Here is a 57,671-nt window from a genome sequence, read left to right as displayed (position 1 = left end):
TCCAGAAGGGAGATATCGGTGTTCTCATAGTCGGAAGAAATTAAAGTGGCGGCGTCTAAAATGGCGCGGGTGTTCAGCATGTCCGTGCCGAAGAGAAACAGGGAAACCGCATTGTAGATAACGGAGACGAGCAGGGCAAGGACAATCAGGAACGACGCATATTTTCGGATAATGTACTGGCTTAATGTTTTCTTTTTCATGAGATCATTTTGTATCCGAGACCGCGGATGGTACGGATGTAGGAACCTCCTTCATATTCTCCGGTTTTGTCCCGGATTTTGCTGATATAGACCATGATGTTGTTGTCATCCGCATAATAATCTTCGCCCCAGACAGCCTCATAGATCTGCTTTTTCGTAAACACCCTGCCCGGAGATTCCATGAAGAGCCGCAGCATCTTATACTCGATGGATGTAAGTTCAATGGCCGTTCCGTTTTTTATGAGAATACATTTCTCGGTATCCAGAGTCAGGTCGTGAACCCGGATAAGCGGGCTGCCCGACTCATTTTCCGGCTCATTCTGTCCGGCATGTCCTGTCCGTCCTGTTACGGGGGAACCGAGCTGGTAAAAGCGCCTTAAGTTAGCCTCCACACGGGCCACAACTTCCAGGGCGTCAAAGGGTTTGGCAATATAATCGTCCGCGCCCATGCCAAGCCCCAGGACTTTGTCGGAAGTCTCCCCTTTGGCGGACAGAATGATGACGGGAAGGTTCATGGCGCTGCGGATCCGGCGGATCAGGGTATAGCCGTCCATCTTCGGCATCATGATGTCCAGGATGGCAAGATCCGGTTTCTCTGAGCGGATCAGGGCGAGAGCCTGTTCGCCGTCTGTGGCTTCCAGGACGGAAAAGCCTGCGTTTTCAAGGTAAAGGCGCAGAAGGCTTAAGATTTCCTTTTCGTCGTCTGCGATTAATATGCGGTGATTCATGAAGGTTTCCTCCTAAATATATCAGTGCAGGGTTTTCGATAAAGTGTTCCGGCAGGTGTTCCGGTGCATCGGAGAATGTGCTATAATAACTGTGTTTTGCAGATCTGTTCTGCACAGAGAAAAGTATAACATTTTTTGCTGGAAGGAGTATATCAAAATGGAAAGAAGAATAGACGGACACACAAAATTATATGCACTGATCGGTTCCCCGGTGGGACATTCCGGTTCCCCTGCCATGTATAACTACAGTTTTGAAAAACTGGGGATCAACAGCGCCTACCTCGCTTTCGACGTACCGCTGGAGAAGACGAAAGAGGCCGTGGACGCCCTGCGCACGCTCCATGCAGGCGGATTCAATGTGACAATGCCCTGCAAGACAGCGGTGGCGCAGCTTGTGGACCGCCTTTCCCCGGCAGCAGAGCTTGTGGGAGCCTGCAATACCGTGGTTGTGGAAGAGGACGGCACTCTGACGGGACACATCACTGACGGAATCGGATTCGTCCGCAACCTGAAGGAGCACGGCGTGGAGATCAAAGGGAAGAAAATCGTCCTTCTCGGCACAGGCGGCGCGGCTACGGCAATCGCGGTTCAGGCAGCTCTGGACGGCGCCTCCGGGATCTCCATCTTCAACCGGAAAGATGAGTTCTTCGCAAACGGGGAGAAGACGGTGGAGAAGATCAGAAACGCAGTTCCGACAATCGAAGAGGTGTGCATCAACGATCTGGATGATACAGAACTTCTCGCGAAAGTGATCGGGGAGAGCGATATTCTGATCAATGCCACACGTGCCGGAATGAGCCCTCTGGAAAATGTAATGCCCGTGCCGGAGAGCTGCCTGCGCCCGGAACTTGCCGTGGCGGATGTGGTATACAACCCGCGGGAGACACTGCTGATCCGGAAGGCGAAGGAAGCAGGGTGCCGCGCCGCGGTGGGAGGTATCGGCATGCTGCTCTGGCAGGGAGCAGCGGCGTTCGAGCTCTACACCGGACAGGAAATGCCGGCGCAGGAGGTTCTGGAGAAATTCTTTTCCTAGGAATGGGTTCAGCGCATGTCCATCCGGCTGAATCGCCATATGGCTGCGCCAAGGATCAGGCAGACCAGGAGAAGCAGGAAAACGGTGGCGGCTGCGGCGGGAAGCCACGAGTCCCATTCACCGGTCAGAAGCTGATTTCCCCAGTAGGCGGGGAGCAGTTTTGAAAATGCGGTTTCCCGGGCGGCAAGATAATTTCCTCCGTAGAGGAACACGGCGGACAGGATGAAAGTGACAAAGGGACCGCAGAACAGACCGATCAGGAAGGTGACGGAGATCCACAGCAGATACATCACAAGACCGAGCCCGATATAAGCGAGAATCTCTCCCGTGCCCAGCCCGCCGACAGCGGAGCCATGAAATCCGCCGTTTCCCAGGGAAGAACCTGCGATCAGCCAGTAGTAGGAGATGACCGTGCAGGCAAGGGCAGCCAGTACAGAGCAAAGGGAGGAGATCACCGACGCCAGATATTTGCCAAGAAGGACGCCGGAGCGCTTCCCTGTCCGCAGGAGATAAAGGCGGATCTGCCCGCGCTCGATCTCTCCGGAGAATGCGAAGGAAGAGAAAAGGAGAAGGATGATCCCCGTGATTCCGAGGGAAGAGAGGACGGTCCAGCTGAGAAACAGGTAATCCATACAGGAGAGTGCGCCTGTCTCTCCCGTGGTCAGTGTGAGCTCCAGGGCGCCGCTGCGGACGCCGATGGCAATTAACAGAGAAAGTGCAGCCGGGATAAGCAGGATGAGTGTGCTTTTCCGGCTGATATTTTTATAGAGTTCCGATTTCAGTACTTTCCATGAGAACATAGTCTTGATATCCTTTCTTACAGTGAATATTTACCGGAGCAGGTCGATGAAGGAAACTCCGGAATTTTTGATATTGGCATAGGTGTCTGCGAGCCGGATCTTACCGTCTGCGAGCACGACGATGTCATCTGCCAGGCTGCATACCTCTGTGAGCTGATGGCTTGAGAAGATGATGGAAACGCCCTGTTCCCGGCTGAGCGAGAGAAGCAGCGACTTTGTATCCTCGATCCCCACAGGATCAAGCCCGACAAAGGGTTCGTCCAGGATCAGCAGATCCGGGCTTGTGAGAAGCGCCTGCGCCAGTGCGAGCCGCTGCTTCATGCCGAAGGAAAAGGTGCGCACACTTTTTCCCGCCGATCCGGAGAGTCCGACGAACTCCAGAAGTTCATCAATTTTCTGATTCGCCTCTTTCGGGGAGAGGACGCCGTCCAGCATGGCGAGAAGCTTTAAGTTCCGCCGCGCGCTCATGTCCTCGTAGAAGATCACATCCACAAGGGAGCCGATCCGCTTCCTGGTATCCGGATCATCTGTTTTCAGAGGGGCACCGTCAAATTCGATCTGTCCCTGATATCCCCGGTTCAGCCCGAGGATGGTTTTCATCATGGTGGTCTTTCCGGCGCCGTTTTTCCCGATCAGCCCGAGAATATGGCCTCTGCTCAATTGAAAAGAAACGTCTTTGAGCACCGGAAAGTTCCTGTATCCTTTCTGAAGGTGGGAGAGTTTTAATATTGTTTCAGACATGATAAATTCCTCCTGGTGATAATCAATGAAAGATAATCCGCAGCGCGCCGGATGTATGGCGGATAAGCAATACTGCGGTTATCTGACAGAGATTATGATACAGGAGGAACCTTTCGGGGAGATGGGAATAACCTTAAATGAACCTTAAAATGCAAACCAGTCGTCAAAGTTTAATTCACCGGAAGGATTTTTAACAGTTGCATTGTTCCGATAAACGTTAAATATTATTCCGATGGCGTTGCTATTATTCCGATAATGGGGTATATTATTGGCTAAGCGAGGTGAAATACTTATGTATATTTCAGTAAAACAAGCAGCAGAGAAGTGGGGAATTTCAGACAGAAGAGTACGAATCTTATGCTCAGAAGGAAAAATTCCGGGAGTTATCCGTGTGGGACGTAGTTGGAAGATTCCGGAAGAGGCAAAAAAACCGGAGGATGGCCGATATAGATCTGCAGAAAGTCTGTTAGAGATGATTGACCGAAAGAAAGCAGAATTGGACACCAGGCGCCCATTGACAGAAGGAGAGACAGAGCGGCTTACAGAAGAATTTGTGGTGGAGTATACTTATAATTCCAATGCGATTGAAGGTAATACGCTGACCTTGCGGGAAACAGATATGGTGCTGCGCGGCCTCACGATTGATCAAAAACCTCTCAAAGACCATATGGAGGCGGTCGGACATAAAGAAGCTTTTTATTTTGTACGGGATCTGGTAAAGGAGCAGGTGCCATTATCAGAGAGTGTGATAAAGCAGATTCATTATCTGGTACTGGCGGATAAAAAAGATGACCGTGGGGTTTACAGAAGAGTTCCGGTAAGAATTATGGGGGCAAAACATGAACCGGTACAGCCTTATCTTATTCAACCTGAGATGGAGCAGTTGCTGGAAGCTTATAGAAACAGCACCGAGCATATCATTCCCAGGCTCGCACGGTTCCATATTGAATTTGAAGGCATTCATCCGTTTATAGACGGTAACGGCCGTACTGGGCGGTTGCTTGTAAATCTGGAACTGATGAAAGCGGGATATCCGCCAATTGATATTAAATTTACAGATCGGGTTGCTTATTACAATGCTTTTGATGAATATTATGTAAAACATAATCTGAATGCGATGGAAAAGTTGTTTGCCGGGTATGTGAATACAAAGTTAGACAGCTATCTGGCAATGTTGGAAGCCTAATATCTAAAAGAATAAGGTCCGAGAAGCGGGGCGGCTTTGAGGATGATTTTGCTAAAATATTTCTCATACTTAAAAGGAAAGAGGAAATACGATGAGATACAGAACCTTAAACAATCTTCTGCTTGTCCTGACTGCGTTTATCTGGGGGTGTGCATTTGTAGCCCAGAGCGTGGGGATGGACTATGTGGGACCGTTTACATTCAACGCGGCAAGAAGTATTTTAGGGGGAATTGCCCTGCTCCCGGTTATATATGTGATGAACCGGGGAAAGAAAAAGAGGGATGTTCTGCCGGATGAGAATAAGGTGAAACATGCGGCGGAGAAAAAGCAGGAGCGGAAAACACTGCTCCTCGGCGGTATATGCTGCGGTGCGGCGCTTGCTGTTGCCAGTTCCCTTCAGCAGATCGGGATTATGTATACGAGTGCGGGAAAAGCGGGATTTATCACAGCACTGTATATACTGATCGTGCCCATTATCGGAATCTTTCTGGGGAAGAGAGCGGGAAAAAAGGTGTGGATCGGTGTTGCCCTGGCGGTTGTGGGGATGTATTTTCTCTGTATCAACGGAGGTTTTTCCATTGCAAGGGGAGACTTTTACGTGATCCTCTGTGCAGTGGGATTTTCGGTACATATTCTTGTGATCGACCATTTCTCTCCAAAGGTTGACGGCGTGTCCATGTCCTGCATCCAGTTCTTTGTAAGCGGGATTCTGTGCGGGATTCCGGCGCTGATCTTTGAGCAGCCGCAGATCGGCGGGATGCTGTCTGCATGGATGCCGATCCTGTATGCGGGCGTGCTCTCAAGCGGAGTGGGTTATACCCTGCAGATTGTCGCCCAGAAAAAAACAGACCCCACGGTGGCATCGCTTCTGATGAGTCTGGAGTCTGTCTTTTCTGTACTTGCCGGATGGGTGATCCTCGGCGAGCGGCTTTCCGGCAGGGAGATGTTCGGATGTGTGCTTGTGTTCGCTGCGGTGATCCTGGCGCAGCTGCCGGAGAAGAAAAAAGTGTAACAGAAAACTGCGACAGAAACTTGCAACAGGTTGCAAAAATCTTCCCTAAAACTGTCTGTGCGGATTGAATTGCAAGACCTGAAATGGTATAAAATAAAGCTTAAGACTGTTGAGCGCAAAAGCCCTTCGACAGTCCTAAGCTTTTATTTTGCGACAATGGGATAAGAAATATTGATCTGACCCTGCAGTATCTCCACTTACCTCTGCAGTCGCTCCACAATCTCCGCAAACCCCATCCCATGGGATGCCTTGACGAGAATGGTGTCATGTTCTTTCAGCACATTTCCCATATCGCTGAAAAATGCCTCTTTTGTATCATAGTGATGAACTTCCGTTCCTTCCTGTGCGCCTCTTGCAGTCTCTTTCGACAGCTCCCCGATGCAGATCACCACATCGATGCCGGCTTCGGCGGCGTACTGTCCGACCTCATAGTGCATTTCTTTTTCCTTTGCCCCGAGTTCAAACATATCGCCTAGGATGGCAACTTTCCTTGTGTCCGCACAGGCGAGTACGGAGAGGGAGGATTTCATGGAAGCCGGATTGGCGTTATAGCAGTCATCGATGAGCGTGAAGCGGTCCGTTTCAATCAGGTGATTGCGACCGGCAATGGGGACGAGAGCGCCGATTCCGCGGGCGATCTCCTCATCGGTCATTCCCAGTGCATATCCTACGGCAGTTCCGGCGAGGGCATTGTATACCATATGGTCCCCCGGAACAGGGATATGTGCGTGGAAAGTGGATTTCGGCGTCACAAACCGGGCATCGGTTCCTTTCAGTCCTCTGTTTTCTACATCGCATGCGTGGAAATCACAGCTTTCATCCAGACCGAAGTATACGGGGGTGATCCCGTTTTCAGGCTTGAAGCCGCGGAGTTTGTCGTCGTCGCCGTTGAAGATGACGGTTCCTTCCGGATTCATAAATGTGAGCATCTCGGTTTTTGCTTTGAGGATGCCGTCCCGGGAACCCAGATTCTCCAGGTGGGCGAAGCCGATGTTTGTGAACACGCAGATATCCGGACGGGCAACCTTGGCGAGACGGGTCATCTCCCCGAATTCACTGATTCCCATCTCAAGCACCGCGATCTGGTGTTCCTCGCGGATGTTGAATACAGTCAGGGGAAGTCCGATTTCATTGTTGAAATTTCCCTCGGTTTTCAGCACTCTGTATTTCTGTGAGAGAACGGAGGCGATCATTTCCTTTGTGCTCGTCTTGCCTACGCTTCCGGTGATCCCCACAACTTTGATGTCAAGGGAACAGCGGTAGTGTTCTGCCAGATCTTTGAGCGCCTGTTCGCAGGATGCCACACGGATATAGGTATACGGAACTTCTCCGAGGTCTTCCTCCGACAGGGCGCAGAGCGCACCTTTTTCCATGACCTGGGGGATAAATGTATGACCGTCCACGCGCGCACCTCTGATGGGGACAAAGAGGCTGTCCTTCTGCACTTTTCTGCTGTCGATGACAACACTGCTGACTTCGCGGTCCAGGAATGTTTCCGGGAGCGCTTCCGCGGACGGATTGCCGCAGAGTGTTCCGCCGCAGGCAGCAGCGATTTCCTTTAAAGACATATGTTTCATAAATAACTCCATTCCGGGGCAGATGTCATTCAGCCATCAGCCCGCCACATTTTTATAATTCCCGGGGCTTTACCGGGAATACCGGGCCTCAAGGGACTTCCGGATAATCAGCTCGCACAGGTCGCCGTATTCGATTCCCATGACCTTTGCCTCTTTGGGCAGCAGACTTGCCGCTGTCATGCCGGGCAGCGTATTCATCTCCAGACAGTACAGATTGCCCTCTGCATCCAGAAGGAAGTCGGCGCGGCTGTACACATTCAGCTTCAGCGCGTGATAAGCTCTGACAGTCAGTTCTTTCATCCGCTCGGAGATCTCTTCGGAGATGTCCGCAGGGCACACCTCGTCGGTAGCTCCGTCCTGATATTTGTTGGCATAGTCGAAGAATCCGGTTTTCGGAATGATCTCGATCGGAGGCAGGGCCTCGCCGTCAATGATGCCGCAGGCAAATTCCCGGCCTTTGATGAATGTCTCGATGACGACTTCATCCTCGTAGCGGAACGAATTTTCCAGTGCCTTTTCGTATTCTTCCTCTGTATTTACGATATATACGCCGATACTGGAGCCGCCGGAGCACGGCTTGATCACGACGGGCAGTGTAAGTCCTGTAGATGCCAAAGCGTGGTCGCTGTCATTTTTATACATGCAGACGCCTTCCGGGGTGGAGACTCCGGACTGCTGGAAGATCTGCTTGGTCAGCCCTTTGTCCATTGCCACGGCGCAGCCCAGGGAGTTCGGACCTGTGTAGCGGATTCCGAGCAGGTCGAATGTGGCCTGGAGTTTCCCGTTCTCGCCCTCACCGCCGTGGAGGCCGATAAATGTGATGTCCGCAAGGCGGCACAGTTCGATAACATTTGGCCCGAGGAAACAGTCGGACTGATCCGGACGGGAAGCTTTTACTGCCGCAAGGTCCGGCTCCGTGGTGCTGATGCCGCTGGCGATCTCCAGTCCGTGTCCCGGAAGAGTGAACACATCCTCCAGATTTTCCGGGGGATTCTCAAGACCAAGGAACACATCCAGAAGATATGCGTCATGTCCTTTCTCCAGTAATGTTTTACAGATTCCGGCAGCGGAGGAGAGCGAAACGTCGCGCTCTGTGCTTAATCCGCCTGCCAATACGATGATCTTCATGATATCAGATACTCCTTATCTTCTTATTTATACATTAACGCTGTTGAGCAGTTCTGTCTTTGTATCATACAGTTTCTGCGACAGGTCTACATATACTTTATGAGGGTTGAAGAGACGTTTGGTCTCATCCCACAGCGTCTCTTTTTCCTGGCGGCAGAAATCTGCGATCTCCTTTACGGAAGGAGAATCATATTTGCACTCGCCGTTGATGAAAATGGGCTTCAGGATCTCTTTCATGGTATAGGTTCCGCCGGCAAGCCGGGTCTTTTTCCAGGTGGCGTTGGGATCGAAGAGCAGCAGGTCTTTGTCGGTGTCGTACTCCTCGTCTACGAAGCAGATCAGGTCCGCGCGGATCTTGCCGGTCTCTTTGTCATAGATCCGGTAGATCGTCTTGTTGCCCGGGTTGGTGATCTTCTCCGTGTTCTCCGAGATCTTGATTTTGGGAATAAACTCGCCTTCCTCATTCTGGATGGCTGCCAGTTTGTACACACCGCCGAAGGACGGGCAGTCCTTTGACGTGATCAGGTTGGTTCCTACGCCCCAGGAAGTGATGGCCGCGCCCTGGATCTTCAGGTCGTTAATCAGGAACTCATCCAGATCGTTGGAAGCGGCGATGACAGCGTCGGTGAATCCGGCTGCGTCCAGCATCTTTCTCGCTTTTTTGGAGAGGTAGGCAAGGTCTCCGGAATCGAGGCGGATACCGTAGCTCTTCGGTCTGATCCCTGCGTCCCGCATCTCCTGGAATACCCGGATGGCGTTGGGAACGCCGGATTTCAGAGTGTCGTAGGTGTCCACGAGAAGGGTGCAGGAGTCCGGATAGAGTCTCGCGTATTCCTTGAACGCGGTATATTCGTCTTTAAAACTCATGATCCAGCTGTGGGCGTGGGTTCCGAGAACCGGTACGTCGAACATTTTCCCTGCCAGTACGTTGGAGGTGCCCACACATCCGCCGATCATGGCGGCACGCGCCCCGTAAAGACCCGCATCGGGACCCTGCGCACGGCGCAGACCAAACTCCATGACGCCGTTTCCCTGTGCCGCATAGACAACGCGGGAAGCCTTCGTGGCGATCAGGCACTGGTGGTTGATAATATTTAAGATCGCTGTCTCTACAAGCTGAGCCTCCATGATCGGGGCGATGACCTTGACAAGCGGCTCTTTGGGGAAGATTACGCTGCCTTCCGGAATGGCGTAAATATTTCCGCTGAAATGAAATCCGCTCAAGTAGTGAAGAAAATCATCGCTGAAGATCCCCAGCCCCCTCAGGTAATCCACATCTTCATAGGAAAAATTGAGATTCTTGATATATTCTATGACCTGTTCCAGTCCCGCCATGACAGAATAGCCGCCCTGGTTCGGATTGTCCCGGAAGAATACGTCGAAGATGACAGTCTCGTTTTCCTGTGTCTCAAAATAGCCCTGCATCATGGTAAGTTCATATAAGTCGGTCAGCAAAGTAAGATTCTGTGCGCTCATAACATTTCCCTCTTTTGCTTTACAATAATTTCTTTTCGATTATAGCACACGAGCAGGGAGGGGACAACGGTTAATTCGACGGTTTCTGCACCCGGAACTTGCTTTTGCCTGCGAAATAAAATATACTATATTCTGTCATATCCGCGGCTGACGGCGATAACAGAGGAAAAAGGGATCTGCAGGGGGAATTGTGATGCTGAATATACTGATCTGCGAGGATGAAAAGAAGTTCCTGGAGGAACTGACCGGGCTGGTCGGGGAGAGCCTGGGAGGACAGGTGCGGACTGTTGCCTGCAACAGTATGGCCGAGTTTAAAAAAGCGACGGAAAAGAATGTGCGGGATTTCGACATGGCGCTCATGGATATCTGTCTTGGAGAGAGCGACGGCATTGAACTGGCAGCGCAGCTCAAAGAGAAAAATCCACAGCTTAAGATTATATTCATAAGCGGACATGTAGATAACTATCTGGAAGGCCTGTTTCTCAAGGTAAAACCATATGGCGTGCTGAGAAAACCGCTGAACAGGGAGATCTGTATGCAGATGCTGGAGAAGGCGGCGGAAGAGAAAGAAGCGGAGGCAGATTTGTGTCCGGAGAAAACGCTTGCCCTGCGCGTGATAGGAGGAGAGATCCGCAAGATACCGCTGGACCAGGTGGAGCTGTTTGAGAGTTCGCGGAGAATTGTAACTGTGTATTTTGCCGGAAAGGAAGAACGCTGCTATGAAAAACTGGATCATCTGGAAAGACAGCTCCCGGATCAGTTTCTCCGGTGCCATAAAAGTTTCCTTGTAAACATGGACCGGATCCGTAATTTCGAGAAACATCAGATTGAACTGGAGAGCGGGCGGATGGTGGATGTAAGCCGGAGCCGTCTGAAAGAAGCAAGAGAAAAGTATTTTCAGTATGTGGGGGCAAAGCTGTAAAAGATGAGACGACAGAAAATTTTGTTTCTCCTGACATCGGTTGGACAGACGATTCTGCTGGCACTCCTGCTGTGGGACAGCATACAGAAGGGAGTGCCTGTTTCGGTTGCTGCCGCTGCGGCGGCGCTTCTGACCGGGTGCGGGGGAAATTTCTTTTTATTCCGGGTTATACTCCTGGATGTGGATGGCGTTTATATGGAGAATGCTCTCGCCCTGGCAGATTATCACAGGGAAAACGACAGGATCAGGAAAGAACATCTTCAGAGGGAAGAGCAGCAGGATGAGATGCTGCGCGGGAATCTGCTGCGCCAGATCGGAGAGATGGAAACATATGTACAGCACAGGAAGGATCGGACTGGCACCGGGGCGGAAGAGTTCGGGAAAACGGTCGGTGAAAACGAGGAATTTCGGAAAATAACCGGTGAGATGGAGAAAACGCTTCAGCGGACACGTCGTCCCATATGGTGCGGGAATACACTGCTGAACGTTCTCATTTACGACAAAATGGAAATGGCAGAAAAGTATGGAATCCGCCTGGACGCCAGCCTGAAGATTCCGGACGGGCTTTCCGTTCATCCATTGGAACTGTGCAGTGTTTTTTCCAATCTTCTGGACAATGCCATCGAGGCAGTTTCCGGAGTGGAAGAAGGAAAAAGGAAGATTGTACTGCGGGCGGCGATGTTCTCCGGAAACATGGTGATTAAAGTGAAAAACCCATATGTCCGGAAAGCGGTCAACGATCCTGTACGACATAAAAAGGACGGCGGCGTGCACGGAATCGGGCTGAAGATTGTAAAGAGGATTACGGAAGAGTATCACGGAGGTATGAGTGTGAAGCGGCAGGACGGAGTATTTCAGATTATTGTGTATCTGGACTGCAGGAAAGAAAGGAAGGATGCGGAATGAGGATACTTCTTTTATCAGTCCTCTATGCTTTTATGCAGGCTTTTGCCGCGGCAGGGGGAATATCCATGGTTCTGACTCCGGGAAAGACAGGGAAGAAAAGAACATTTCTTCTTGTGCTTCTGGGAATTGGCATCTGCAATACGGTATCGGTTCTGATCCCTTATTTCTGGTGGAAGCCTTTTGCCGGATATGCCCTGATATTTCTGTGGATCTGTTACTGGTACGACAACGGGTGGAGAGAGACCCTTCTTTATTTTACACTGCTGTATGGAATCACGATCCCGGTGGAAGGCATCTCGATTGTGGTACTTGGAAAGGACGCGATATCGGCAGAGCCGCTTGATGAACAGATGCTGATTCCCAGAGTTGTGGTCAGTGTCCTGCTGATATTTGTCCAGACCGGGTGGATGTACCTGATCAGGCATCTGCGGGAAAGCTGGAGTGAAAGTATACTGAATAAATTTTACGCCTTTCTTCTGTCTCAGTTTGTATTGGACCTTCTGGCGCTGCAGGCGGTCGGCATGAACTATATGCAGAAGGCGGCGGACGGAAGAAAGATTATATTTGACGGAAATACGTTTTTCGTTTACCGGATGGGAATGGTGATATTTATTGTCATCACGATACTGGTCTACTATCTGATTTTCCATTATATGAAAAAAGAATATCTGAAGGAACAGATACAGAAACGGGAAAATGAGATGACGGAGGATATGAAGTATTACCGGAGCGTGGAAGAAAAGAGCATGCATATGAGAAAGGTCAGACATGACATCGGCAATCACCTTCAGATGGTAGAAAGCCTGATGGAGGAAGATCCGGAGAAGGCGCAGGAGTATCTGGCGGAGCTGAAGCGGATTGTGGAGAGGATGTAGAAATGTAGAAATTTCCTGAAATTGGGAAAAACGGTTGACCGGAATTTCACAAAAGGATTATAATATAACAGGCTTTAGACATTTGCTGAAAGAAACGAAACAAAGGAGGACAAAATCGTGAAGAGGAAATGCAAAGCAATCATTTCTCTTGTCCTCTGTGCAGTGATGTTTTTCGGATTGGGGGGGGGTACGCCGCTGAATGTTGAAGCGGCGGAGTCATCCTCTACAGTCTGGGTTTATACCTACGGGACATCCAACGAAGCGCAGACAAGAGAAGTACTGGAACTTGTAAATCAGGAAAGAGCAGCAGCTGGTGTGGATCCGCTTGTGATGACGGACCTGCAGGAGGAAATGGCAATCCAGAGAGCGTTCGAGCTGACAGTTCTGTTTTCTCATACCAGACCGGATGGCAGAGACTGTTTTTCCCTGTCGGATGACGTGGGGCTGACAAGTACGGCATTAGGCGAGAATATCGCCGCAGGACAGCCGAATGCGCAGCTGGTCATGTACAGTTGGATGAATTCCGAGGGACACAGAGAGAATATTCTGAACCCGAATTATACCCATATCGGAATCGGCTGTGTACAGATGGGCGGAATCAATTACTGGGTTCAGTATTTTACGGGAAATCCCTCTGATACAACTCCGGCAGCGGCAACCGGGCAGGACGGTGTTGAGAGAGATGTGATCTATCCGATGGATCCTGATTTTATTGAGGCGCAGGTACAGGGGGAGTTTGAGATCCAGTTCCTGGAGCCTGAGGTAGATGTGGAATTAGGCAGTTCCACAGTGCTGGACCCGGTGCTTCTTCTGGAAAGCGACGGGCAGCTTTACTATTACGGAGTAATAGCGAATGCCCTGGTGGAGCCGGGGAACGGTGTGACAATCTCCGATGATGCACCGCTTACGGTAGACAAAGACGGTATGATTGTTGCGTCTGAGCAGGGAAAAACGGGAACATATACGCTTACCGTAAATTATGGCGGAATGACTGCGACAAAAACAGTCCGTGTTACATGCAGCCATCCGGCAGAGGGACAGATCACGACCCGCGTGGAACCGGAGTGCGGGGAAGACGGATATGTGAAAGTAGAGTGCGGCCACTGTGGAGCAGTACTTTCCGAAGAAGTGCTTCCGGCAACCGGTGAGCATGACATGAGCGCATGGACCACGGTAAAAGAGGCAGACTGTACACATGACGGATCAGAAGAGAGAACCTGCTCCATATGCGGTTTCACTGAGACAAGAGTGATCGAAGCTCTTGGTCATGATCCGGTTGAAAATGTACTGGAAGAAGCAGGGTGTCTGACAGAGGGATCTGTCCAGACAGTATGCGGCCGCTGCGGTGCGGTTCTGTCAACAGAGACAGTTCCGGCGCTCGGACATGACTGGAGTGACTGGGATGTTGTTACAAAGGCGACATGGGATGAGGATGGCCTCAGAGTAAGAAAATGTGAGCGCTGCGGACGTGAGGAATCGGAAGTGATTCCGGCAGAGTCCAAGAACCACGAACATGATTTTACCGGTAAGGAGACAATCCTGACAGAGCCTGACTGTACTCATCCGGGAGAAAAAGAAGTTGCCTGCATCAATCCGAACTGCGATGCAGTGAAGAAAGTGGATATTCCGGCACTTGGACATGACTGGAGCGAGTGGCAGACTGTGACGGAACCTCAGTGGGAGACAGAAGGTCTTGAGAGAAGAACCTGCAGCCGCTGCGATGCAGTTGAGGAACAGGTGATCCCGACGCTTGAGTCCACTCATGTACATGATTTCAGCGGAGAGGGAACCATCCTTGAAGAGCCTACATGTACAGAAGCAGGAAGCAGAAAAGTTGTCTGCAGCGAGCCGCTCTGCGGGGAAGAGCAGATCATTGCAATTCCGGCAACCGGCCATACGGCAGGAGAGTGGGAAGTTGTGAAAGAAGCTACCTGTACGGAGAAGGGCGAGCAGATCCAGAAGTGTACTGTATGCGGCGAGATCGTGGCAACCCGGGAGATCCCTGTGAAGGCACACAACTATGGTGAGTGGAAGACTGTGAAAAATGCAACTTCCACGGAAGAAGGACTGCGTCAGAGAGTATGTGCGGACTGTGGATATGTGGAATCACAGACGATTGCCAAACTTCCGGCAGCTTCGACTGGAAACCAGAGCGGACAGGGCGGCCAGATCGGAACGGCTGCGAACAGCACATCGGGAAATGCGCAGAATGGCGCAGTGAAGACCGGTGACAACAGCAGCGTGTTCGTATGGATGACTGTTGCAGGTGCAGCAGTTGTACTGGGAGCAGGTGCGCTTGGTCTGCGAAGAAAGTTCAGAAGATAAGAAAATAGATAATAAAAGAACAGATTTAGAGACAAAGAGGGATGCCCCGGAAAGCGATTCGGCGGCATCCCTCTTTGTCTGTAAACTGGCAGCTTGATCAGGCGCTTCCCGGTGGGGAGAAGCCTATACCCCTCCCGCCGGTGTATACGACACCAGAAGCCGGATATCCTGGTCATAATTTCCGAAGCTTTTTCCGAACAGGGTCATCCCTCCGGAATTTCCGGACTGTTCGGACACGGAAAATCGGAAATGAATGGAACTTTTATAGTCGAAATGGAAATCATCGATCTTTCGGTCCGAGATTTTCAGCCCGTCGATAAAAGTTCCTTTTTTGTTTATGATAATGGTCTTCAGCAGCCCGTACTGATTCCAGTAGGGAAACCACCAGTCCGGGGTAAAGACGCCGTGGACATCGCCAAAGTCGCCCGGACTGGTCCATGTACCCAGGGGCAGGCTGTCCAGCTCAAAAGAAATGTCAGAGGGCCAGTTGTTGTTTACCCCCGGAGCTTCGGAGGATAACTCGGCGGAGAGGGTGATCTGCGTCATTTCCGCGCCGGCGGGAAGCAGGTTGGGAATCAGGTATTCCACATAGCCTTTCCCAAACCAGAGAATCCCGGCTTTTGTCCGGTCCGGATGGGCGAAATAGCGCGGATCGTCCACTTCTCCGATCAGATGTGCCGGTGTGGAGATTCCGCAGGTGGGGAATACGCTGTAATCTGTGTACTGCCCCACCGGAATGTCTACAGAATACATGTTTTTCTTTTCCTGAATCCCCTGGGGCTTTACATCGATCAGAATCCGGTCCGTGTTGATCCTGCAGATTTTCTGGTTCCCGTGTCCTGCAGACTCCGAGAGGATACTGATCAGACCGCACTGTTCCAGTCTGCGGATGTGGCTTGTGAGGGCGCCGTTGGTGACATCCAGTGCGGCGGCGATTTCGTTCAGGTTCATCTCCGTGTTCTCCAGAAGAAGCCGGATGATCTGGATGCGCAGATCAGATCCGAGAGCTTTGTACAGTTCAATTCCATCTTCGATTTTTTTAATATGCAGCATAAGACATACCTCATTGCAGTTTAACATTTTTCATAATTATAAAGAAAAAATCACAGAGAATCAATGATAAATATAAAATATTTTAGAAAAACATAAAAAATATATTGACACATATATCCTGCCGCCCTATAATGCAGATAAGCAATTAATCAATATTATTCTAAAATAATTCAGAAAATATTAAAAGAACAGGAGGCAGTTGTTGTGAGCAGAAAAGCAAAAATGGTTCTCGACAAAGAATTTCAGATTGCGCCTGTGGATGAAAGAATCTACGGATCATTCATCGAGCATCTGGGGCGCGCAGTGTACGGAGGAATCTACCAACCGGGACATCCGGCGGCGGACGCGGACGGTTTCCGGAGGGATGTAATCGAACTTGTAAAGGAGTTAAATGTGCCGATTATCCGTTATCCGGGAGGAAATTTCGTGTCGAATTTCTACTGGGAGGATTCGGTCGGTCCGGTGGCTGAACGGCCGAAGAGACTGGAACTTGCGTGGAGAAGCACAGAGACGAATGAGATCGGTCTGAATGAGTTCGCAAAATGGGCGCGTCTGGCGGGATCTGATGTGATGATGGCAGTGAATCTCGGTACAAGAGGGATTGCCGATGCGTGTAATCTTCTGGAATACTGCAACCATCCGTCCGGGTCAAAATACAGTGATCTGAGGATTAAGCATGGTGTGAAGGATCCCCATAATATCAAAGTATGGTGCCTGGGAAATGAGATGGACGGCCCCTGGCAGACCGGACATAAGACGATGGAAGAGTACGGACGCCTGGCGGAAGAGACGGCGAAGGCGATGAAGCAGATCGATCCGCAGATCGAGCTCGTCTCCTGCGGAAGCTCGAACAGAACGATGCCGACATTCCCGGAATGGGAGGCGGTAACACTTTCCCATACATATGATTATGTAGATTATGTTTCCCTGCATACTTATTATGGAAATGAGAACAATGACAGCAATGATTTCCTGGCGCAGTCCGACGACATGGATGATTTCATCCGCACGGTTATTGCCACCTGCGACTACGTGAAGGCAAAGAAGAGAAGCCGCAGGACGATGAACTTAAGCTTTGACGAGTGGAATGTCTGGTTCCATTCCAGTAAAGATGACGCGGACACCATGGAGAATCGTCCATGGCAGATAGCGCCGGCGCTTCTGGAAGATATCTATACCTTCGAGGATGCACTGATGGTGGGGCTGATGCTTATCACACTTTTAAAGCATGCAGACCGTGTGAAAATGGCGTGTCTGGCACAGCTTGTCAACGTGATTGCGCCGATTATGACAGACGTGGCAGGCGGAGCATGGAAACAGACGATCTTTTATCCGTTTATGCATGCTTCCAGATATGGGCGGGGCAGCGCGCTGCAGCCGGTAATCACAGGCACGAAACACGCTACGGCAAACCATGATGAAGTGACGGATGTAGAGTCTGTGGCGGTTTACAATGAGGAGAAGGAAGAACTGACGATCTTTGCCGTAAACCGGAATCTGGAGGAAGACGTGGAACTGACAACAGATGTCAGAAGCTTTGAAGGATACCGGATCCTTGAGCATATTGTCCTTGAGCATCCGGATCTCAAGGCAGTCAACGGTCTGGGACAGGAAAACGTCGTTCCGGCAAATGCAGACAGCAGAAGCAGTCTGGACGGCGGCGTGCTGACAAGTATCCTTCATTCCGCGTCCTGGAATGTGATACGGCTTGGAAAATAAGGGAAGCATTGAGCTTCATTCCCGGCGGGTATCGCCAAATTCCTCCTGCAGGCTTGTCAGAAAACGTTCTGCAATGGGGGTGAATATCTGGCGTTTCTTCCAGATAATATACATACTGGTCTCCAGTGCGGGGAAAAGCGGGCGGAATACAAGCCCGCTTTTTTCGCCGGTATCGACAAGATGGTCGAAAGTGAGAAGATATCCAAGCCCTTCTCTGGCGAAAACGGCCCCGTTGTAGGAGAGTCGGAAGGAACCTTCCAGAGTCAGCTCATCCATGCGGTTCCCGCACCATCTGGGGATATCCGCCTTCCACCCCTGCCCGGAGCAGAACAGGGGGAGACCGGCGAGATCCTCAAAACAGATCACTTCTTTTTTTGCCAGGTCGCAGTCTGCCGGCATGGCGACGCCCCAGCGGTCGGATTCCGGCATTTTCAGAACATGGTATTTCTGCCGGTCCGGCTCTTCTACGATAAGCGCAAAGTCCAGAATCCCTTTATCCAGTTTTTCTGTAACCTGTTCGGTATCCCCACTTGTGACGTGGTAGTGGAAATCGGGATACTGTTCCTTGAAGCGTCGGATACAGCGCGCCAGATAGCGGACCTGGTATGATTCCGCGCAGCCGAAATATATATTTCCCCCGACGATGTTGTCCATGGCGGAGAACTCTGCCGTGATCTTGTCAGCCATGGAGAGCAGATCTTCTGCCCGCTTGCGCAGCAGCATGCCTTCCTCCGTCAGCTCGATGGAAAAACTGTGGCGGACAAACAGCTTTTTCCCCAGTTCATCCTCCAGATTTTTGAGCTGCTTGGAGAGCGTGGACTGGGAAAGGTGCAGGCGCTCTGCGGCTCTCGACATGTTTTCCTCCCGTGCGGTTTCCAGAAAATAACGTAATGTGCGGATTTCCATGAATGTGTCCTCCTGTATGAAACAGTGCGCTGGTACCAGTGCCATGGTACCAGTGCCATAGTGCCGACTCCGGTCTGGGGAATATTCTAAATGGCGTGTTGGATTCCGATTCGGGTCGGACTGAATGCTGGGATTTGTGAGTCAGATTTATTATAGCATGATATGACAAAAAGTAATATCATGAAATGAAAACTTCCCATTAGCGAATAATCCGTCCGGGCACTATAATTGCAGAAAAAAGAAAGGATGGATTTGAAATGATCATGGAAGAGTTAAAGCTGACAGAAGAATGGGACAAAACGTTCCCGAAGAGTGAAAAAGTGGATCATACAAAGGTCTGCTTCCACAACCGTTACGGGATCACACTGGCGGCTGATATGTATATACCGAAAAATGCTGAGGAAAAACTTCCCGCAATCGCAGTGTGCGGACCTTTCGGCGCTGTGAAAGAACAGGCTGCAGGGCTGTACGCGCAGACTATGGCGGAGCGGGGATTCCTGACCATTGCATTTGATCCTTCATTTACGGGAGAGAGCGGCGGAGAACCCCGCTACATGGCGTCACCGGACATCAATACAGAGGACTTCCAGGCAGCCGTTGACTTCCTGTCCACGAATGACAGAGTTGATCCGGAGCGGATCGGAATCATCGGTATCTGCGGATGGGGCGGTATGGCACTGAATACGGCGGCGCTGGATACCCGTATCAAGGCGACGGTTGCTTCCACCATGTACGATATGACCCGTGTCAATGCGAAGGGATATTTTGATGCGGAAGATTCGGCCGGCGCGCGCTATGAGAAGAAGAAGGCCCTGAATACGCAGAGAATAGAAGACTATAAGTCAGGAACCTATGCCCTGGGCGGCGGCGTCGTTGACCCGGTGCCGGAAGACGCTCCGTTCTTTGTAAAAGACTACCATGATTACTACAAGACAGAGAGGGGATATCATCCGCGTTCACTTAATTCCAACGGCGGATGGAATGTGACCGGCTGCATGTCCTTTATGAACCAGCCGATCCTGCAGTACAGCAACGAGATCCGGAGCGCGGTCCTGATCATGCACGGCGAGAAGGCACATTCCTGCTATTTCAGCAGAGACGCCTACGCGGCTATGGTGAAGGATAATCCGTATACTTACAATAAGGAACTGCTCATTATTCCGGGAGCTGTCCATACCGATCTGTACGACGGCGGCGGGAAGAATGCAATTCCGTTTGATAAAATGGAGGAGTTCTTCCGGACGAATCTGAAGTGAGAAAAACGGTCATAGGACGCTTGACGCTGCTGCCAAAACGGTTACGGCTTGTGCGGGGTGTGGGATACAGGAATATTAAGAGGTGCTGAATGAAGGCATCTCTTTTTTGTTTACCTTAATACGGCAATCCTTTACGTGCGTTTAACTCTTTGCTGATGACGGATTTACACTTGTTTTGTATCATAACGTCTTGAGGTGCTGGATTATGATTATTGACATGAAAAATATTTCTAAATCGTATGATAATGTAGAAGTTATTAAGAATCTGAATCTGCGGATAGAGGACAGAGAATTTACCACTCTGCTCGGTCCTTCCGGATGTGGAAAAACCACAATTCTGCGTATGATTGCGGGTCTGGAAACCCCTTCTTCAGGGGAAATATGTTTTGATGATACCTGTGTCTATTCAGACGAAAAGAAGATCAATATACCTCCGGAAAAAAGAAATATCGGTTTTGTATTTCAGGATTTTGCGTTGTGGCCGCATCTGACCGTGTTTGAAAATGTTGCCTTTGGACTTCGTGCAAGAAGGGATAAAAAGAATTTGGAAAAAAGGGTAATGGATGTCCTGGATGCGGTAAGGCTGTCTGAATTCCGGGACAGATACCCTTCTCAGCTTTCAGGAGGGCAACAGCAGCGTGTCGGCTTTGCGCGGGCAAGTGTTACCAGACCGGACTGCATTTTGTTCGATGAGCCTCTTTCGGCATTGGATGCAATCCTCCGCGATGAAATGCGGATGGAAATTAAAAGGCTTACCTCTGATTTGGGAGTAACAGCAGTTTTTGTCACACATGATCAGATGGAAGCAATGAGCATGAGTGACCGTATTGTGGTTCTGAATAAGGGGGCAGTTGAACAGCAGGGGAAGCCTGAAGAAATTTATCAAAAGCCTGCGACTGTGTTTACAGCAAAATTTATCGGAAAGTCTAACTGGTTAGAGAAAAATGAGATGTTCCGTCCGGAAACGGCAAGTCTGGTAAAAAAAGAAGGCTGTAAAGAATATCATACAATAGTAGACGGCGTTCAGTTTATGGGAGAAAATTATCAGCTTTATCTGAATGCCGGTGGAAAACAGTGGATGATTGAATCCCCATGCAGATATGACATTGGTGCCAGCGTATCTGTTTATATAAATGAGGATAATATTGTAACTTTTTAGTAAGCAAAAGACAAACAGGAGGACAACAATGAGGAAAAAGTTATTAGCAGTAATTTTAGCGGCAGCTATGGGTATGAGTCTTGCGGCATGTGGATCCGGTAACGATGGGAATACAGAAGATAATACATCGGATCCGTCTCAGGCATCCGATTCCCAGAACAGCGGCAGTGACGACAGTTCTGAAAAATTAAGCGGATCTTTGACCGTTTATATGCCGAGCCCGACCGATCTGAATACCGCATATATTGATGGATTTGAGAAAAAGACCGGGGTAAAGGTTGAACTTTTTGAGGGGACAACAGGAGAAATTCAGGCACGTCTGGAAGCAGAAAAAGATAATCCGGTAGCGGATGTTGTAGTTCTTGCATCATGGTCAGACGGTCTTGCTATGAAAGACAGCGGGCAGATCATGAGCTATCCGGAAGCTGAAAATGCGGATAAACTGTATGACGGCTGGGTTGATGATGACAAGATGCTTTTTGGGACAAGTGCTTCAGCCCTTGGCGTTATTTATAATACAACACTTATTGACAGTCTGGATGCGGACTGGTCTGAACTTGCAGACGCCAAATATAAAGATCAGATCGCAATCCCAGATCCTGAAAAATCAGGCTCTTGTAAGGATTTCCTGGCAGGATACATGTGCTCTACAAATAATGACTGGAGCGCATGGGAGGGAATGGCTGAGAACGGTCTGATGGTAGCAGGTGCCAATAAAGCAGCCCTTGAGACAGTAACAACCGGTGAAAAAGCAATCCTTGTGGCAGGTGTGGACTATAACGCATACTCCAATATTGATAAGGGAGAACCGCTGGCAATCTATTATCCGAAGTCAGGGACTGTCATTAATCCGAGACCGGCTATGATTATGAAGACCAGTAAAAATCTGGAAAATGCAAAAGCTTTTATCGATTATCTGATGAGCGATGAGGCACAGCAAATGGTGGCGGATGCGTATCTTCTTCCCGGCAGGAGTGATATTACGTGCGATAACCGTACAAACGTGTCCGATATTCCCACATTCCAGAACCTCGACTGGGATACGATGATGGCAAATTCAAGTGATATTGCTGCCAAATTAAATGAATTGTGTCAGTAAAGAGGTGTGACAGGAAGTGGGTAAATCAACAGGTAAAAAACGGACGCTCGTATATTTTACGATCTTTGTTGTATTATTTGCGTTAGTTATCCTTCCGATTATTGCAGTTTTCAGCGAAGCGGTCATTGTAGATGGCCGCTTTGATTTTAGCAGTGCATTGCAGACGATAGCGGATAAGGATAATGTTACGACAATTACAAACTCGATGCTTTTAGGATTTCTGGTTGTGATTGTTTCAACAATTATTTCCACTCCTCTGGCATTTCTTCTTGCAAGGACCAGATTTTCGCGTTGGAAATGGCTGGATATTGTTCTCATGATTCCGTTTATGACACCGCCGTATATTTCTTCCATGGGATGGATTTTGTTCATGCAAAAGAGGGGATTGTTCCAGCAGATGTTTCCGTGGACCGGAAGTATTTCCGAGAGCTTTTTCTCGCTCGGCGGTCTGGTCTTTGCCATGAGTTTTCATGTATTCCCATTTATGACCACCATGATTAAGAATGCAATTCTGAATATCGGAATGAACCTTGAGGAAAGCGCGGCTGTAAGCGGGGCAGGTTTTACATACCGGCTGCGCAAAGTAATGCTTCCGCTGCTGACCGGAAACTATGCGATAGCCATGCTTTTGGTATTTGTAAAGACGCTTTCCGAATATGGTACACCGTCTACATTGGGAAACAGGATAGGATTTTATGTATTTACAACGGATATTCACCGATATGCATCAACTGCACCGATTGATTTTGGAAAGGCATCCAGCCTTTCAAGCGTACTTGTCATTATTTGTATGGTGATGTGGCTGGTTCAGAATTATACGACATCGAAACATACTTACAGTCTGGTAGGAGGAAAAGGGAAGAGAGAAAGTCTTTACAATTGCCGCAGAGTGACAGAAATCATCGGAGGAATTTATATTTTTCTTGTTATTATTGTTACAATAGGTGTTCCCTATTTTTCCGTTATAGCTACATCATTAATTAAACTGCGCGGATACGGACTTGCAGCGGGAAACTTTACGTTCCAGCACTATGTTGAATTGTTTACGAATAACAGCAAAGGCTGGGAGGCAATGCTTACCAGTACCTTCCTTGCGCTTGTTTCTGCGACTGTTGCAAGTGCTCTCGGAACTTTGATTGTAGTTTCGATCAAAAAAGCAAAAAAATGGAAGAAAGTAATTGAAGGGGAAGCCCTCCTTCCGGAAATGCTTCCCAATATTGTGCTAGTTATTGGTATGATGTTGTTCTGGAATAAGATTTATAAACTGATTCCGTTATATAATACGATTGGCTTTATGGTTCTGGTCTATGTGGTCATGTTCCTGCCGTATTCGATTCAGTATGTCACTTCTGCCTTTATGCAGACAGGAGATAATCTGATTGAGGCAGGACAGGTGTGTGGAGGAAACCGTACCTATGTGTTCCTTCATGTGACACTCCCGCTGATTATGCGCGGAGTAATGCAGGGGTGGATGATGATCTTTATTATCGTATTCCGGGAACTGGTAGGTGCCAGTCTGATCTCACCGCCAAATGTCCAGACAGTGTCTACATTTATTGTCAGGGAATTTGAGCAGGGCAGCGCATCGGTTGCCATGGCCATGGCTTTGATTTGCGTGGTGATTACGACAACATTGCTGATTCTTTTAAACTATGTAACCGGAAGGAAGAAATACTGATATGAAGTTATATATTGCCGGAGGATGCGGCGAACATGGAAGAAACTGCTTCCTTCTCGAAGATAACGGCCGGTATCTGATGGTTGACTGTGGGAAAGGGGATAGAGATACCTCTTTCCCACAATTAACGAAAGATGAAATCATGAAAACGGAGTATTTGTTTCTGACCCATTCCCATAAGGATCATTCCGGAGGAATTCAGTGGATGGTGGAACAGGGCTGTCGCGGAAATATCATTTCTACCAAGGAGACGCGGATACAGTGTGATTTAAATATTCCAAACTGGCGATCTCTTCCGGTAAATGAAGGCTCCCAGCCTCTGGTGATTAATCAAAATCTTCGGATTATATGGGGGCGGAGCGGTCATTGTGCCGGAAGTGTCTGGTATCTGATTGAATGGAATGGTAAAACGATCCTGTTTACCGGAGATTACAAAGAAAAGTCCTCCCTTTATTTTTGTGATGAGATCAGGAATACTGCCGCAGACTGTGCAGTAATAGACTGTGCATATGGAAACCGTGATATCGACCGGAATGGACTTTACAGAGAATTGACGGATTCGATCCGTTATCATATAAGAAAAGGGAACACGGTTTTGCTTCCCGTGCCAAAATATGGCCGTGGACTGGAAATGATTCAGTTATTACATGACGCAGGGAAGAATATACCGGTCTATGCAGACAGCAGTTTGTTTAAGCAGACGAAAACAAACAGTCCGTTTTGGACAGTACAGTCGGAAGCCATATCTCAGAATATGAAAAACTGGAAGGGAGACCCGGCAGTTTTACTGGTATCGGACCCCCAACTTCGCAAAAAGGAAAATTATGAACTTGCGATTCGGATACTGAATACCGGGGGAACAGTTATTTTGACCGGATATGTTTATCCGGATACCGGATCCGAACATTTACTGAAACAGAAGCTGGCAGGACAGATTGCGTACCCTGTCCACATGAATTACAGCGAGGTGTGCGGTCTGATATCGAAAAACAGGTTCGGCAATATTGTTTTAAATCACCATGCGGGGAAAATTGATGATGAGAAGAAGATTACATCGGATATTAAGACAGGGGATACTGTGCTGTTTTAAATTATGAAATTTGATGCATATTGGCATCAAAAAATATTATCTTATTTTCGAACAGAAACGGGGCGGCCGCATACACGACCGCCCCGGGGGAAATTCCGCGCCATCCGGCGCCTTATTTCTTTTTGCTGTTTGCCGACTTGCTGTCTGTCGCCTTCATATCGGCAAGTTTCTTCTCTGCATTCTCTTTTGTCCTTGCGAAAAATCCCTTTTTCTTCTTCGGGGCTTCAATGGAGCCTCCGCGGACACTCTTGATACCTGTTATGTAGATTCCGCTGAGGACAACCTTGACTTCCTTCTTTACCGGAATGACTTCAAATACTTTCGCATCGCACATCAGAGTCATAACTTTCGGCCCGATCTTTGCCTTGACAACCGGAACCTTGGTACCGCGCAGGTATTTCGGTGTATTCTCTATAACCATTGCGGGAAGTCCGGCTTCTTTCAGTTTCATCTTCTTTTTATCGATCACCAGCATACTGACTGTCTGTGCAACGGCATCCATCTGCTCTTTCTGCTCGGCCTGTTTCCTCTCGGTGCGTTTGCCGAAGAAATACAGCCCGATGCATGCTCCGATCAGTATGATTAGAATGATGATCATCACTATTGCAGGTGTACTCACGATAAAACCCTCCTAAATTACTCATTTTCCGACATTTCGCAAATAGTATTGTAACATTGTTTGCGGGGAAGTGCAAGCGGTTTAGAAAGCGGAATGATTTCTGTACGATCTGCACAGAAATGATATATAATAAGCAGGTAAAGCAATGAAAAATCATACAGTAAAGTATCATGGAGGAATATCATTATGAATCAAAGAATCATGATCCCGGACACAGACCTGTCTCTGTGCCCTGTCGGACTTGGAACAGCGGCGGCAGGAGCAAAGTGGAGCGGAAAAGAGGCGGACGCCATCTTTGACACATACATTGACATGGGAGGAAATCTGATCGATACCGCCCGGGTATACCAGGAGTGGATGCCGGGCGGAGAGGGAAGAAGCGAGAGCGTTGTGGGAGAGTGGAGCTCCCGTGAGAAGAAGAGGAATTCTTTTATCCTCATGACAAAAGGAGGGCATCCCAGGTTCAGAGGCCCCCAGGACGATCTGCATATTCCCAGAATGACGCCTGCTGATATGAGAGAGGATCTGGAGCTCTCTCTGAAGGCGCTGCGGACCGATGTGATCGACATCTATTTTTATCACAGAGACAACCGGAACCAGACCATAGAGGAGGAGATTGAGACTATGGAACAGTTCCGGAAAGAAGGGAAGATCCGTTATTACGGCTGTTCCAACTGGTCGGCACAGCGCATGGAGGAGGCGGATGAATACTGCCGGGAACACGGATACCGCGGCTTTGTGGCAGATCAGGTGCTGTTCAATATGGGTGTGCAGCATATGAATCCGCCCCAGGATGACACGCTGGAGTGTATGAAAGGAGCGGTTCTGGAGTACCACAGAAAGAATCTCCGCTGCCTTGCAGTGGCGTATACAAGTATTGCAGGCGGATTTTTCCAGAAATACCTGAGCGGTGCGGACGTCACAGGCTCGCCGTATTACACGGAGGGGAATATCCGGCTTGCCGGACGGATACAGAAACTGGCAGAAAAATATGGGGCAACCATCTCCCAGGTGCTGATCGGGTATCTTATGACAGGGGAATTTCCCTGTGCAGCCCTGTACGGCCCGAAGAATGCGGCCCAGATCCGGGAGGCTATGGATACTCTGGATATTCCGTTTGAGCGGGCGGATTATGAAGCGGAGATTATGTGAGAGAGTAGAGGATTAAGAAATTACGGGATAGGAGAATACAGGACGGGGAGTTTTTCATCTTTGGGGTTACTTTTCTGCCGAAAAACTAGTATACTGTGTATAGTGGCGTTTTTTGCTCATATACGGATGCTTCCGAAGAATGAGAATCAGGAAAAGAAGCAGGAGCGCCGCAGAAGAAAGAGGGAGATAAGTTATATGGCAGAAACAATATGGAGTGCAGTGGTGACCGGATATAATTTTATCATGGATAACCTTGTCATCATCAATATGATTCTTGCGCTCGTGATCATATTTTTTCAGAGAAGATCCCCGCAGACGGTCTGGACCTGGCTGCTCCTTCTCTATTTTATCCCGATCCTCGGATTTATCCTTTATCTGATTATCGGGCAGGATTTCCACAAGAGCAGGATGTTCAAGGCAAAGGAGATTGAAGGTGAATTAAAATATGCCGTCCGGAAGCAGGAGGAGACGATTTACAACAGGCGGCTCAGACTTGCCAATCCGGAGATGAACCGGTTCCGGGACCTGATTCTCTACAATCTGGAAGCAGGAGAGGCAGTACTGACGGATAATAATGACATCCGTATTTACACGGACGGAAAAGAGAAGTTCCGTGCGCTGATCGAGGAGATGCGGGGGGCGAAAAAATATATTCACGTTCAGTATTACATCATCCGCAACGATGAGCTCTGGCAGGAAATCGAGAAGGTGCTGATTGAAAAATGTCATGAGGGCGTGGAGGTGCGCGTGCTTTTTGACAGCATGGGCTGCCGGACCATGCATAACCGGGACTGGGAGAGACTGGAGAACGAGGGAATCCAGGTCGCTGAATTTTTCCCCGCGCTGATGGGAAAACTGCAGCTGCGGGTCAACTACCGGAACCACAGGAAGATCGTGGTTATTGACGGCAGAATCGGATTTGTAGGCGGTTTTAATGTGGGAAGGGAATATCTGGGAAGAGATCCCAAATTCGGTTACTGGAGAGATACCCACCTTTGCATTGAGGGGGCGGCAGTGACTTCCCTGGCGGTCCGTTTTGTGCTGGACTGGAACTATGCGGCAAAGGAGAACCTTTTCCTTCAGGACAACCTGTTTGAGATTCCCGCCTATGTGCGCAGAGGCAGGGACCCGGTGCAGATCATATCCAGCGGACCGGACTCACAGATCAAGACGATCCATGACAATTATCTGCGCCTGATTCACCACGCGCAGGATCATGTCTACATCCAGACGCCTTATTTTATACCGGATGACTCGATTCTGGACGCGCTGAAGATTGCAAGCCGCTCGGGGATTGATGTGAGGATTATGGTTCCCTGCAAGCCGGATCACCCCTTTGTATACTGGGCGACTTATTCCTATGTGGGAGACATGGTTGCAGCGGGGGCGAAATGCTATGTTTACAACAACGGTTTCCTTCATGCCAAGACACTGACCGTGGACGGCATGGTGGCGTGCGTGGGAACTGCAAATATGGATATCCGCAGTTTTGGCCTGAATTTTGAGGTGAATGCGGTGATCTACAGCGAGCGTACGGTGCAGAAACTTGAGAGGGCGTTTGAAAATGATATGACCCAGTGCACTCAGGTGACAAGAAAAGTGTATGATGACAGAAGCCTGGTGATCAAGGCAAAGGAGCAGTTCTCAAGACTGCTGTCACCGCTTCTGTAAAACAACAGTAATATAAAAATACCAGCAAGGAGAAAAAAGAACATGAAAAAGAAAATCGTATCAGTATTGATGGCAGCGGCTGTGGCAGCAGCACTTGCGGGATGCAGCAGTGAGCTGTCCAATGAGTATGTCACCGTGAAGCAGTACAAAGGGCTTGAGGTGCCTCAGGCGGAAACTTCTGATGTGACAGATGAATATGTAGAGAGCATTATCGAGAGCAATCTGGATGCGTCTGCAGAGCAGGTTGATATTACAGACAGGGCTTCACAGGAAGGGGACTGGGCAAATATCGATTATACCGGTTATATTGATGATGTGGCTTTTGACGGCGGTTCCGCGACCGGTGTGGACCTGCAGATCGGCCAGGGAGGATTTATCGGTGCTTACGGAGATTATCAGGGGTTTGAGGAACAGCTGATCGGGCATAAGCCGGGGGAGGAGTTTGATATCACAGTCCAGTTTGCAGATGATTATAATGACCAGGTGGGCGGAAAAGTGGCGCGGTTCCATATTGTTATGAACTCACTCTATGAGCGAAAAGTTCCGGAACTCACAGACGAATGGGTCCAGGCGAACAGTGCAGGGGCAGAGAACGTAGACGAGTACCGTGAAGAGATCCGCGAACAGGAAGAAGAGTATAATGAAAATATGGCAGAATCAGACCTGATGTCATCCATGCAGGAGGCTCTTCTGGGGCAGATCGAAGTAAAGGCATATCCTGACGGAGCAGTGGAAGAGCAGGTGCAGATTGCCACAGACTACTATACAACGATAGCCGGGTATTACGGGATGGAACTGCAGGATTTCGTGGAAGGATATTTCCAGATGACCATGGATGATTTTAACACCGAGCTTCAGTCGGCAGCAGAGCGGACGGTACAGCTTGACGAGGCGATCAAACTGATTGCCGATAAGGAGAAACTGACCCCCACAGAGGAAGAGTACGATGAAAAGATCGCGGAATATGCGGAGCAGTCCGGAGCGGATGACGTGGATGCGTTTATCGAGCAGAACGGCGAGGATACCCTGAGGACATCGGTGCTCAGAGAGACGGTGCTGCAGTACCTGGTTGACAACTGCGTTCAGGTGGAAGATTCCGAGAGTGATCAGACATCGGCAGGAACAGTTGCAGAGTAGAATTATGGAAAATTAACAGGCAGAGAGGCACGGCGGGCGTCAGGAAGTCCGCCAAAGCGCAGGGCAGCAGGAGAAGGAGGAGAAGAGGATGACACTGGAAAATGAGAGACTTTGTGTGGAGATTTCCGAGATGGGAGCAGAGGCAGTCCGGATCTGGGACAAGAAGAACCAGACAGATGTGCTGTGGGAGGCAGATCCCCTGTACTGGAAACGGCATTCACCGGTACTGTTCCCGAATGTGGGGAAGACTTACAGGAACACGGTACTGATCGGCGGCGAACACTATCCGACTTCCCAGCACGGATTTGCCCGGGACAGTAAGTTCCGCTGCATCCGCTCGGATCAGGATACCGCCACATTTCTCCTGGCCTCCACGGAGGAGACAAAAGAAGTGTATCCTTTTGAGTTTGAACTGCTCATTACATATAAGCTGGAGAAAAACAGTCTTCTTGTGAAATGGGAAGTGAAGAATCCGGCGGATGAGACCATGTATTTCACCATCGGCGGCCATCCTGCTTTCCGGTTTGCGGGAAAAGAGGAGACCAAGGAAGACTATTTGCTCCGGTTCCCGGGGAAGGATAGCCTGACTTATGTGCTGATCGATCCGAAGGAAGCGGCGGTGAATCCGGAAGTGAAATATGAGCTGTCTCTGAAAGACGAGTGCTGCCCTCTGAATGAGGAAATGTTTGCGCGTGACGCTCTGATCTTTGACGGCGGACAGATCGGGGAAGTGTGGCTGTGTCATAAGGACGGCGCTCCCTACGTGAAAATGGAATGTCCCGGATTCCCCAATTTTGGAATCTGGTCAGTGAAAGACGCTCCTTTCGTCTGCCTGGAGCCCTGGATGGGACGGGCGGATAACATCGGATTTGACGGAGAGATCTCGGAGAAGCCGGGGATCAATAAGCTGGACGGCGGAGAGGTATTTACGAAAACGTATACCATCACTGTGGAGTAACATGACTGAGAATCTATGACAGGAGGACGGTGCCGTGCGGGTAAATTCTCTGTTGGAATCTCTGCGCCAGGGAGTGCTGATCTGTGACAGGCAGGGCAGAGTCGTATATATGAACGAAGCCTATGCCGCATTTACCGGGCAGGATCCGGAAGCGGCGAAAGGAAGAAAGATTACGGAGCTGAGGGCAGGCGCCCGTGTGCCGGAGGTCTTAAAAAGCGGAAAAGCCGTGGAAGGCGTAATCCGCAGGGAAGGAAACCAGGAGTATTTCGCCAGTATTTATCCTGTGACAGAAGAAGAGGTTGTGAAGGGAACGATCTCGATCGTCACCACACTGGAGGATCAGCATCTGAAAACTCAGCTCACACATGAGACACTGGAGGAGCGTGTGAAGCGGTTTGAGCGGCGCGAAATCCGGGCGGCAGTTGACTTTTACGGCGGCGGAGTGGAGGGAAAGAGGATGGCTGCAAAAGAACTGGGCATCTCCCTTGCCACTTTATATAACAAGATGAAAGAGTAGAAAGAACCGGACGGGTTTCTAAGATTTTAGAAATCTGGCCGGTTTTCTTTGTACCGGGGGAGAATCAGCGGTATAGTCAGTTACAGAAGATACAGCCGGTGTGAAAAGCAGGCTGCGGGCAGCGAAGGAAAGGAGCAGGTGAGACTATGAAACTGAAAGAAATCGCCCATGCAAGGACAGGAGATAAGGGAGATATCTCCAATATTTCCGTAATACCCTATGATGAAGCTGACTATGAATGGCTGAAACAGGAGCTGACGGCAGGAAAAGTGAAAGACTATTTTTCCGACATCTGTCATGGAGATGTTGTGCGCTACGAACTGGAGGGCATCAAAGCGCTGAATTTTGTCATGGATCATGCCCTTGGCGGAGGCGTGACCCGCTCCCTTGCTCTGGACAGGCACGGAAAGACGCTGGGGATGGCGCTGCTTGAGATGGAAGTGGAGAAAGGCATGGAAGTCATGAAAGACGCGAAAGAGACGGAAGGCACGGAAAATATCGGAGAGCCGACAAAAGCTTCCGGCGGAAAACGTATCCGCATCGGGAGCGGAGCCGGGTATGCGGGGGACCGGCTGGAACCGGCGCTGGAACTGCTTGAAAAGGGAAACCTGGACTATATTATTTTCGAGTGCCTGGCAGAGCGCACCGTGGCGCTGGGGCAGCAGGAGAAAGAGAGAAACCCGGAGAAAGGATACAATCCTCTTCTCGAGTACCGGATGAGACGTGCCCTGCCCCTGGCAGCAAGGAATCACGTCAGGATCATAACCAATATGGGGGCGGCAAATCCCCGGGCGGCTGCATATAAGGTAAAGCAGATCGCGGAGGAACTGGGGCTTGGCGGACTGAAGATCGCCTGCGTTACCGGGGACGATATTACGGACAGACTGCAGAACTACATGGATTATTCGGTTCTGGAAAATCAGAAAAAACTGGGGGAAATGGAGGAGCATCTGATCTCTGCAAATGCATATCTGGGGGCTGAGGGAATCGTGCAGGCCCTGGAACAGGGGGCAGATGTGGTGATCACGGGAAGAGTATCGGATCCGGCGCTTACAGTGGGACCGCTTCAGTATGAGTTCGGCTGGGATACAGAGAAAAACCCGGAACAGATGGGACAGGCGGTTCTGGCAGGACATCTGCTGGAATGTGCCGGACAGGTGACAGGTGGCTACTATGCCGATCCGGGGTACAAAGAGGTTCCGGGACTTGAACATCTCGGATTTCCCATCATCGAAATGGATGCGGGCGGTATGCTCACTGTCACAAAAGCGGAAGGCTCCGGCGGCTGTGTGACCGTGGATACGTGTAAAGAACAGACCGTTTACGAGATTCATGATCCGACGGCATATCTTACGCCTGATGCGGCGGCAGACTTCTCTCACGTTATATACAGACAGGCGGGCGGAAACTGTGTGGCTGCCCGGGGCGCTGTCAGCCACGGCAGACCGGAGAAGCTGAAAGTGAGCGTCGGGTATAAGGACTGTTATATCGGAGAGGGAGAGATCTCCTACGGCGGCTCCGGCTGTCTTGCAAGAGCGCGGCTCGCTGCGGATATTCTGGAGGAACGGATCCGCGCGGTGGGAATCGAACTGGAGGAATTCCGGGTGGATTATATCGGCTGGAATTCCCTTTATGGGGATAAGATTACAGAAAACCTTGTACGGGGAAACGGGAATATGATAACAGAGGATATGCTCCCGGAGGTTCGTCTGCGGGTCAGCGGCAGAAGCAGAGAACGCATGATGGCGGAACTTCTGGCGGATGAAGTGGAGGCACTGTACACAAACGGTCCGGCAGGCGGAGGCGGCGCGGTAAAGCAGGTATCGGAGATTGTGTCCATCTGTTCGATATTCATACCACGGGAGGATGTACAGGCGAAGGTAAGCTTTCTGGAATCGCATTTCTGATGTGCAAAAGTGTAAGCGGAAAGACAGGAAGGAAAAGGACAGTGAAAAGATGTCTCGAGAAGGAGGAAAACGATGAAGAAAAGGACAGTAAAAATGATCGCAGCCGCGGCGGTAATCGGCGGGATCGGAGGAATGATTGCATACAGGGAGAAGATTATGGAATTTCTTGCATCCCTTCATTCCTGGCAGAAAGAGGTTGACAGAATCCGGGAAAAATACAGCACAGACCGGAAACATGAGATTCTCTTTTACGGGGCATCAAACTTTGCCATGTGGGATCAGATGGAGGAGGATATGGCAGAGTACAAAGTACAGAATCACGCCTTTGGCGGGAGCAAGGATACCGACCTGGTAAAGTTTGCGGATCAGATCCTCTATCCCTATGATCCTGCGGTTGTATTTTTCCAGACCGGGTCGAATGACTATGTTATGATGAAGGGGACAGATGAGGAAAAGGCCGCAAAATGTATGGCATATAAAAAGCAGATGTTCCATACTTTCCATGAGAAGCTGCCGGATGCGAAATTCGTGATCATGAGCGGACTGCTGCTCCCCGGGCGGACACAGTACCTTGATATGACACTTCGCATCAACAGGGAGCTGAAAGAGCTGGCGGAAACAGAAGAATGGCTGTATTATGTGGACGCGGAGGCTCTGACTTATGACGGGAAGACTCTGGACAAAAGTCTGTTCCGTGAGGATATGATCCACCTGAACCATGAGGGAGAACTGAGATGGTATCGGGAATATATTGAACCGCAGATCCGGGAGCTGATTGAGAAATATGGGGTGGAAGGACTCAGAAAGTGCGGAGATAGAGAGATGCAAATATAGAAAGAAACAGTCCTGAAAAGGCAGGTGTAGAAAACAGAAGGTGAAAATGAGGGCGGCTCCGGGACATTAACCTGCCCGGAAGCCGCTCCTTTTCAGTTCATCCTCGATTTTCAGCAGCTCCTGTTCTGCCGCTGTCCGTCTGGCACGTCCCTCCTCCTGGATGCGGACCGCCTCGTTGATGGTGGAGATGAGATTCTCGTTTGCCTTTTTCAGGGTTTCGATATCCACGATCCCGCGCTCGGATTCCCGGGCAACTTCAAGGGTGTTCTGCTTGAGCCGCTCGGAGTTTTCCAGAAGCATGGCGTTGGTCGTATCTGTGATGTCCCGCTGCAGCTGAAGTGTTTTCTGCTGACGGTACATTCCCAGGGCCATGACCATCTGGCTCTTCCACAGGGGAATGGTCTCCTGGATGGCGGTCTGGATCCGGTCGGCCAGAAGTTTGTCGTTGTTCTGGATCAGCCGGATCTGGGGCGCAGTCTGGATGGCAATGGTTTTGCTGGTCTTTAAGTCGTAGATCTTTTTCTCAAACTGGGCTACCGTGTCTTCAAAGTCCCGGACAACCTGGGAACTCATGGGATCGCCGCTTTTCTGCGCCTCTGCGCGCAGGGCGGGAATGGTAGTGTTTTTCAGCTCTGCAAGCTTCTCCTCGCCGGCGGTGATATAGATCTGGAGCTTTCTGAAATAGTCCAGGTTTTTCTCATACATGGTGTCAAACATGCCGATATCTTTGAGAAGCTCCATCCGCGCTTCTTCAAGTTTCCCCTCGATACGGTCCACCTGCACTTCCAGTTTTTCAAACTGTGCCAGGAAACGCTTCACTTTTTTCTCCATTTTCTGAAAGACTCCCAGGATGCCGGAGTCTTTTTCCAGTGACTTGAAGTCAAGAGTCTCCACATTTGTCACCAGATCCGACATCAGGGAGCCGATATAACCAGTGTCCTTTGAACGGATATTGTTGAGGATATTGGCGGAAAAGTCCGCGATATTCTGCTTTGCACCGGAGCCGTACTGCATCAGCATCTGGGAATCTCTCATATCGATCGTTTCTCTGAGGGCGCCCGCCTCCCGGCGTTCCTCCGGGGTGAGGGCGGCGAGCCTTACGCTCAGCGCTTCTGCGGACTCGGCCGGGGAAACTTCTGTCTCTGTCTTCATATTGCTGTTCTGCATAAGATCAGCAAGGGTAATTTCAGCCATGATATATGCTCCTTTCAGGGGGAAAACTTCTTCAGGCGTCTGCAAAACGCCGGAACCCGTGCGGATTCGGGATTTATTCTAACTGTTCGATAATTACTTTCATCACGTCGTAGGACGGGACCTGGGTAACCTGTGTGACCGACGAGGCGACTCCCTCTGCCGGAAGGGCGGAAGAATCACTGACCGCCCCGTAGTTTCCGGTGCGGAATCCGTGTTTCTCCCATGCCAGGTTCCGGATGTCTTCATCCAGCATGGCGTTCAGCAGAAGCTGTCCGTCCTCGTCGAGCGCGATCAGAACATGGGCTGACCAGACTGTCGGGGTGGGATAGAGCATTACCACATCGTCACGGATATTTTCATATTCGTCCGGATAGAGCGCCGCATATTCGATCAGCTGGCTTTCATATCCGGCGATTACCGGTTTTGCGCCCACGCCCATGCGCAGAAACTGGCTGAACAGATCGGAAGAGGAAGTTTCCATATACCCGAGTCTGGAGAAAATATTTTCCAGTTCGGGGAGGATTGTGTCCAGGTCTTCCGCTGTCAGTGTCTGCCCGCCGTTCAGTACATTTGCGATAAGTGCGGCGAACATATTGCCGGAATTGGAACGTGCCGGATCTGTGGTATCCACGGAGATGCTTCCGTATAATTCCGGAAGACCGATATCCGACCATTGGGTATTGTTCTGAATCAGTTCAAGGAGCCCTGCCATATCGATATAGTGAACGTCCCCGTCAGTGGTGATAAGTCCCTGGCTTTCAAATGCGTCAAGCACCATCTGATGGGTATAGAGGACGATAGGCGTATTCAGGACAATTTCGCTCTGCACAGGCGATCCGTGCAGATCCTCATAATATTCCAGGGCAATGCTGCTGGACGGGAAAAGGTAATCCCTTCCCGAGAGATCTGCCGTCATCATATCCAGAGAACCGGAGCGGGAGTAGTCCACTTCAAGTCCGTATTTCTCAAGGAAAATATCCTGTACCTGAGGATCTTCCAGAAGCTCGATCTTTTCGCCGCCCACATACCCGGTTACCGCCACGGTTTCCGGGGTATTTACCCTGATAAGATAAATGGCGCCGATCACCGCCATGACAATAATCAGCAGGATCAGTCCGATGATTTTTTTCTTCATATGTGTGTTGCCTCCCTGTGTGCGGTGTGTGCTGCTTTCTCCTGTGCAGTGTGCTCTGCCTTATCTTGTACGCTGTGTGCCGGAGTTCCCTGTCCTGTATGTGCTGTCTCCGCGGATCCGGCACTTTCGCGCGGGAGCGGGCAGCCCTCGGACATCAGCGTCTGTTTCAGCAGATTCAGGTCCGCCTCCATATCAAAAAGCTCATTCTGCATCAGCTTTTCAAACTGCATATCAAACGCGGCCTTCAGCGTGGCCACAGACTCACGGATGTTTTTCAGGACTTTTTCGGTCTCTTTTGTGGAGAGCCCGGTGTTTTTCAGTTCCACATAGTGTTCCAGTACGTTTGCGGCAGTTTCCTGATAATAGTCGATATAGCGCCGTGCCGCGGGAATTTTTTCCGGATTGTCCGTCAGGTATCTGAAAATGTTCCGCGCCGTGCCAAGCAGTTCCCGGCAGGACACCTGAAGATCCGGTTCCGTGATCTTCAGTGCGGCTTTCCGCATTCTCTCATAGTCTGCCCATGCCTCTGTCAGCCTTTCGCTCAATAATTCGCCGTTGGCCATGGAATCGATCTCCAGGTTACCGATCTTTCTCGCTGGCTTAAGAATCAGGACGAGAGCAATGTACACGGCTGCAGCAAGCGCCATGCAGAGAAACAGATTCCAGTCCAGGATCAGCAGTAATATGAGAAACAGCAGCAGAGCAAGGAGGGCTGAGACTGCGATGCTTAAGTTTTCTTTCCATTTGCTGTTTTTCATATCAGTTGTATCCTTTCACATTTCTGAATGCTTCCGTCAGATCCTTTGTCCCGTCAAATACCCGGGCGCCTGTCTCGTCAGCCAGTTCTTCGAGCTGGGAGGGATCCGCATCTCCGAAAGTAATAGAGAATACCGGAATGTCATTTCCATAGGAAGAAAGCGCGTTTTCAAAAACCGTGCGGTTATCCATGGACTGCCCGTCGGTCATGAGGATGACGGCGGGAGTATACTGACTCAAATCGTATTCGGAAGCGATCTCATACGCTGCCGCAGCAGCTGTGTAGATGTCCGTGCCTCCGCCGGGAGACTCTGCTGCGATCTGATCGTAAAGATCCTGGAGAGCTGCATCTGAGTCGTCTGACGCCTGAAGAACAGCAGTGACCTGATCGTCGAAAATGACTGCCACGTTGACTTCGCCCTCGTTTGCCTGGAGCAGGTTCTTCTCGGCATTGGACTGAATGAGAATCTGGGACATGGCTTCCTTAAGCTGTTCTTCCCCGTCACCGGACATACTGCCGGAGAAATCAAGGCAGTAAATGTTAAGGGAAGGCTTTTTAAAGGAAGTCTGATACAGATTCAGGGCGTCCATGAGAACCTCGGCGTCCGGCATCTGTATCGGGGAGAGGATGCGCTCGGTATCGATCCCCCAGTCCGGATTAAAGACAGAGGCGTTCTCCTCCGACACTCCGCTTGCCGTGATCCGCCGCCCGGTGGCTTCGATGGCGCTCTGGCTCTCACTGCTTAAAATCTGTTCCTGGAAATCCAGGAAAGCCTGCTCTTTTTCATCATCCCCGTGGTCTACATAGCCCAGAGGCGAGTCTGCCATGGAAAGTCCGTCGTACGGATAGATGACCTGCAGGGGTTCCTTTCCGGCGGCCTCAAGCTGTTCGTTGGCGTCAATGATGAGACATTCATAGTTGACCATGGCGTCATAGTTTCCGTTTAAAAACATGTCTTTGAGCCAGTCAGAGCTTCCGGAACTCCGTTCCACACCGCCGAGAAGCGTGCGGATCTCTTCCTGCAGCTGCGGATCTTCCAGATCCTCGGCGGTCATGCCGTCCTGCTTGCCGAGAAGCGCGTAGAGAAAGCCGATATAAGCGCTTGCCCCGGAATTGGACTGGGTGGCGCTGGTCATGCAGAATGTCATCTGTCCGTTCCGGATGGCGTTCAGGATATCATTTACCGAGACGTCTCCTCCGGTGAACCCCAGTTCCTGTGCAAGACTCTGGCGGATGCCGAACACCACCGGAGTGATGGAGACGGACTGGCTGTGCTTGATCAGGTGATTCTCGTCTCCCATGGAAATCCAGATGCTGCTGGCGGGCCACACCGCGTCGTAATCCTCTGCACCGTCCTGCAGCGTGCGCATAATGTCAACGGAACCCTTGTAATCCATCTCGATCCTCACTCCGGCCGCTTCTGCGCAGTCTGCAATAATGTCCTCCAGTTCCTGATTCTCCGAACCGGAAAGAATGCGGACTGTGGTGCCGCTTCCCGCCGTGAAGGCAGAATCATCGGAACCGGAAGAACCGAAGCCCGAATTTCCGAAACCTGTGCTGCAGCCCGGTAAGGTCAGTGTGACTGCCAGAGTCATAATACATGCGGTCATACATGTGATCAGTTTTTTTCTCATGTCTTTTTCCCCTTTTTTTCAGGTGTGTATTTCATAGAGTGAAGTACTGCATTTCTGCTTTTATTGTCGCGTAAAAGCGCAGGTTTCTCTATCCGGGATTTGGAAAATGTATGTAAAATGTAGGTTAAGGAAATGTGGGGAAGGAAAAAGGTGTGTTCGTAAAAGAACACATCTTTTTTTTGAAAGAAACCTGTGTATCTGTATGATAAAATAGAATGGACTGTATTATGGAGAGAGGGTGTTTTCTTGAAAAAAATATCGATTACCAAAAGAATTCTGATTCTTGGAATCGTTCAGCTGGCTTTTCTGCTGATGATTTTCCTTGTGGTTGTTACCATACTTTACAGAGAGACAAAAAGCGATATTATCAGATCATCAGAGAATCTTCTGGAACTGTATGTAAACGATATTGATTCACGTCTGCAGGATGTGGAGATTCAGTTGAATGAGTTTTTATATCAAAATGGTGAACTGACGAATATTGAGAGCGACAATGAAGCCAGGAGAGTGTATGGAGCGTTAAATGTGCGGGACCAGTTGGGAGAAATGCTTGCCATCTCATCCCATATCCAGATCGTGGTAGTCGCCGAGACGGAGCATGATGTCTGTGTAGATGCGGCAAAAGAAGAGGTAAGCGCCTCTGCCCTGATCGCCGTCAGGGAATTTACCACGGATTATGCCAGAGGAGAATCCAGAACAGCACAGTGGCGTTTTGCAGAGATTGCGGGAGTAAAATATATGTATAAGGCATACAGGTGGAACAGCAGAGTTGTTGCCGCATATATTCCGGTTAAGGAAATCATGGAATTTGGAAAGGAGCTGACATTGGATGACCAGGCTTTTGCCCTGTCCGATGGCAGTGGGACGGTATGGGATATTACCGGGGATTACAGTGCCTCTGATGCGGTGGTTGCCGAGGGAGACGCAGCGGCGGATCATCTTGAAAGCGTGTCGGCGGAGATAAGAAGTAGAGTCGCGTATATGAAAGAAATATCGGTTGTACCCGAACAAGCTGTTCTTACCCTGTACATACGGGATCTGGACATTATCGGAAATGTTCAACTGAGCCTGGTCATTATGCTGCTTCTCCTTGCGGTCTGTGCAGTATATACGGCGATTCTGGTGCGATATACCAGAGCTGAACTGCTTCGCCCGATGACGGAACTGACCGGACTTATGACACGTATCAGCCAGGGGGATTACAAACTGCGGGCCAGAGAAAATTACAGCAGCCGGGAGTTCGGAGTCCTGGCACAGACATTTAACCGGCTGATGGATGAGATTCTGAAACTGCGGATCCAGAGATATGAAAAGCAGATCGAATTGAAAGATACGGAACTTCGCTGCGTAAGGCTTACCCTGCGACCTCATTTCTTTCTTAATGCAATGACGACTATATCCGGTCTTAGCATGCAGAATAAAAATAAGGAAATTGAAACTTATGTAAGAACATTTTCAAAGACAATAAGGTATATGTTTCGAGCGGGGCTGTATACGGTGCCTGTCAAGGAAGAGATTGCCCATGTGGAAAATTACTGTGAGATGCAGGAACTGAAGCATCCCGGATGCGTTTTCCTTTATACAGATATGTCGGCGGAATGCGAAAACTGGATGATTCCGCAGCTGATCATCCACACTTTGATTGAAAATGAATATAAATACGCAGTGAATCCGGAAAGGATGCTCACGATTCTGATCCGGATCAGTATGCAGAACTATGACGGCGAAAATATGCTTTCTATTGAGGTCGAGGACGACGGGAAAGGTTATCCGCCCCAGATCCTTGAACAGATAAACGGAAATCCGGATAAAGATGCAGAAGAAAAAGAGAATACCAGAAAAGAAGAGGGGACAAGAGTAGGTTTATGGAGCATCAGAAAAATCCTGTATCTGATGTATGGACGCAGCGATCTGTTTCACATATCGAATCTGGAACCCCATGGATGCCGTAATCGGATTCTGGTGCCGGAGAAGGCGGTAAATGAACTGAGAGAAGAAAAGGAAGTGCAGAGTTTGTGAATATACTGATTGTTGATGATGATAAGATTATTGTAGACGCCATAGAGACAACGGTCAACTGGTCTGACCTGGGAATTGAAGAAATTTACCGGGCTTATAATGTTGATATGGCGGAAAGAGTATTGGAGTCCCATCTGGTTCACATTGTGGTCAGCGATATCGAAATGCCGGGGAATACGGGACTGGCACTGCTTAAGTGGTATCGGGAAAAAGGGTATGACGGGGAGTTCCTTCTGCTGACCTGTCATGAAAATTTCAGTTATGCGGCAGATGCGCTCAGGATGCAGGCGACAGAGTACCTGCTGAAGCCGTTTGACAGGGAACAGCTGGAAGCAGCCTTGAAAAAATGCGTGCTGAGGATTAGAGAGCGGTATAAATCGAAAAAATATGAGGAGTACGGAGTATGGGCAGCGGACAACCATATAGAGCTTCAGAGATCAATTCTGGTAAAGCTGCTGACACAGCCCTTTGATGAAAGCTACTTTGACAGAAATGAAAAACTCATTGATGGTGAGAGCGGACTGAACAGAGAACAGGATATTGTGCTTTTTATCAGCAGAATTACGGATGCGGAAGAGGCAGCAGAGCAGTATGGCAGAAGTCTGCTCCGGTTTATTCTGATAAACATCTGCTCTGAGTTGCTTTTTGATACTCCGGACAGTATGTTTACAGTCTGCTTTGAAAATCAGAATGAACTTTTTGCAGCGGCTGTCTGTCAGAATATGAGAGAGAAAGAACTGACAGAACGGGCGGAAAAATTTGCGGAATACTGCAGGGACAGACTGCATCTTACAATAACTTCCTGCATCAGCGAAAGATGCAGGATACCGGATATGTATGAGAAATTCAACAGGATCAGTAAACGGATGCTCTCGGATATTATGATATATGGGAAATTTGTGTCCGAAAAACAGTTTGCAGAGTATGAAAATATGGATGAGGTGTCTTTCCTTGAAATCGACGAGCTGAAAAGATATCTGGACCAGAAAGATAAAGCCGGTTTTCTTAACAGCATCAAAAAGAGTATGATGAAACTGAAGCGGCAGGCAGGGGCAGACGCCAAAATGCTCATGAGCCTGAAGCGCGAGGTACAGCAGGTCTGCTATGCCCATCTGACGGAGCGGGGAATTCAGGCGTACAAATTCATGAACGGGGATAAATTCTACCGCCTTGAGAAAAATGCAGAGCGCTCGATTGTCGATATCATCCGGTACGTGACATATCTGTTGGACAGTATGTTTGACTACGAGGAGGAGATCCAGAAGAGCCATACATTGCTTGAAAGAATTAATGCATTCATCCGGGAGCATTATATGGAAAATATATCCAGAAACGAGGTTGCTGAAGAATTCTGCCTGACTCCGGAATACCTGTCAAAAATGTATAAAAAGAAGACGGGCATGAGGATCCAGGACTATATCAATGAGAACAGAATCAGCCAGGCCAAACGGCTTCTGGAAAATCCGGACATGTCTGTAAGCGATGTTGCAGTGGCAGTGGGGATGGACAATTTTTCATATTTTTCCACATTGTTCCGAAAATATACCGGTATGACACCGGTGGAATACAGAAAACAGAGAGGGACTTCTTTTTAAAAAAGGAAGTCTCTTTTTTAAAAGAAACAGCCCTCAGTCTTTTTATATAATAATCTCAACAAAAAGAGAAGGAGAGAGGGTAAATGAAGAAAAGAAAAAATCTGATGCTGCTGTTAATCGCTCTGCCGGGAATCCTTTATCTTCTGATTAATAATTACATTCCAATGATCGGAATCTTTCTGGCTTTTAAGGATTACAGTTTCATCAAGGGAATCTGGGGAAGCGACTGGTGCGGACTGGATAATTTTGAATTCCTTTTCCGAACCAAGGACGCCTGGATTATCACCAGAAACACGCTGCTCTACAATGCGGTATTCATTGTAATCGGCACAATAGCTGCTGTATTTCTGGCAATCCTGATCAGTGAACTGGGAAGTACCCTGAGAGCAAAATTTTTTCAGTCGGCGCTGCTGCTTCCGAATCTGCTTTCCTGGGTCGTGATCGGTGTCATTGTATATGCCTTTCTCAATGCGGACAACGGATTTATCAATAAGACAGTGCTCCCGGCATTGGGAATGGATACCGTATCATGGTATTCCAATACAAAATACTGGCCGTTCATACTGACACTTGTTTACCTCTGGAAGAACGCAGGATACACGGCAATCGTGTACATGGCAAGTATCGCGGGGATTGATAAAAGCATCTTTGAGGCGGCGCAGTTAGATGGCGCATCAAAGATGAAACAGATCTGGTATATTACTCTGCCGATGCTGAAACCGACAGTCATCATGATGGTACTTATGATGATCGGAAGGATCTTCTATTCCGATTTCGGACTGTTCTATCAGGTGCCGCAGCATTCGGGAATGCTCTTCGACGTGACACAGACGATCGATACTTATGTGTATCAGGGACTTATGGAGTCGAATAATGTAGGAATGTCTGCAGCCGCAGCGTTCTATCAGTCGATTGTAGGTTTTATCCTTGTACTTGCCGCAAATACGATCGTGAAAAAAGTAGATTCAGAAAATGCATTGTTCTAGGGAGGTGACTGAGAATGACGGACGAGAAAAGATTTAAAGCGGGAGCCACGGCTATACTGACGGTCATTGTAGTTTTTGCACTCCTTCCGATTCTGCTGCTGTTTATCACGTCGATATCAGATGAAGGGGCAATCCTTTCCGAAGGGTATACCTTCCTCCCGAGCAAACTGAGTTTTGACTCATACTACTATATGATAAAGCAGGGAGCCATGATTTTCCGGGCTTACGGAATTTCCATCATTGTCACTGCGGCAGGAACACTGCTGAGCGTGCTTCTGACCACAATGCTGGCGTATCCGATGGCAAGAAAAGGCTGCAAATTCCGGGGGATACTCGCGTTCTATGTGTTTTTTACAATGCTCTTTAATGGAGGAATCGTATCATCCTATATCATGTGGACCAATATCTTCCACATAAAGGATACGATATGGGCGCTGATTCTTCCCAATTATGTGGTAACCGCGTTCAACGTATTTCTTGTAAGAAACTATTATGTCAACAGCATACCGGAGTCACTGATCGAATCCGCACAGCTTGACGGTGCAGGCGAGCTGACAATATTTACCCGGATCATGTTCCCGCTGGCAACTCCGACTGTTGCGACGATCAGCCTCTTTACCGGGCTGACATACTGGAATGACTGGACAAACGGTCTTTATTATATAACGGATTCAAGGAAGTTCGGAATTCAGAATCTTCTGCTTCGGATTATGGATAACATCCAGGCGTTGAAGAGCAGCTCTGCTTCCATGATGGGAGGTTTCAGTATAGAACTTCCAAGCTTCTCTGTGAGAATGGCGATTGCGGTGATCGGAATACTGCCCATACTGATTATATTCCCGTTTATTCAGAAATACCTGATCAAAGGTGTGGTTCTTGGAGCTGTCAAGGGATAGGCAGAGAGGGACAGTCAAACAGATAAAAACAGAAAAACAAAATATAAATGAAAAGATCAAGGAGGAGAAAAGCAATGAAAAAAAGAAGAGCAGCACAGGCAGTGGCGGCAGCGATGGCAGGACTTATGCTGATGACGGGGTGCAGCAGCGGAGGATCCGGAGGAGATTCCGGATCGGCTGACGGGGATTATACACAGGTGACATTTGCCACATGGACGATCAATACCATGCCGTCTGAGGATGCGATTCAGACTGTAGAAGATGCAATCAATGAGATTACCCGTGAGGAGATCGGCGTGGAAGTGGATTTGAAGCTGTACAGTTATACAGACTATTTTCAGCAGATTTCCCTGGGAATGCAGGGCGGAGAAAAAATCGATGTATTCACAACATATGGAAATTTTTCCAATGCAGTCAGCACGGATATGTGTATGGATATCACGGATCTGATCGAGGAACATGCACCGGATGCTCTGGAACTGATCAATGACGACTGGCTCAATGCCACAACGGTGGATGGAAAAGTATACGGAATTCCGGCCTGGATGCCGACAGCCCTTGCAACAAATGTGCTGTATCGGTCGGACATTGCAGAGGAATTGGGAATTGATATGTCCCAGGTACAGAGTGTAGAGGATCTGACGGATATTTTACGCCAGGTAAAAGAAGCTTATCCCAATATATATCCTGTAGTCGGCGGAGCCGGAGTGAATGGAGGAATGTCAGGTCTGACAGTAAGTATTCCGCAGATTGACTATCTGGGCGATGATATGTACAGCCCGGCAGGGGTACTGATCGGGGATGACACAACAGTCGTGAATCTGTTCGAGACAGAGGAATATAAGGAGATGGTTACTCTCGCAAGACAGTGGCATGAAGAAGGACTTATCATGCAGGATCTGGCAACAACAACGCTCTCCAACGTTGAAATTCTCAGCGGCGGCAACGGATTCCTGAATATTACACTTCAGGGAAGTTCTCCGGACGCTGTGGCAAATGGTACGGCAGCCCAGACCGGACAGCAGCTTGCATCATTTAATCTTGGCAACGGGTATCTTGATACGGCGACGGTGAATACGAATGCATGGTGTATTGCTTCTACCAGTGAAGTGCCGGAAGCAGCACTCGATTTTCTGAATTTGACATATAGTAATGCTGACATTATCAATCTGATTGTATACGGAATTGAAGGCAGGGATTATGAAGTGCAGGAGGACGGTTCGGTAGCGCCTCCGGAAGGTCAGGATGCGACCTCTGTGCCTTATCCGGGATATTATATTCTGACAGGAAGCTGGTCCATGGGAGAAATGTACCGCATGGCAGGAACAACAGAGGAAGATGTTCAGTTCAGTATTGAAGCCAATAATAATGCAGAGTGTTCCCCTGCACTGGGATTTACATTCCAGAAAGACAGCGTTCAGACAGAGTATACAGCGGTAAGCAATGTGATAAAGCAGTATTACAGCGCACTGGAGTGTGGAAGTGTAGATCCGGAAGAGGAACTCCCGAATTTTATACAGGCACTGAAAGATGCGGGAATCGATACAATCATTGCAGAGAAACAGGCACAGCTTGACGAGTGGCTTGCAAATAATCAGTAAATTTGTTAATGCGGCATGGCGTTTGCCATGTCGCATTGCAGACAGGAGAAAAGTATGAAAGAAAAACTGGAGTATATCGGACGGGTGTTTGAGGAAGGATCAGGGACAATATTTATGAATTGGACATGTTCCGGAATCAGATTTGAATACAGTGGCAGGATATTGATGGCAGACCTGGAAGCCATATGCGGAAGGGAAGTGGAGACGGACGAACACGGAAAGCCTTTGAATAAGGAATTCCGGAAAACATGGCCTTATGCGGCGGTATTTCTGGATGAAGCAGAAGAGCCTTTCTCTGTGTTCGAGGTGAATGACCGGCAGAAGAATTATCTGCTGTATGCCTCTGAAGAAACAGAGAAACATATTGTTACCCTGATCAAGCTGACAGAGAACGAAAAAGGAAAACTTGGAATCAGAAAAATATGGGGAGATGGAGAAATCAGTCAGCCTCCGGAAAGGGATACGGATCTGCGCATGGAATTTATCGGGGATTCTATCACCTGCGGCTTTGGAAATATGACTCAGGAACGGGACCGTGTTTACTATGCAGATGAACAGAACGGTTGGCTGACTTACGCAGCTCTTGCCGGGAGAATGCTGAATGCGGATGTACAGTTTGTTTCTTTTTCCGGGATTGCAGTGACAAGGGGGCTCCACGAAAAGCTGAATCTGTTTCATTCCATGCCGGAACTGTATCCATATACGGATCGGCTTATAGAAGAAAAAGAAGGTAAGATGCAAGATTTTCAAAAGTGGGATTTTAAAAATCATCCCAGGGATATCGTAGTGATCAATCTGGGAACAAATGATCCTGTGCATATCCAGGAAAATGGAGAAGAAGAAAAGGGAATCGCACTTTTCGAAGAGGAATATTATGATTTTCTCAAAATGATCCGTACACTGAATGGAAACGATACATGGATTATCTGCACACTGGGGTCTATGGATTACTATCTCTATGACAATATAAAGAAGGTGGCGGAAAAATTTGCTGTGAATGAGCATGATGAAAGGATTCTTACTTTTAAATATGGCAGAATCCGGGTGTCAGAAGGTTATGGGGCGATTGCCCATCCCAGTCTGGCGACTCATGAAAGGATGGCAGGAGAACTGGTCGAGTTTATCAGGGGAATTCCGGGAATTTCGAGGCAGAGAAGTATAATTAACTAAATCATTATTATTTGAAATATTAAAAGGAATACAAAAAGGCAAACGGGCATCTCAAGCCATCTATGAGCGTAGAGATGCCCGTTGTCTGTATACCTGCAGATTACTTCTGCTTTTTTAATGTTTCCCTGAGCTGGGCACGGAGGCCGTTGAGATTCTACCCCTTCTTCTGCTTCATTCTCTTTATAACCTTCAACCGTGTGAATTCCTCTCGGTCCTTTTCTTCCAGTGCGTTCGTGATCGTATACACAAGTGAGGAATACATCGGGATGGTGATATTCTGCAGCGCGTTTGCCCTCTTCTGCGTCTTTTTAATGTTGCTCGCCAGGCGGTACGCCGCATTTTCCACCATGGAAAGTTTCACGGTCAGATCCTTTACCTTGCGGAACGCCTCACGTGCCTTGTCGATGGACTCGTGGGTGGTGCTGAAGGAATAGGTCGGTTTCCCGGCATCCGGCACGTATTTTACATGAGGAATCTCTGTTCCCATGATGCTCCGCGTCTGTATGGTGATAGAATTTTCTATCGGAACCGTATAGGCAAGCAGTTCCACGGTACTGATTCCGTTTTCGATATTTGCTCTCTGAAGACATTGATACGCATAAGTGAAAGTCGTATCGATCTCGTCCTGGATATTGCGCGCTTCATCGATCAGTTCCATCAGCTCACGGATCAGGATATTTCTCTTTCTGTCCATCAGGTCATAGCCCTGTCTGGCCAGCGCCAGAGAGTTCTTTGCCAGCATTAAGTTACCCTTTGTAGGAAATGTACGCGGATCCATGAAATCCCTCCTTTCCGTGCTGCTTTATTTTTTCTGTTCTTCCTCATGCTGCCTTTTTTTCACGCTGATAAAAATATCAATGACAAGATAAATAATCACAGGAATGATAATAAACATCGTCACCAGTTTAAAAGGCATGGGAAGAATAAATCCCAGTATCGCCGCAATGGCTAACAGGATATAAATTACTGTTGTTTTCATTAATATCGATCTCCGTTCTGTTCCCGGCGTATTCGCAAAACCTTATTCTTCCGGTGCCGGTTTATAATACTTATCCAGTATCTTCGTATCAACACGGTCGAGCTCTTCTCTCGGCAGTTTGCCGAGCAGTTCCCAGCCAAGGTTCAGCGTTTCTTCCATGCTCCGGTTTTCTTCCGGACCCTGTCCGATATAGCGCTCCTCGAATTCTTTTCCGAATTCCAGATATTTTTTATCGATCGGAGAAAGCTCATCCTCGCCGATAACGGAAGCCAGGTTTCTGGCGTCGCCCACCTTTGCGTAAGCGGAGAAGAGCTGGTTTGCCAGATCCTGATGATCCTCTCTTGTGTAGCCCTCGCCGATACCGTCCTTCATCAGACGGGACAGAGACGGCAGGATGTTGATGGGCGGATAGATGGACTGCCCGTGAAGCTGTCTCTCCAGTACGATCTGCCCTTCCGTGATGTAACCGGTCAGGTCAGGGATCGGGTGTGTGATATCATCGTTTGGCATGGTCAGGATCGGCAGCTGCGTCACAGAGCCTTCGACGCCCTGTACGATGCCGGCCCTCTCGTAGATCGTCGCCAGTTCGCTGTACAGATATCCGGGGAATCCTTTCCGGCTGGGGATTTCTCCTTTGGAAGAAGAGACCTCACGCATGGCCTCGGCAAAGGAGGTCATATCCGTCAGGATAACGAGGATATGCATATGCTGTTCGAATGCCAGGTATTCCGCTACAGTGAGGGCAACCTTCGGCGTGATCAGACGCTCAACCACGGGATCGTTTGCCAGATTCAGGAACATGGCAACGTGGTCTGCAACGCCGCTCTCCTCGAAAGTATGGCGGAAGAAATCGGCAACGTCATGCTTTACCCCCATGGCGGCGAACACGATGGCGAACTGTTCGTCCGAATTCTCACCCAGGGAAGCCTGTTTTACGATCTGCGCCGCAAGCTGGTCGTGGGGAAGTCCGTTCCCGGAGAAGATCGGAAGCTTTTGCCCACGGATCAGAGTAGTAAGTCCGTCGATGGCGGAGATCCCTGTGTGAATATAATTCCGCGGGTATTCCCGTCGCACCGGATTTAAGGGGAGACCGTTTACATCCCGCTTCAGCGTGGATATGATTGGTCCCAGATCGTCGATGGGCTGCCCGATTCCGTTGAAGGTGCGGCCCAGCATATCCGGGGAGAGGGCGATCTCCATAGGATGTCCGGTCAGTTTTGTGTGCGTATTTTTCAGGGACATGTTTTCTGAGCCTTCAAATACCTGAATGACGGCCCTGTCCTCGTAGATCTCAACAATACGACCGATTTTGCGCTCAGTGCCGTCCACGACGAATTCCACGATCTCGTCGTAGAAAGCGTCCTGCACGCCCTCCAGGGCAATCAGAGGGCCGTTGATACTGCTTAAGCCTAAATATTCGATTGACATGAATAAAGTCCCTCCTTATGCATTTTTCTCGAGCACGCGCTGGTAGAATGCGTCGATGTCGCGGTGGTACTGGGCAAACATTTCCAGGCGGTCATTGGGAATGTCGTACTTGATCGCGATGACGCGGTCAAAGATGTTTTCCGATTTCAGAACCGACATTGGATGCCCCATTGTCACAAGGGTACGGGCCTGTTTGTAGAGATACAGGATCGTATCCATCATCAGGTACTGCTTCTCCATGGAGACACAGGTGTCGTCCTTGTGAAATGCGTTCTGCTGCAGGAAGCCCAGACGGATGACGCGGGCGATCTCCAGAACAAGCTTCTGGTCATCCGGCAGCACGTCGCTTCCGATCAGCTTGACGATCTCAAGCAGGCTGCTCTCCTGGTTTAAGAGCGCCATGAGACGGTTACGGTAATCCACGAAATTCTGGGATACATTATCCTGGTACCAGTGGCTTAAGTCGTTCAGGTACTCGCTGTAGCTGGTCAGCCAGTGTATGGCCGGGAAATGCCGGGAGTAAGCCAGGCTCTTGTCCAGCCCCCAGAAGCAGCGCACGAAACGCTTGGTATTCTGAGTGACCGGCTCGGAGAAATCGCCGCCCTGGGGGGAGACTGCTCCGATTATGGTGACGGAACCGTCGGTCCCGTTTAAGTTGTGCATCATTCCTGCTCTCTCGTAAAATGCGGACAGACGGGAAGCAAGATAAGCCGGGAAACCTTCCTCCGCGGGCATCTCTTCCAGTCGTCCGGAGAGCTCACGCAGAGCCTCCGCCCACCTTGAGGTGGAATCCGCCATGATTGCCACATCGTATCCCATATCGCGGTAATACTCCGCCAGAGTCAGCCCGGTGTAGATACTTGCCTCACGGGCGGCAACGGGCATGTTGGAAGTGTTGGCAATCAGGGTGGTCCGATCCATCAGAGGGTTGCCGGTCCGGGGGTCGGTCAGTTCGCCGAACTCTTCCAGAACCTGGGTCATCTCGTTTCCGCGCTCGCCGCAGCCGATATAGATGATGATATCTGCGTTGGCCCATTTTGCAATCTGGTGCTGCATCATGGTTTTCCCGGTTCCGAAACCGCCGGGGATGGCGGCTGTTCCGCCTTTTGCGATGGGAAACATGGTATCAATGATACGCTGTCCCGTAATCAGCGGAACTGAGGCGGGAAAACGGTGATGGGTCGGGCGGGGAGTACGGATGGGCCAGTGCTGGGTCATAGTCAGCTTCCGCTCTGTGCCGTCTGAAAGTTCCAGTGTAACAAGCGTCTCGTCGATGGTATATTCGCCGTCGGGGACAATCTGTGTGACCGTTCCCTCCACATCCGGCGGCACCATGCATTTGTGGACAATGGCATGTGTCTCCGGTACTTCGGCGATGATCTCACCGCCGTGGAGATACTGCCCTTCATGGACAGTGATGTGCGTCTGCCATTTTTTCTGTCTGTCAAGGGAGTCCACACTGACTCCGCGGGTGATAAATGCCCCGGCGGAGTCTGCAATCCGCTCCAGGGGACGCTCGATACCGTCGAAGATATTGTTGAGGATTCCGGGGGCAAGGGTCACGGAAACTGCGCTTCCGCTTGCCACGACTTCCTCACCCGGGCGAAGCCCCGTGGTCTCCTCATATACCTGTACGGTAGTCAGGTCTTTGTCCAGGGCGATTACTTCGCCCACCAGTTTCTGGGGCCCCACATAGACCATTTCGGACATGCGGAAGCCGGTATTTCCCTTCAGGTAAATGACGGGCCCGTTGATTCCATAGATAGTTCCAGTCTTAAGCAATGCCGTCACCTCCTAAAAAAATAAATTTGTCATATTCATTGCGCAGCTGTGTCTTGAAGGAATTGTCAATCAGGACATTCCTTTCGCGGATGACAGCGCGCATCCCGCCGATAAAATCTTCCGCGCTGACAGTGAGTTTTGCTCCGGTGGCATTTTCCAGGTCAGCCAGCTTTTCCTTATCGGACGGGCTGATGTAGATTGTCACCGGATCGCTGCCGGCAAAGTCGCAGGCCTGGAGGATACATTTCATCAGAAAGGACCGATAGGCCTCTGTTTTCATGTAGTCGTCCAGAAGGCTGCGCGTTTCGTCAAAAATTTTATCTTTCAGCTCCTGCTGTACCTTCCCCTGGCGGCGCTTGATCTCCAGCTGGGATCTGGCAAGCGCCTGGTTGTAGCGGAGCTTCGCATTTGTCGTCTCGGCTTTGACCCGCGTCTCAGCCTGGTGTTCAGCTTCGGTTTTATGATCCTGGAACAGTTTCTCCAGGGCTTCCCGGTGGGAATCGATGATGGCGTTTCCCTCGGCCCGGGCCTGCTCCATGGATGAAGCCTGCAGGTGTTCGATTTTTTCTTCCAGAGTCAAGAGGAATCCCTCCTTTTTATTGTTATAGTATCAGTCCGAAGATATCTTCTACAGTTTCAGCCCGATCGCTTCTGTGATGTAGGATGTAATGAAATCCTTTTTCCTTCCGGTGCCGTGGCGGTCGGGAATCTCTACGAGAAGAGGCATCTTCCTCTCCAGGCGGAAAGTGTCGATGATATCGGGAAACTCTCTGCCGAATTTTTCTGTCAGAAGCACGATGCCGACGCTTTTGTCGGAGAGAACATCCTCGAGAGCCTTCCGGAGCTCTTCCCGCTCATGGACGACTACGCCGTCCACGCCTGCGAGACGCATCCCGGTATAGGTATCGACGTTATCACTGATCAGATACATTTTCATGTTATGTCAGCTCCTTTTACAGATTTCCGAGGATCATGAAGGAGATAATCAGACCGTACAGGCAGACACCTTCTGCAAGACCTACGAAAATAAGGGATTTACCAAGTATACTGGAGTCCTCGCTGAGGGCGCCCAGGGCTGCACTTGCTGCGCTGGCTACGGCGATACCGCCGCCGATGCAGGAAAGTCCGGTAACGAGTGCCGCTGCGATGTAGCCGAGGCCTTCCGCAAGACCTGCGCCGGAAGCAGCTGCTTCTTCTGCCGCCTGTACGTTCGGGCCGCCCAGCATCATGATGGATGCAAGGACGAATGCTCCGAAGAAGAAGAATACATTTACGCCCAGTGAACGTTTGAAACGTTTCTTGTTTTTCTCGCCGATCAGGTAGTAGCCGAACGGGATGATGATGCTTAAGATAAGAGCTGCGATTAAGATGATTTTTGTTGCTAAAGTCATGGTAGAATCCTCCTACTTCTTATTGGTTTTCTTTTTTGTATATGGATCAAATGCACGGCCGCTGCCTTTGTAGAAACGGCTGAACATTTCATAATATTCCAGACGGAGAACCTGGATTCCGACGATCAGGCCCTCGAATCCGCATACGAACAGGTTGCCGATCACAACGACGATCCAGTTGGGGCTTCCGCTCTCGGCTCCGGCAAGCTGCAGCACCACTTCCATGATCGCCGCATGGCTTACCGCGAATGCTCCGATTCGGATGAAGGAGATGGTGTTGGAGAAGTAGCTCAGCAGCGTCTCGAACATCTCGAAGAATCCCTGAACGAGGAACATTGCCTTGCTTTCTTCCATTTTATCCGCCCGTTTCTGTATCATCCGGGTGAGCGGTTCCTTAAACAGGATCAGAATCAGCGGCACGCCGAACATGACGGCCATTACCACGCCTGCGGGGAGCGGATTCCCGGTCATGAAGAGCACGATCGTCACGACAACGGAAACGTAGAACACAAGTCCTGCCACGCCGTTTGCATCGAACCATGCTCCGCCGATATCCTTTTCACGGAATGCATTGATGATGTGGAGCACCATCGCTACCATGATCAGCAGCATTCCGAATGCGACGGCAACAATGAACACGGTGTTGAGCTTCCCGAGGAAGGGAAGTGTGGTCATATGGTCAATGGGGCGCATCCACAGGGCGGGAATCACATCCTCGAATCCGAAGATACTTCCGAACATGAAGCCGAATATTGTGGAAAATACGCCTGCCGTGGCGATGATCCCCGCCAGAGGCGCTTTCTTAAAGTGATAGATCAGAGCGCCTCCGATAAGGAGAAGGAGTCCCTGCCCCACGTCGCCGAACATAACTCCGAAGATAAAGGAGTAGGTCAGTCCTACAAATATGGTCGGATCCATCTCGTTGTGGGCGGGGAGACCGTACATCTGGACGAACATCTCGAAAGGCTTGAACAGCTTTGGGTTCTCCAGTTTGGTGGGCGGTTCTCCGAAGTAGGCGTCATGGTCATCCTCCACGACAACGAAGACCTTGTCATCATCCTTGATTTCCTCGAGAAATTTCTCGACGTCATCTTCCGCCATCCATCCGCAGAGGATGTAATAATCTTCTTTGTCTTCCTCCATCCGTGCGGCCAGTTTGCGGACATCGAAGTTGTTGGAAAGCTCCTCCAGACGGTTCCGCGCAGCTATCAGCTGGGGGGCCCGGTCGGCAAGCATCTCTCCGGCCTGTTTGTCCAGATCGTCGATTTCCAGATTGATCCGGGCGATCTCGCGCTCAATGGACTGGTAGGCGTATGCCGGTGTCCCCTCATATTCGTCTTTCAGCTCGATCCGCTCAAAGTGGAGAGAACGGAAGACAGCGTCCACCTTCTGAGCCTCCCTGGGGGAAACGAAATAAGCTCCGTATACAAAGCTTTCATCCCGCTCGCCCTCCACGAAGATCGCACCGAGATCGTCCATAAGATATTTCTGCATCTTGTGGTAGAATTCTACGGCAATGCGGCCGAACCGGTAAGTGATGTACCGGTAGTGGAGAACTTTGCTCAGATCACAGTCCAGGGGCCGGAACGGCGCAAGGACCTGCTGCTTTGCACGAAGCTCCTCTGTTTTCTTTTTCAGTTTGTCTTTCTTTTCCTGTAAGGACTGGTAATCCTCGTTCGCCTTGCGCACAACCTCAAACATGTCATCAAGGCCGAGGGATGTATCCGGTGTGACTTCATCTGCGTTGGGGAGATATCCCACGAACTGGCTGGCTTTGTTCAGCACATCCTTGTATGGGTTGATCTCGACAAAGGGTCTTAAATTGTCCACGGTCTTCAATTCGGAGAGGGCGGATTCAAGCTGTATCTCATAGCGGGAGAGATACAGGTCTGTCACGCGGTCAATGTCATCACGCGGACCGGAAATGTTGATGAATTTCATTTTAACAATCATTGGATCTTACCTCCGACGTATGCCAGCGTCTCGCCGGGACTTAAGCTGTAGCGTATGCATTCCATGGCGGTCGTCAGCTTTTTCAGTTCCTCTTCCTTTAAGAAGAGGTAGGTGTTGACTGCTGCAATCGAGTAGGGATTGCGCCGCAGGTCAACTGTGTAAAGATGATGCAGGCATTCCGCATACATCTGTTCGATCGTCAGATTCTGCCGGAAACTGTAATGCCGGGCATAGCTCGTGCGGTCAACCGCTGCCTGGAACTCGTCAAGTCCCGGAGCCTCGGCCATTTCCTTGATCTGATCGGTCGTTATCTTGTAGTGGATCGGAATGAGCAGCAGATAAATGTCAGCGGGTTTCATATTATAGTATTTCTTTGCCCGGTATATCCACTGCAGATTCAGCAGGTCGATCTTGGAGCCGCAGTCGCGTCTGAAAAGTTCAAAGTCATCTTTTTTCAGACGCTTCTTCTGTTCGCGCCAGATCGAGGTAAAGTAGTACAGCTCCAGCGTCAGATCGTAGTCGTAAAGTGTCACGTTCTGCGAATCTTTCAGCTTCTTCAGGGGAGCGTAATACTCGGTGTCTTTTAAATTCTCCACCAACTCATCCGTTGTGCGGGATGTGATCAGCTTTTCAATGGAAAGCTGGGAGTAGCGGTCGAAAAATGCACGTTTGTAATTCAGATCAAAAGGCTGCCTGTAATGGTTGATTACAATCCTGAGACAGTAGTTGATCAGATCCACTTCGTAGGATTTCATGTGCATTTTCATGAACCGCCGCTGCTTCTGCCCGCAGAAGCGGTAGATCTTCGTGTAATCGTGATAGAGGGACTGGATCAATACTTTTTCGATATTGCCCCGGTGGAGCATCTCCTCGTCCAGTGACTCGAGCACATCTGCGTAGGCGGTGTTCTTCTTTAAATATTCCGCCAGTTCAGGAACGCTGTGGAGACCGGCAATCTCCTCGAACTGCGCCTGCGTCAGAAGTTTTGATTCCATTGCCCGGATCTTGGTCACGATACCGCTGTAAGCAAGTAAATTTCCCATAGGCTACACCTCGGTGATCCGTCTTAGAATTTCTCGGGCATATTCCGTATGCTTTTCTTCATACTCTTTTTTTAACGCTTCGATGGCTGCCGTGCTGTTCCCGGTCTGGCTGTCGAGAATCTGGTTCGTGTTCTTCTCCAGTTCATCCCGGATCGCCTGGAGCCGTGCCTGCGTCTGCTTCTCCAGATCAGCGTCGAAGGCCTTGCGTTTTTCATCATACTCGCGGTCAAGCTCGGCTTTCTGATCTTCGGCATGCTGCACAATTGCTGAAGCGGCGTCCTCGATTTCCGTCAATTTGTTTACAATAGAGTCCATAAACAGCCTCCTGTTTGTGAAAAATCATAATATACTATATCATACACCTTTTGCGGGAAAATGCAAGTTAATCTATTGTTAGAATTTAGGGAAAATTTATTCAAAATCTGCCGTAAAACAGATGATTGAAAATTCGGAAATTCAGGACGTTGCGTTCCGCCTTAAGTCTGGTATAATGTCTCTTGTAGAATCTGATATGTGCGAAGCACAGTGGGGAGGATAAGCATGAGACTTAGAAATATACCAAGAGCGGAAAGCACCGTCCAGGCGCACCGTACCGTGATCAGGAGACCGGAGGACCAGAAAGGATGCTGGCGTCAGGTGTTTCAGAACCGCAGCCCGATTTATATCGAAATAGGCATGGGGAAAGGAAGTTTTCTTCTTAATATGGCAAAACAGCACCCGGATATTAATTTCATCGGGATCGAGCGCTATACCAGCGTTCTTCTGCGCGCGGTAGAAAAATACGACACAGAAGAATTTCAGGATCTGCAGAATGTCCGTTTTGTCTGTATGGATGCGAGAAATGTGGCGGATGTGTTTGCGGAGGGCGAGGTGAGCAGGATTTACCTGAATTTCTCCGATCCCTGGCCGAAAGCGAGACATGCGAAGCGGCGGCTGACTTCCACGGAGTTTCTGGAGCGGTATGAGAAGATACTCTGCGAAAAGGGGACGCTTGAATTCAAGACGGATAATACGGAACTTTTCAATTTCTCGCTGGAGCAGATCCGGGAGGCGGGGTGGACGCTTCTCGCTTTTACCTATGATCTGCATCACAACGAGGCGATGAACCGGGGAAATGTGATGACGGAATATGAAGAGAAATTTTCGGGGAGAGGAAATCCGATCAATAAGCTGATTGCTGAGAAGAGGAACTTCTGAATTTTACCGGCATATAATATCCCATAATAATTTTATTTGCCGGGTGGCGGAAGGTAATGAGAAGAAAGAGAAGCTGGAAAATGTGTCTTACTGATCTGTTCTACTGTAATCCGTGTCTGAACAGGCGGCTGCTGTGTATCAAATATTCATTTGACGAAGTGTGTAAAATCCTGAATGCCGGATTCTGTCACGGCACAGAGAAGAAAAAATAAAGGCAGGTGGCAGAGATGGTTGCAGAGGTAACGGAAAACAGTTTCAGAAGAGAGATCCTGGAACCGGGGCTGCCGGTACTGGTGGAGTTCTATGCACCATGGTGTCCGAAATGTGCCATAATGGCGGATGTCGTCTCGGAATTTGCAGAAGAGAATGACGGGAAAGTTAAAGTCTGCCGCATCAATATTGACCGCTCCCCCGGCCTGACAAAAAGATTCGGCATCGGAGAGGTTCCGACATTTCTCCTGTTCCGCCGGGGAAAGATACTGGGAGCCATGACTGGAAAAGTCGGAAAAGAAAGACTTAGTCAGTTGGTAAACGGCAGGTTCTGAGGCGTTTTGGGCGCCCGGAAGAACCTGCCGATGCGGTAAAATGCCAGGGTTTTACAAAAAAATAAAAAAAAATTAAAAAAAATAAGAAAAAATGCTTGCATTTATAAAAATTCTGTTATATAATATCACTTGCGTTACAGAGAAGATAAAAATGAAACGCAGAGATGCGCGATTAGCTCAGCTGGCAGAGCACCTGACTCTTAATCAGGGTGTCCAGGGTTCGAACCCCTGATCGCGCACTTAAAATCGCTGTTTTTGCGGACATTGTGAGCCGCGGGGACGGCGGTTTTTTTGTGCGTATTTTCAAGGGGTTCAGCCTTTCGATCTGTTTTTTATGATTATTTTCGATTACACCTGCGGATTCTGTTTTATTTTTTCTTCAAATTCCTCAAGCGTTGCGGCACGTGCTGCAGCTTTGTGCCATTTTCGTAGTGTGTTTGTATCTCTTTCCTGCATGATCCTGTTTTTCAGATCTTCCGGGACGGTTCCCAGATCCTCTAACAGGTCAAGTATATATTCCGCCTGTCCTTCTGCTTTTCCCTCTGCTTTCCCTTCTGCTCTGCTGATCCTTCTTGTCTCCTGTACGTCGTATGCTTCAAAATTTTCAAACAGCATGGTGAAATTCCTCCGTTCTATCTGATCTGTGAACTGCGCCACTTCATCTTTGGGAACGTTCAGCCGCAGGAGCAGCACGGCGATGAT

General features: G+C 49.4%; 53 protein-coding genes, 1 tRNA gene and 2 pseudogenes (1 of these 56 running past the window's edge). 31 read left to right on the top strand and 25 right to left on the bottom strand.

The window, feature by feature from the left end; genetic code table 11:
* Both B5F07_RS07105 and B5F07_RS07100 read right to left on the bottom strand, forming a co-directional pair.
* On the bottom strand, positions 1–200 hold the start of the coding sequence (locus B5F07_RS07105) for a sensor histidine kinase (protein WP_087160579.1). 1,267 nt of this gene lie to the left of the window's left edge; only the first 200 of its 1,467 coding nucleotides appear in the window; its start codon is at positions 198–200; the stop codon falls past the left edge of the window.
* Positions 197–928 carry a response regulator transcription factor gene (locus B5F07_RS07100; RefSeq protein ID WP_087160578.1) on the bottom strand — a complete coding sequence of 244 codons (732 nt, stop codon included), beginning with the start codon at positions 926–928 and terminating at the stop codon, positions 197–199. The genes B5F07_RS07105 and B5F07_RS07100 overlap by 4 nt, the downstream gene beginning before the upstream one ends.
* A gap of 157 nt (positions 929–1,085) precedes the next feature.
* Here B5F07_RS07100 and aroE point away from each other — a divergent pair, with 157 nt between their 5' ends.
* Positions 1,086–1,961: a shikimate dehydrogenase gene (aroE, locus tag B5F07_RS07095; RefSeq protein ID WP_087160577.1), complete on the top strand. Its 876-nt coding sequence runs from the start codon at positions 1,086–1,088 to the stop codon at positions 1,959–1,961.
* Positions 1,962–1,969: 8 nt separating this feature from the next.
* On the opposite strand, the gene B5F07_RS07090 is transcribed toward aroE, so the two are convergent.
* The gene (locus B5F07_RS07090; RefSeq protein WP_087160576.1) at positions 1,970–2,761 is read right to left on the bottom strand and encodes an ABC transporter permease subunit; all 792 of its coding nucleotides are present in this window, start codon (positions 2,759–2,761) and stop codon (positions 1,970–1,972) included.
* 30 nt (positions 2,762–2,791) lie between these two features.
* Positions 2,792–3,502 (bottom strand): ABC transporter ATP-binding protein, encoded by a 711-nt coding sequence (locus B5F07_RS07085; RefSeq protein ID WP_204248826.1) that lies wholly within the window; start codon positions 3,500–3,502, stop codon positions 2,792–2,794.
* 25 nt (positions 3,503–3,527) lie between these two features.
* Between B5F07_RS07085 and B5F07_RS23270 the strand changes: the two genes are divergently transcribed.
* The 4 genes and pseudogenes from B5F07_RS23270 to B5F07_RS07075 all read left to right on the top strand — a co-directional run bounded on the left by B5F07_RS23270 (position 3,528) and on the right by B5F07_RS07075 (position 5,700).
* Entirely contained in the window at positions 3,528–3,650 is a 123-nt protein-coding gene (locus tag B5F07_RS23270; protein ID WP_275533111.1) for a hypothetical protein, read from the top strand.
* Between the two features lie 144 nt (positions 3,651–3,794).
* Positions 3,795–3,911, top strand: a pseudogene (locus B5F07_RS23360) (helix-turn-helix domain-containing protein); the annotation flags it as partial.
* Positions 3,912–4,058: 147 nt separating this feature from the next.
* Positions 4,059–4,688: a Fic family protein gene (locus tag B5F07_RS07080; RefSeq protein ID WP_330397762.1), complete on the top strand. Its 630-nt coding sequence runs from the start codon at positions 4,059–4,061 to the stop codon at positions 4,686–4,688.
* A 91-nt stretch (positions 4,689–4,779) separates the two neighbouring features.
* On the top strand, positions 4,780–5,700 hold the full coding sequence (locus B5F07_RS07075; RefSeq protein ID WP_087160573.1) for a DMT family transporter: 921 nt from the start codon (positions 4,780–4,782) through the stop codon (positions 5,698–5,700).
* Between the two features lie 197 nt (positions 5,701–5,897).
* On the opposite strand, the gene B5F07_RS07070 is transcribed toward B5F07_RS07075, so the two are convergent.
* The 3 genes from B5F07_RS07070 to B5F07_RS07060 form a co-directional block, all read right to left on the bottom strand.
* The gene (locus tag B5F07_RS07070; protein WP_087160572.1) at positions 5,898–7,277 is read right to left on the bottom strand and encodes a UDP-N-acetylmuramoyl-tripeptide--D-alanyl-D-alanine ligase; all 1,380 of its coding nucleotides are present in this window, start codon (positions 7,275–7,277) and stop codon (positions 5,898–5,900) included.
* Between the two features lie 69 nt (positions 7,278–7,346).
* The gene (locus B5F07_RS07065; RefSeq protein ID WP_087160571.1) at positions 7,347–8,405 is read right to left on the bottom strand and encodes a D-alanine--D-alanine ligase family protein; all 1,059 of its coding nucleotides are present in this window, start codon (positions 8,403–8,405) and stop codon (positions 7,347–7,349) included.
* Between the two features lie 27 nt (positions 8,406–8,432).
* The gene (locus B5F07_RS07060; protein WP_087160570.1) at positions 8,433–9,881 is read right to left on the bottom strand and encodes a nicotinate phosphoribosyltransferase; all 1,449 of its coding nucleotides are present in this window, start codon (positions 9,879–9,881) and stop codon (positions 8,433–8,435) included.
* 193 nt (positions 9,882–10,074) lie between these two features.
* Between B5F07_RS07060 and B5F07_RS07055 the strand changes: the two genes are divergently transcribed.
* From B5F07_RS07055 to B5F07_RS07040, 4 genes are all read left to right on the top strand, one after another.
* Positions 10,075–10,803 (top strand): LytR/AlgR family response regulator transcription factor, encoded by a 729-nt coding sequence (locus B5F07_RS07055; RefSeq protein WP_087160569.1) that lies wholly within the window; start codon positions 10,075–10,077, stop codon positions 10,801–10,803.
* Positions 10,804–10,806: 3 nt separating this feature from the next.
* The gene (locus tag B5F07_RS07050; protein ID WP_087160568.1) at positions 10,807–11,709 is read left to right on the top strand and encodes an ATP-binding protein; all 903 of its coding nucleotides are present in this window, start codon (positions 10,807–10,809) and stop codon (positions 11,707–11,709) included.
* On the top strand, positions 11,706–12,584 hold the full coding sequence (locus tag B5F07_RS07045) for a hypothetical protein (protein ID WP_087160567.1): 879 nt from the start codon (positions 11,706–11,708) through the stop codon (positions 12,582–12,584). Before B5F07_RS07050 ends, B5F07_RS07045 begins: the two co-directional genes overlap by 4 nt.
* A 117-nt stretch (positions 12,585–12,701) precedes the next feature.
* Positions 12,702–14,909, top strand: a complete 2,208-nt coding sequence (locus B5F07_RS07040; protein ID WP_087160566.1) for a CAP domain-containing protein — start codon at positions 12,702–12,704, stop codon at positions 14,907–14,909.
* 123 nt (positions 14,910–15,032) lie between these two features.
* Here B5F07_RS07040 and B5F07_RS07035 read toward each other — a convergent pair whose 3' ends face one another.
* On the bottom strand, positions 15,033–15,962 hold the full coding sequence (locus B5F07_RS07035) for an ArsR/SmtB family transcription factor (RefSeq protein WP_087160565.1): 930 nt from the start codon (positions 15,960–15,962) through the stop codon (positions 15,033–15,035).
* 204 nt (positions 15,963–16,166) lie between these two features.
* Here B5F07_RS07035 and arfA point away from each other — a divergent pair, with 204 nt between their 5' ends.
* Positions 16,167–17,681, top strand: a complete 1,515-nt coding sequence (gene arfA / locus B5F07_RS07030; protein WP_087160564.1) for an arabinosylfuranosidase ArfA — start codon at positions 16,167–16,169, stop codon at positions 17,679–17,681.
* 15 nt (positions 17,682–17,696) lie between these two features.
* Here arfA and B5F07_RS07025 read toward each other — a convergent pair whose 3' ends face one another.
* On the bottom strand, positions 17,697–18,587 hold the full coding sequence (locus B5F07_RS07025; RefSeq protein ID WP_087160563.1) for a LysR family transcriptional regulator: 891 nt from the start codon (positions 18,585–18,587) through the stop codon (positions 17,697–17,699).
* Positions 18,588–18,844: 257 nt separating this feature from the next.
* On the opposite strand from B5F07_RS07025, the gene B5F07_RS07020 reads away from it, so the two are divergent.
* From B5F07_RS07020 to B5F07_RS07000, 5 genes are all read left to right on the top strand, one after another.
* On the top strand, positions 18,845–19,843 hold the full coding sequence (locus B5F07_RS07020) for an alpha/beta hydrolase (RefSeq protein ID WP_087160562.1): 999 nt from the start codon (positions 18,845–18,847) through the stop codon (positions 19,841–19,843).
* 205 nt (positions 19,844–20,048) lie between these two features.
* Positions 20,049–21,002, top strand: a complete 954-nt coding sequence (locus B5F07_RS07015; RefSeq protein WP_087160561.1) for an ABC transporter ATP-binding protein — start codon at positions 20,049–20,051, stop codon at positions 21,000–21,002.
* 28 nt (positions 21,003–21,030) lie between these two features.
* Positions 21,031–22,101 (top strand): extracellular solute-binding protein, encoded by a 1,071-nt coding sequence (locus B5F07_RS07010; RefSeq protein WP_087160560.1) that lies wholly within the window; start codon positions 21,031–21,033, stop codon positions 22,099–22,101.
* A gap of 16 nt (positions 22,102–22,117) precedes the next feature.
* Positions 22,118–23,779 (top strand): ABC transporter permease, encoded by a 1,662-nt coding sequence (locus B5F07_RS07005; protein ID WP_087160559.1) that lies wholly within the window; start codon positions 22,118–22,120, stop codon positions 23,777–23,779.
* Position 23,780: 1 nt separating this feature from the next.
* Positions 23,781–24,869, top strand: coding sequence for an MBL fold metallo-hydrolase (locus B5F07_RS07000; protein WP_087160558.1), 1,089 nt, complete (start codon positions 23,781–23,783; stop codon positions 24,867–24,869).
* A gap of 112 nt (positions 24,870–24,981) precedes the next feature.
* Here B5F07_RS07000 and B5F07_RS06995 read toward each other — a convergent pair whose 3' ends face one another.
* Positions 24,982–25,488 (bottom strand): hypothetical protein, encoded by a 507-nt coding sequence (locus B5F07_RS06995; RefSeq protein ID WP_087160557.1) that lies wholly within the window; start codon positions 25,486–25,488, stop codon positions 24,982–24,984.
* 186 nt (positions 25,489–25,674) lie between these two features.
* Here B5F07_RS06995 and B5F07_RS06990 point away from each other — a divergent pair, with 186 nt between their 5' ends.
* From B5F07_RS06990 to B5F07_RS06960, 7 genes are all read left to right on the top strand, one after another.
* Positions 25,675–26,640, top strand: coding sequence for an aldo/keto reductase (locus tag B5F07_RS06990; RefSeq protein ID WP_087160556.1), 966 nt, complete (start codon positions 25,675–25,677; stop codon positions 26,638–26,640).
* 195 nt (positions 26,641–26,835) lie between these two features.
* A complete protein-coding gene (cls, locus tag B5F07_RS06985; RefSeq protein WP_087160664.1) occupies positions 26,836–28,311 on the top strand; it encodes a cardiolipin synthase in 1,476 nt (491 codons plus the stop codon).
* A gap of 42 nt (positions 28,312–28,353) precedes the next feature.
* The gene (gene tig, locus B5F07_RS06980) at positions 28,354–29,448 is read left to right on the top strand and encodes a trigger factor (RefSeq protein WP_087160555.1); all 1,095 of its coding nucleotides are present in this window, start codon (positions 28,354–28,356) and stop codon (positions 29,446–29,448) included.
* A gap of 88 nt (positions 29,449–29,536) precedes the next feature.
* Positions 29,537–30,406 (top strand): aldose 1-epimerase family protein, encoded by an 870-nt coding sequence (locus B5F07_RS06975; RefSeq protein ID WP_087160554.1) that lies wholly within the window; start codon positions 29,537–29,539, stop codon positions 30,404–30,406.
* Positions 30,407–30,440: 34 nt separating this feature from the next.
* Entirely contained in the window at positions 30,441–30,923 is a 483-nt protein-coding gene (locus B5F07_RS06970) for a PAS domain-containing protein (protein WP_087160553.1), read from the top strand.
* A gap of 146 nt (positions 30,924–31,069) precedes the next feature.
* On the top strand, positions 31,070–32,830 hold the full coding sequence (locus B5F07_RS06965; protein WP_330397755.1) for an acyclic terpene utilization AtuA family protein: 1,761 nt from the start codon (positions 31,070–31,072) through the stop codon (positions 32,828–32,830).
* A 72-nt stretch (positions 32,831–32,902) separates the two neighbouring features.
* Positions 32,903–33,664 (top strand): GDSL-type esterase/lipase family protein, encoded by a 762-nt coding sequence (locus B5F07_RS06960; protein ID WP_087160552.1) that lies wholly within the window; start codon positions 32,903–32,905, stop codon positions 33,662–33,664.
* A gap of 66 nt (positions 33,665–33,730) precedes the next feature.
* Here B5F07_RS06960 and B5F07_RS06955 read toward each other — a convergent pair whose 3' ends face one another.
* From B5F07_RS06955 to B5F07_RS06940, 4 genes are all read right to left on the bottom strand, one after another.
* Positions 33,731–34,858: a toxic anion resistance protein gene (locus B5F07_RS06955; protein ID WP_087160551.1), complete on the bottom strand. Its 1,128-nt coding sequence runs from the start codon at positions 34,856–34,858 to the stop codon at positions 33,731–33,733.
* 73 nt (positions 34,859–34,931) lie between these two features.
* Positions 34,932–35,993 (bottom strand): hypothetical protein, encoded by a 1,062-nt coding sequence (locus B5F07_RS06950; RefSeq protein ID WP_087160550.1) that lies wholly within the window; start codon positions 35,991–35,993, stop codon positions 34,932–34,934.
* Positions 35,990–36,751 (bottom strand): 5-bromo-4-chloroindolyl phosphate hydrolysis family protein, encoded by a 762-nt coding sequence (locus B5F07_RS06945; protein WP_087160549.1) that lies wholly within the window; start codon positions 36,749–36,751, stop codon positions 35,990–35,992. Before B5F07_RS06945 ends, B5F07_RS06950 begins: the two co-directional genes overlap by 4 nt.
* A 1-nt stretch (position 36,752) precedes the next feature.
* Complete coding sequence (locus B5F07_RS06940; RefSeq protein ID WP_087160548.1) at positions 36,753–38,384, bottom strand: substrate-binding domain-containing protein; 1,632 nt, start codon at positions 38,382–38,384, stop codon at positions 36,753–36,755.
* A 246-nt stretch (positions 38,385–38,630) separates the two neighbouring features.
* Between B5F07_RS06940 and B5F07_RS06935 the strand changes: the two genes are divergently transcribed.
* The 6 genes from B5F07_RS06935 to B5F07_RS06910 all read left to right on the top strand — a co-directional run bounded on the left by B5F07_RS06935 (position 38,631) and on the right by B5F07_RS06910 (position 46,651).
* Positions 38,631–40,403, top strand: a complete 1,773-nt coding sequence (locus B5F07_RS06935; RefSeq protein ID WP_087160547.1) for a sensor histidine kinase — start codon at positions 38,631–38,633, stop codon at positions 40,401–40,403.
* On the top strand, positions 40,400–41,998 hold the full coding sequence (locus tag B5F07_RS06930; protein ID WP_087160546.1) for a helix-turn-helix domain-containing protein: 1,599 nt from the start codon (positions 40,400–40,402) through the stop codon (positions 41,996–41,998). Before B5F07_RS06935 ends, B5F07_RS06930 begins: the two co-directional genes overlap by 4 nt.
* A gap of 83 nt (positions 41,999–42,081) precedes the next feature.
* Positions 42,082–42,984, top strand: coding sequence for an ABC transporter permease (locus B5F07_RS06925; protein WP_087160545.1), 903 nt, complete (start codon positions 42,082–42,084; stop codon positions 42,982–42,984).
* 14 nt (positions 42,985–42,998) lie between these two features.
* A complete protein-coding gene (locus tag B5F07_RS06920; protein ID WP_087160544.1) occupies positions 42,999–43,880 on the top strand; it encodes a carbohydrate ABC transporter permease in 882 nt (293 codons plus the stop codon).
* A 74-nt stretch (positions 43,881–43,954) separates the two neighbouring features.
* Positions 43,955–45,481, top strand: a complete 1,527-nt coding sequence (locus tag B5F07_RS06915) for an ABC transporter substrate-binding protein (RefSeq protein WP_162613062.1) — start codon at positions 43,955–43,957, stop codon at positions 45,479–45,481.
* 54 nt (positions 45,482–45,535) lie between these two features.
* A complete protein-coding gene (locus B5F07_RS06910) occupies positions 45,536–46,651 on the top strand; it encodes an SGNH/GDSL hydrolase family protein (RefSeq protein ID WP_162613061.1) in 1,116 nt (371 codons plus the stop codon).
* Positions 46,652–46,805: 154 nt separating this feature from the next.
* Here B5F07_RS06910 and B5F07_RS06905 read toward each other — a convergent pair whose 3' ends face one another.
* From B5F07_RS06905 to B5F07_RS06865, 10 genes are read right to left on the bottom strand one after another with little or no spacing between them, the layout of a single operon-like run.
* Positions 46,806–47,429 (bottom strand): V-type ATP synthase subunit D, encoded by a 624-nt coding sequence (locus B5F07_RS06905; RefSeq protein WP_087160541.1) that lies wholly within the window; start codon positions 47,427–47,429, stop codon positions 46,806–46,808.
* Positions 47,430–47,453: 24 nt separating this feature from the next.
* On the bottom strand, positions 47,454–47,630 hold the full coding sequence (locus tag B5F07_RS22600) for a hypothetical protein (RefSeq protein WP_162613060.1): 177 nt from the start codon (positions 47,628–47,630) through the stop codon (positions 47,454–47,456).
* A gap of 42 nt (positions 47,631–47,672) precedes the next feature.
* On the bottom strand, positions 47,673–49,058 hold the full coding sequence (locus tag B5F07_RS06900) for a V-type ATP synthase subunit B (protein ID WP_087160540.1): 1,386 nt from the start codon (positions 49,056–49,058) through the stop codon (positions 47,673–47,675).
* 15 nt (positions 49,059–49,073) lie between these two features.
* Positions 49,074–50,840 (bottom strand): V-type ATP synthase subunit A, encoded by a 1,767-nt coding sequence (locus B5F07_RS06895; RefSeq protein ID WP_087160539.1) that lies wholly within the window; start codon positions 50,838–50,840, stop codon positions 49,074–49,076.
* A complete protein-coding gene (locus tag B5F07_RS06890; protein WP_242972455.1) occupies positions 50,833–51,420 on the bottom strand; it encodes a V-type ATP synthase subunit E in 588 nt (195 codons plus the stop codon). The genes B5F07_RS06895 and B5F07_RS06890 overlap by 8 nt, the downstream gene beginning before the upstream one ends.
* A 48-nt stretch (positions 51,421–51,468) precedes the next feature.
* Positions 51,469–51,777, bottom strand: coding sequence for a V-type ATP synthase subunit F (locus tag B5F07_RS06885; protein ID WP_087160538.1), 309 nt, complete (start codon positions 51,775–51,777; stop codon positions 51,469–51,471).
* A gap of 16 nt (positions 51,778–51,793) precedes the next feature.
* The gene (locus B5F07_RS06880) at positions 51,794–52,231 is read right to left on the bottom strand and encodes an ATP synthase subunit C (protein ID WP_087160537.1); all 438 of its coding nucleotides are present in this window, start codon (positions 52,229–52,231) and stop codon (positions 51,794–51,796) included.
* Between the two features lie 12 nt (positions 52,232–52,243).
* Positions 52,244–54,184: a V-type ATP synthase subunit I gene (locus tag B5F07_RS06875; RefSeq protein WP_087160536.1), complete on the bottom strand. Its 1,941-nt coding sequence runs from the start codon at positions 54,182–54,184 to the stop codon at positions 52,244–52,246.
* Positions 54,181–55,227 (bottom strand): V0D/AC39 family V-type ATPase subunit, encoded by a 1,047-nt coding sequence (locus tag B5F07_RS06870; protein ID WP_087160535.1) that lies wholly within the window; start codon positions 55,225–55,227, stop codon positions 54,181–54,183. The genes B5F07_RS06875 and B5F07_RS06870 overlap by 4 nt, the downstream gene beginning before the upstream one ends.
* Positions 55,228–55,230: 3 nt before the next feature.
* Positions 55,231–55,542, bottom strand: coding sequence for a hypothetical protein (locus B5F07_RS06865; RefSeq protein WP_087160534.1), 312 nt, complete (start codon positions 55,540–55,542; stop codon positions 55,231–55,233).
* Between the two features lie 225 nt (positions 55,543–55,767).
* Between B5F07_RS06865 and trmB the strand changes: the two genes are divergently transcribed.
* The 3 genes from trmB to B5F07_RS06850 all read left to right on the top strand — a co-directional run bounded on the left by trmB (position 55,768) and on the right by B5F07_RS06850 (position 57,208).
* Positions 55,768–56,424, top strand: coding sequence for a tRNA (guanosine(46)-N7)-methyltransferase TrmB (gene trmB, locus B5F07_RS06860; protein WP_087160533.1), 657 nt, complete (start codon positions 55,768–55,770; stop codon positions 56,422–56,424).
* Between the two features lie 227 nt (positions 56,425–56,651).
* A complete protein-coding gene (locus tag B5F07_RS06855) occupies positions 56,652–56,969 on the top strand; it encodes a thioredoxin family protein (protein ID WP_087160532.1) in 318 nt (105 codons plus the stop codon).
* A 166-nt stretch (positions 56,970–57,135) separates the two neighbouring features.
* Positions 57,136–57,208: transfer RNA gene (locus tag B5F07_RS06850), tRNA-Lys, on the top strand.
* A gap of 109 nt (positions 57,209–57,317) precedes the next feature.
* On the opposite strand, the pseudogene B5F07_RS22595 reads toward B5F07_RS06850, so the two are convergent.
* Positions 57,318–57,671, bottom strand: a pseudogene (locus B5F07_RS22595) (hypothetical protein); the annotation flags it as partial.

Source organism: Lachnoclostridium sp. An169, assembly GCF_002160525.1.
GTDB classification, from domain to species: Bacteria; Bacillota; Clostridia; order Lachnospirales; family Lachnospiraceae; genus Mediterraneibacter; species Mediterraneibacter cottocaccae.
Note: the sequence above shows the minus strand (reverse complement) of the source record. Positions and strands in the feature narration are given on the sequence as shown.

What these genes read in the sequence shown, in the direction of transcription:
- B5F07_RS07100 (WP_087160578.1), bottom strand. Translation starts at nt 928, where the DNA reads ATGAATCACCGCATATTAATCGCAGACGACGAAAAGGAAATCTTAAGC.
- aroE (WP_087160577.1), top strand. Translation starts at nt 1,086, where the DNA reads ATGGAAAGAAGAATAGACGGACACACAAAATTATATGCACTGATCGGT.
- B5F07_RS07090 (WP_087160576.1), bottom strand. Translation starts at nt 2,761, where the DNA reads ATGTTCTCATGGAAAGTACTGAAATCGGAACTCTATAAAAATATCAGC.
- B5F07_RS07085 (WP_204248826.1), bottom strand. Translation starts at nt 3,502, where the DNA reads ATGTCTGAAACAATATTAAAACTCTCCCACCTTCAGAAAGGATACAGG.
- B5F07_RS23270 (WP_275533111.1), top strand. Translation starts at nt 3,528, where the DNA reads ATGAAAGATAATCCGCAGCGCGCCGGATGTATGGCGGATAAGCAATAC.
- B5F07_RS07075 (WP_087160573.1), top strand. Translation starts at nt 4,780, where the DNA reads ATGAGATACAGAACCTTAAACAATCTTCTGCTTGTCCTGACTGCGTTT.
- B5F07_RS07070 (WP_087160572.1), bottom strand. Translation starts at nt 7,277, where the DNA reads ATGAAACATATGTCTTTAAAGGAAATCGCTGCTGCCTGCGGCGGAACA.
- B5F07_RS07065 (WP_087160571.1), bottom strand. Translation starts at nt 8,405, where the DNA reads ATGAAGATCATCGTATTGGCAGGCGGATTAAGCACAGAGCGCGACGTT.
- B5F07_RS07060 (WP_087160570.1), bottom strand. Translation starts at nt 9,881, where the DNA reads ATGAGCGCACAGAATCTTACTTTGCTGACCGACTTATATGAACTTACC.
- B5F07_RS07055 (WP_087160569.1), top strand. Translation starts at nt 10,075, where the DNA reads ATGCTGAATATACTGATCTGCGAGGATGAAAAGAAGTTCCTGGAGGAA.
- B5F07_RS07050 (WP_087160568.1), top strand. Translation starts at nt 10,807, where the DNA reads ATGAGACGACAGAAAATTTTGTTTCTCCTGACATCGGTTGGACAGACG.
- B5F07_RS07045 (WP_087160567.1), top strand. Translation starts at nt 11,706, where the DNA reads ATGAGGATACTTCTTTTATCAGTCCTCTATGCTTTTATGCAGGCTTTT.
- B5F07_RS07035 (WP_087160565.1), bottom strand. Translation starts at nt 15,962, where the DNA reads ATGCTGCATATTAAAAAAATCGAAGATGGAATTGAACTGTACAAAGCT.
- B5F07_RS07025 (WP_087160563.1), bottom strand. Translation starts at nt 18,587, where the DNA reads ATGGAAATCCGCACATTACGTTATTTTCTGGAAACCGCACGGGAGGAA.
- B5F07_RS07020 (WP_087160562.1), top strand. Translation starts at nt 18,845, where the DNA reads ATGATCATGGAAGAGTTAAAGCTGACAGAAGAATGGGACAAAACGTTC.
- B5F07_RS07015 (WP_087160561.1), top strand. Translation starts at nt 20,049, where the DNA reads ATGATTATTGACATGAAAAATATTTCTAAATCGTATGATAATGTAGAA.
- B5F07_RS07010 (WP_087160560.1), top strand. Translation starts at nt 21,031, where the DNA reads ATGAGGAAAAAGTTATTAGCAGTAATTTTAGCGGCAGCTATGGGTATG.
- B5F07_RS07000 (WP_087160558.1), top strand. Translation starts at nt 23,781, where the DNA reads ATGAAGTTATATATTGCCGGAGGATGCGGCGAACATGGAAGAAACTGC.
- B5F07_RS06990 (WP_087160556.1), top strand. Translation starts at nt 25,675, where the DNA reads ATGAATCAAAGAATCATGATCCCGGACACAGACCTGTCTCTGTGCCCT.
- cls (WP_087160664.1), top strand. Translation starts at nt 26,836, where the DNA reads ATGGCAGAAACAATATGGAGTGCAGTGGTGACCGGATATAATTTTATC.
- tig (WP_087160555.1), top strand. Translation starts at nt 28,354, where the DNA reads ATGAAAAAGAAAATCGTATCAGTATTGATGGCAGCGGCTGTGGCAGCA.
- B5F07_RS06975 (WP_087160554.1), top strand. Translation starts at nt 29,537, where the DNA reads ATGACACTGGAAAATGAGAGACTTTGTGTGGAGATTTCCGAGATGGGA.
- B5F07_RS06965 (WP_330397755.1), top strand. Translation starts at nt 31,070, where the DNA reads ATGAAACTGAAAGAAATCGCCCATGCAAGGACAGGAGATAAGGGAGAT.
- B5F07_RS06960 (WP_087160552.1), top strand. Translation starts at nt 32,903, where the DNA reads ATGAAGAAAAGGACAGTAAAAATGATCGCAGCCGCGGCGGTAATCGGC.
- B5F07_RS06955 (WP_087160551.1), bottom strand. Translation starts at nt 34,858, where the DNA reads ATGGCTGAAATTACCCTTGCTGATCTTATGCAGAACAGCAATATGAAG.
- B5F07_RS06950 (WP_087160550.1), bottom strand. Translation starts at nt 35,993, where the DNA reads ATGAAGAAAAAAATCATCGGACTGATCCTGCTGATTATTGTCATGGCG.
- B5F07_RS06945 (WP_087160549.1), bottom strand. Translation starts at nt 36,751, where the DNA reads ATGAAAAACAGCAAATGGAAAGAAAACTTAAGCATCGCAGTCTCAGCC.
- B5F07_RS06940 (WP_087160548.1), bottom strand. Translation starts at nt 38,384, where the DNA reads ATGAGAAAAAAACTGATCACATGTATGACCGCATGTATTATGACTCTG.
- B5F07_RS06925 (WP_087160545.1), top strand. Translation starts at nt 42,082, where the DNA reads ATGAAGAAAAGAAAAAATCTGATGCTGCTGTTAATCGCTCTGCCGGGA.
- B5F07_RS06920 (WP_087160544.1), top strand. Translation starts at nt 42,999, where the DNA reads ATGACGGACGAGAAAAGATTTAAAGCGGGAGCCACGGCTATACTGACG.
- B5F07_RS06915 (WP_162613062.1), top strand. Translation starts at nt 43,955, where the DNA reads ATGAAAAAAAGAAGAGCAGCACAGGCAGTGGCGGCAGCGATGGCAGGA.
- B5F07_RS06910 (WP_162613061.1), top strand. Translation starts at nt 45,536, where the DNA reads ATGAAAGAAAAACTGGAGTATATCGGACGGGTGTTTGAGGAAGGATCA.
- B5F07_RS06905 (WP_087160541.1), bottom strand. Translation starts at nt 47,429, where the DNA reads ATGGATCCGCGTACATTTCCTACAAAGGGTAACTTAATGCTGGCAAAG.
- B5F07_RS22600 (WP_162613060.1), bottom strand. Translation starts at nt 47,630, where the DNA reads ATGAAAACAACAGTAATTTATATCCTGTTAGCCATTGCGGCGATACTG.
- B5F07_RS06900 (WP_087160540.1), bottom strand. Translation starts at nt 49,058, where the DNA reads ATGTCAATCGAATATTTAGGCTTAAGCAGTATCAACGGCCCTCTGATT.
- B5F07_RS06885 (WP_087160538.1), bottom strand. Translation starts at nt 51,777, where the DNA reads ATGAAAATGTATCTGATCAGTGATAACGTCGATACCTATACCGGGATG.
- B5F07_RS06880 (WP_087160537.1), bottom strand. Translation starts at nt 52,231, where the DNA reads ATGACTTTAGCAACAAAAATCATCTTAATCGCAGCTCTTATCTTAAGC.
- B5F07_RS06875 (WP_087160536.1), bottom strand. Translation starts at nt 54,184, where the DNA reads ATGATTGTTAAAATGAAATTCATCAACATTTCCGGTCCGCGTGATGAC.
- B5F07_RS06870 (WP_087160535.1), bottom strand. Translation starts at nt 55,227, where the DNA reads ATGGGAAATTTACTTGCTTACAGCGGTATCGTGACCAAGATCCGGGCA.
- B5F07_RS06865 (WP_087160534.1), bottom strand. Translation starts at nt 55,542, where the DNA reads ATGGACTCTATTGTAAACAAATTGACGGAAATCGAGGACGCCGCTTCA.
- trmB (WP_087160533.1), top strand. Translation starts at nt 55,768, where the DNA reads ATGAGACTTAGAAATATACCAAGAGCGGAAAGCACCGTCCAGGCGCAC.
- B5F07_RS06855 (WP_087160532.1), top strand. Translation starts at nt 56,652, where the DNA reads ATGGTTGCAGAGGTAACGGAAAACAGTTTCAGAAGAGAGATCCTGGAA.